The following is a 41,411-nucleotide window of genomic DNA, read 5'->3' as shown; positions in this document are numbered from 1 at the left end:
AATAAGATACAATAAAAAAATTGCCATTCAATTTATTTTATTCTAGTTTACCTAGCAGGGTATATAAATAGATCGTCAGTTGATTGGAAATATCGCCAAACAACTAGCTCATGTAAGGTACTTTTAATTCGGTTTGTTCCATATTCAGTAGTGTCGGTAGAGATATTGCTAGAAATTTAGAGGAATAGAAAATGAAGGTAGGGCAGTGATTGCAAACCGAATTCCAGAGGAAAATGAATTATAAACTAGAAGTAAATATTGCATTTGTGGAGCATCATGCAAAAGTTAGGGGACAAATTACTGTGAGCTTTCATAAATTAATATAGAGAAAAAAGGTCAGAACATATTTTAATGAGTGTTCTGACTTTCCTTTTGTTGTCTTTCGTATTTCTTTTTCCAGTTTTCACGATATTCTTTTTTCGATAACTCGAAATATGGTTCATATGGTGCAACATCGATGTTTTTCTCTTTTAATTTTTTTCGTAAAAATTTATGGTCTCTTTTTGGTGTAGCGATAATATAGCCTTGGATAATGATATCTTCGGTAATTTTTGTCGCATTTTTATCTAAAGCAACTTCCCCAATTTTACCAGCAATCGTTTGTTTTGCGACGTCACGGAATAATTCTGGAACTGGTGATACGAGTTCATTCAATAACCCAAGTTCCTCTTCTCCCCACATATGTTTTGTTTTTTCAATATAGTGATGTTGCCAGTACATATCTGATTTACCGTCTTCTTTTGGTAGTTGTTTTAAAAACTTTCGGAACATAAAATATCCCCCAATTGCTAAAAAACCAATTAGGAAAAATCCCCATAAAACGATAATATATTCCATTCCATCTCACCTTTCATGCAAAAAATGGTATCTTTTTTCTTCATGATATAGTAATATCATAATAAAGTTATCCGTTCTTTATCTGCCTAATATTATAAACATTAAAAGACATACATACAAGTAAGTGGCATATATTGACATAGAGACCACGTTTTGTAGGGGGAATGTTTACAATGTTTCATAAATTACCATTAAATGAAGGTAATCGCGAAATTTTGCGGTGTTTTTCGGAATGGTACGTGCAAGTGACGGAAGAAGTAGTGATGTTCTTATTAGACTCCGAATTGAAGATTGTTCAAGTGTCATCGACAGTTCAAAAGTATTTTCCACAATATAAACATTCGTACATAAACATGAATTTCTTTCAACTAATACCTCATGAAATTTTCATGGAAGATGAATTTCAAAACGAACACCAAATTTTCATACCTAAATTTTTACACCAACAACGAGATCAAACATATTACTTTTCCTTGTTGATGGAAGAACAAGAAATAGAAGGCGAAACCTATTATTTCACTATGTTAAAAGATATTACGGAAAAGATACACCAAGAACAAATGAATATTAAACAACAAGCATTAATTGAGACGGCAACATTAGCAGCTGGCGTTGTTCATGAATTAAGAAACCCATTAACATCTATAAAAGGATTTCTTCAATTACTACAGGCAGGGGTAAAACAAGAGGGAGTATATTATGAAGTAATGATCAAAGAGGTCGAAAAATTAGAAGAACTTACGACCTATTTATTACAAACTGGAAAACCTTTAGAAGAGAAGAAACAATTGGAAACAATTAAAAAATTAATTGAAGACAGCTTGTTTGTATTACAAACGCAAAGTGAATTACGACATGTTACATTTGAAGTGAATATAGAAGCAGATTACCAGTTATTTGTAGATGCTCGGCAAATTAAACAAGTGTTTTTAAATGTATGTAAAAATAGTGCCGAAGCGATGGAATATGAAGGTAATATATTCATTCATGTGTTTTTAAACGAATATTTGAATGAAGTTGTCATTGAAATTAAAGATGAAGGTAAAGGGATGTCCGAAGAAATGATTCATGAATGGAAACAACCGTTTTGTACTTCCAAACAAAATGGGACAGGATTAGGATTAGCGATTAGTCATTCCATCATATCGAATCATCAAGGAAAAATGTTTTTTGAAAATAGAAAAACGAAAGGAACAATTGCGACGATTACACTACCTCATTTTTCAAACAATAATAATAAATTAACTGAAAGTCGCTAAAGTATAATTATTCCTTATAAGAGGAAATAACAAAAACATATTGATGAAATGTTTGTAAACATTTGTTTTATCTTTCACTTTCATATAGACTAATATTGAAAAGGGTATTTTTAACCTAGAAATATATGAAATGATGAAAGGGGCTAAACAATTAATGGGAAACGATAACTTTCGTACAAAAAAATCGTTTGAATTAAATGGTAAAACGTATAATTATTATGACCTAAAAGGTATTGAAGATGCTAAATTAGGTTCTATTGAACGTTTACCATTCTCAATTCGTGTGTTATTAGAATCAGTTATTCGCCAACACGATGGTCGTGTCATTAAAGATGAACATGTTGAAGGATTAGCAAAATGGGGAACACCTGAGGGGAAAGGTGTAGATGTACCGTTTAAACCTTCACGTGTAATTTTGCAAGACTTTACAGGGGTACCAGCTGTAGTTGATTTAGCTTCATTAAGAAAAGCTATGGTAGATATGGGCGGAGACCCAGATCGTATTAACCCTGAAGTACCGGTTGATTTAGTTATTGACCACTCTGTACAGGTTGATCACTACGGTAATCCAACTGCATTAGAAGCAAACATGGAATTAGAATTTGAACGAAATGCAGAGCGTTATCAGTTCTTAAACTGGGCGACAAAAGCATTTGATAATTATCGTGCTGTACCACCCGCAACAGGTATCGTACACCAAGTTAACCTTGAATATTTAGCGGATGTAGTACATGCAAATGCAAATGAAGATGGATCGTTTGATTCTTTCCCAGACACTGTATTTGGTACGGACTCACATACACCAATGGTTAACGGTCTAGGAGTACTAGGATGGGGTGTTGGAGGAATTGAAGCGGAAGCAGGAATGCTTGGACAACCATCTTATTTCCCACAACCAGAAGTAATCGGGGTGAAATTCACAGGGGAATTCCCAGAAGGAACTACTGCGACAGACTTAGCATTAACTGTAACAGAAGTGTTACGTGAGAAAAACGTAGTAGGTAAATTCGTTGAGTACTATGGACCGGGATTAGCGGATATGCCATTAGCTGACCGTGCGACAATCTCAAACATGGCTCCAGAGTATGGTGCAACTTGTGGTTTCTTCCCAATTGACGAAGAAGCATTAAACTACTTACGTTTAACAGGTCGTCCTGAAGAACAAATTGCATTAGTTGAAAAATATTGTAAAGAAAACAACTTCTGGTATTCACCGGATATGAAAGACCCTGAGTACACAGAAACAGTTGAAATTAATCTATCTGAATTAGAATCAAGCCTTGCTGGTCCAAAACGTCCACAAGACCGTATTGCATTAGATGATATGCAAGAAAAATTCGTAACTGCGGTTACAGCTCCTGCTGGAAACCAAGGATTAGGATTAGATAAATCTGAGTTTGATAAAGAAGTAGAAATTACAAACCCAACAACAGGCGAGAAGTCTGTAATGAAAACAGGTGCAGTTGCCATTGCAGCGATAACTTCTTGTACGAACACATCTAACCCATACGTTATGTTAGGTGCTGGTCTACTTGCGAAAAATGCTGTAGAAAAAGGTTTAACAGTACCTGATTTCGTAAAAACATCATTAGCACCAGGTTCAACAGTAGTTACTCGTTATTTAAATGATTCTGGTTTAACAGAATATTTAGATGCATTAGGATTCAACACAGTTGGATATGGATGTACAACTTGTATCGGTAACTCTGGACCATTACGTCAAGATATTGAAAAAGCAATTATGGATTCTGACTTAACAGTTGCATCTGTATTGTCAGGTAACCGTAACTTCGAAGGTCGTATTCACCCATTAGTGAAAGCTAACTACTTAGCATCACCGCCATTAGTTGTTGCTTATGCATTAGCAGGATCGGTTGATTTCGATCTACGAAATGATTCTTTAGGTAAAGATAAAGACGGAAACGATGTATTCTTAAAAGATATCTGGCCTACTATGGACGATATTAGAAATACAGTGAACGAAGTTGTAAACCCTGAAATTTTCCGTTCTGAATATGACAACTTATTTGAATCAAACGAAAAATGGAACCAAATTGAAACAACAGATGAGCCATTATACGAATGGGATGAAAACTCGACATATATTCAAAACCCACCGTTCTTTGAAGGGTTATCGAAAGATGTCGATACAATTAAACCATTAAGTGACTTAAAAGTGTTAGGTTTATTAGGAGATACAGTTACAACGGACCATATTTCTCCAGCTGGAGCAATTGCATTAGATTCACCAGCAGGAAAATATTTACAAGATAATGACGTATCACCTCGTGACTTTAACTCTTACGGATCACGTCGTGGTAACCACGAAGTTATGATGCGAGGAACGTTTGCGAACATTCGTATTCGTAACAAAATTGCTCCAGGTACAGAAGGTGGATACACTACTTACTGGCCAACAGGAGAAGTGATGCCGATTTACGATGCAGCAATGAAATATAAAGAAGATGGAACTGGTTTAGTAGTTATTGGTGGTAAAGATTACGGTATGGGGTCTTCTCGTGACTGGGCTGCTAAAGGTTCTAATTTATTAGGAATTAAAGCTGTTATCGCGGAAAGCTTTGAAAGAATTCACCGTTCTAACTTAGTAATGATGGGTGTATTACCACTTGTTTTTGCTGACGGAGAGAACGCTGAAACACTTGGCTTAGACGGAACAGAAGAGTATGCAATTAATATTGACGAATCTATCACTCCTGGTGGAACGGCTGAAGTTGTTGCGACTCATAAAGACGGTAAAGAAACGAAGTTCAATGTGAAAGTACGTTTCGACAGTGAAGTTGAAATGGACTACTACCGTAACGGTGGTATTTTACAAATGGTTCTTCGTAACCGTATTGCGGAAAACAACTAATAATCTATTATTTTTAAAAACGCTAGCTATGTCGTATGTAGCTAGCGTTTTTGCTCTCTCTAATGAGAAAAAACAGTTATTGCATCTATATCTTAAAAGACATCTATCAAATTAAAAGCAGGTTATAAACTATGTTATAATCGTTTACGAATATATTTAAAAACGGTTCTTTTAAATATTGAACAAATGTCGCATTGGAAGGTGTGTTCGTACATGCAAAAAGAAAGAGAAATAATTGATTTTGCAGTTGGTTTACCTAAGGAAATGAAATACGCTGAAAATAAACATATGCGAACAGGTATATGTAAACAGTCTATAGAGGAAGCTTACTTAACAAAAGAAGGGTTTAGTGGGGATGGAGTAGCTGATTTACGTCATCATGGTGGACCAGATCGAGCTGTTTGTGTATACCCTCATGAACATTATCAATTTTGGAAAATGGAATTTGGACAATCATTACCTAAGTCAAATTTTGGTGAAAATATAACCGTTTCGAATATGCTAGAAAAAGATACCTATTTTGGCGATGTTTATCGTCTAGGAGAGGCATTCATACAAATAACCCAAAGTAGAATCCCGTGCAGTACGATCACAAAAAGAACGAAAAATCCATTGCTTTTAAAACGAATGATCGAAACGGGTTATACAGGATATTTATGTCGTGTTTTAGAGGAAGGTATCGTACGCAGTGATTCCAAAATTACACTGGAAGAACGACACCCACATCAGGTGTCTGTCCTTTTTGGTAATGAAGTGTACTTCCGAGGACATCATGATGTAGAAGGAATGAAAAAAATATTGTCTGTGGAAGCATTAGCAGATGAATGGAAAGAATTATTAAAGGAACGGTTACATAAATGGAAAATATAATTTTATTCGAATGAAGATAATTTGTTGAACATTCTATTATGCTCTTTATTTTTCCAACTATAATGGGAGGGCATAATAAATTACAACCAGTTGCTTAACCTTATCGATTCAACGTATTTTATGTTATGATATAATGCGACAATTATTATTTATGAAGATATATGCAATGTTAAGAAAGGTTTGATATAAATGAGCAATAAAACGGTTGCGTTTCATACGCTTGGATGTAAAGTAAATCATTATGAAACAGAAGGTATATGGAATATGTTCAAAGCAGAAGGGTTTGAACGAGTTGATTTTGATAAAATGGCCGATATTTATGTCGTGAATACTTGTACAGTGACAAATACGGGAGATAAAAAAAGTCGCCAAGTCATTCGTCGGGCGGTTAGAAAAAACCCTGAAGCGGTAGTATGTGTTACTGGATGTTATGCACAAACATCACCAGGAGAAGTAATGGAAATACCCGGAGTCGATGTTGTAGTTGGAACACAAAATCGCAAAAATATGATTAAATTAATCGAGGAACACGAGTTAACTAGACAACCGGTTAATGGGGTACAAAATATTATGAAAAATCGTACGTTTGAAGAAATGGATGTACCAGTTTTTTCAGATAGAACGCGAGCATCTTTAAAAATTCAAGAAGGATGTAATAATTTTTGTACATTTTGTATCATCCCTTGGTCAAGAGGGTTACTTCGCTCTAGAGACCCCGAAAATGTGCTAGAACAAGCACAAAAATTAGTAGATGCAGGGTATAAAGAAATTGTCTTAACAGGTATTCACACAGCTGGATATGGAGAAGATATGCAAGATTACAATTTTGCAAAATTATTAAGGGAATTAGAAACAAAAGTAGATGGTTTAAAACGGATTCGTATTTCATCCATTGAAGCGAGTCAAATTACAGATGAAGTAATTCAAGTATTAGACGAATCTGAAAAGATTGTACGTCATTTACACATTCCTTTACAATCTGGATCAAATACGGTACTTGCAAGAATGAGAAGAAAGTATTCTGCTGATTATTATAAAGAGAAAATTGATAAAATTAAACAAGCATTACCAGGGCTTGCAATTACTTCAGATATCATCGTTGGTTTTCCTGGTGAAACAGAGGATGAATTTTTAGAAACGTATAAATTCATACAAGATATCGGATATGCAGAATTACATGTATTCCCTTATTCAAGACGGACTGGAACACCAGCGGCACGGATGGATGACCAAGTACCAAATGAAGTAAAAGATGCACGAGTAGAAAGAATGATTGCTCTATCAAATGAATTAGCTACAATATATGCAAACAAACATTTGGATCAAGTTGTTGAAGTAATCCCGGAAGAAAAAAGCTCTGAAAAAGCAGGTGCATTAGTGGGATATTCTGACAACTATTTAAAAGTTCAATTTGATGGTCCAGAAGAGTTAATTGGTTCCATTGTGCGTGTAAAGTTAACTAAAACAGGTTATCCGTTAAACGAAGGTACATTCGTAAAAGTAGCTGATCAACTTGTTATAAAGTAAAAATAGTAGATATTCGTGAATAAATAGTAATAGTTGTTGACCGTAATCGGTCCTTATAATATAATGAAAACGAACATGTTTGAAAAGATATGTTAAATATCAATGTTTTTATCTCCGGAGGGAGGGAAATATGTATGCCAAATACAACTCGAATTCGTAAAAACGAATCTTTAGAAGATGCTTTACGTCGTTTTAAACGTAATGTTTCAAAGAGTGGAACATTATCTGAATACAGAAAACGTGAATATTATGAAAAACCTAGCGTGCGTCGTAAGAAAAAATCTGAAGCTGCTAGAGCACGTAAACGTAAATTTTAAAAGTAGGTGTGATCATGTCACTGTTAGAACAGTTAAATGAAAACATGAAACAAGCAATGCGTGCAAAAGATAAAGAGCAACTTAGTGTGATTCGTATGGTAAAGGCATCTTTACAAAACGAAGCTATTAAACTAGGTGTGGAAACATTATCTGAGGAAGATGAAATAACCGTTTTATCTAGAGAGTTAAAACAACGAAGAGATTCGATGAAAGAGTTTGAGGCAGCTAATCGAACAGATTTAGCAGAAAAACTTGCATCTGAAATAGAAATGTTACAACCATATTTACCTGCTCAATTATCAGAGACAGAGGTAGAGCAACTTGTGCAGGAAACCATTGAACAAGTAGGAGCTACTTCTAAAAAAGATTTTGGTAAAGTCATGCAACAAATAATGCCAAAAGTAAAAGGAAAGGCAGATGGTTCTGTCGTACAACAGCTAGTACAGAAACATCTTGCTTAAATATGTCAAATATGATTAAAAAAGAGTATGAAAGTTATTTTTCATACTCTTTTTTATTTATTTATTAAATGAATAAAAATTTTCAAATAAATAATGATAATATATATCCGATATGATATTCTAAAATAGAATCAATTTATACATATATGGACAAAGAAGGTGGTGAATGTATTTGTCCAAAAAGATTTTTACGTTTTCTATTCTTCTTTTAACCCTTTTACTTACTGTTTTTCTTCCACCTGAAAAGAATGCAGAAGATGGTTCGAATAAGTTAGTATATATGATTCCTATAGAAAACGAAGTAGAGAGAGGTTTGGAAGCTTTCTTAGTAAGGTCAACAAACGAAGCGATCGAAGCAGGTGCAAATCACATTATATTTGAAATCGATACTCCTGGAGGAAGGGTTGACTCTGCAGGCCAAATTGGAAAATTACTACAAGGTCTAGAGATTCCAACGACAGCTTACATTGTAAACGAAGCATTATCAGCTGGTTCGTATATCGCGCTTAATTCCGATACGATTTATATGAAACCGAATGCAACCATGGGAGCTAGTGGTGTCATTACCTCTGACGGAAATGCGGCAGATAAAAAAGCACAATCTGCGTGGATTGCAGCAATGGAAAGTGCCGCTGAATCGAAGGGGCGTGACCCACAATATGCCGTAGCGATGGCAGATGCTGATGTTGATTTACCTGAATATGGTGCCCCAAAAGGTGAGTTTTTAACGTTAACACCGAAGCACGCATTAGAAGTTGGATATGCGGAAGCTATTGTACAAAATGAAGTAGAGTTATTACATGAATTAGATTTAGAACAAGCGAAAATTGTAAGAACAGAAACTTCATTAGCAGAGGAAATTGCTCGTTTTGTCACAAGTCCAATTGTCATACCAATTTTACTTTCTATTGCAAGTATCGGATTAATTGTTGAATTGTATACACCTGGTTTTGGAATTGCAGGTTCCATGGGAATTATCGCATTAATTTTATTCTTTTATGGACATATTATTGCGGGAATTGCAGGGATGGAAGCAGTTATACTTCTCATCGTTGGAATCATATTAATTATTTTAGAATTCTTTGTTGCAGGAGGAATACTCGGTTTTTTCGGTGTTGCCTCGATTATTATCGCGTTATTGATGTCAGGATATACGTTATCCCATATGATGATGAGTGTTGCCATTGCTTTGGTCGCAGCGATTGTTGTTGCGGTTATTTTATACAAATGGATTGGGACAGAACGCGGTATTTTTAAAAAGCTCATATTACGAGATCGAACGATGACAGAACAAGGGTATGTTTCTCAAGTGACGAGAACAGAGCTATTAGGAAAAGAAGGGATTACACTCACACCTTTACGCCCCTCAGGTACAGTACTTTTCGAAGATGAACGGCTAGATGTTGTCTCAGAAGGGAATTTTATTGAAAAGGATAAAAGAGTAGAGATTATCCATGTAGAAGGTGTAAAAATAGTAGTTCGCGAGAAGAATGATTTATAGGGGATAGAGAGCTATGCTTGCTTCTTCGTTTAACATAACACTTGTTTGCACGAAGGCATGTTATAAATTCTTCATGACTAGTACAATAGGTTGCAAATGTACATATTTCGTTTTCCACTTTAATAGTGTTTCATGATGTAACTGCTAGATGGTAAATATATTGGTAACAGTATTATTTGTGGATGTTAGAGGGAAGGAAAAACCAAAGGAAGAAGCGGTAAAGAGGTTGATTTAAGGGAGTACGATGTTTTAAATTAGGTAACAAATAAAATGGAAAAATATGGGAGGTAATACAATGTTTGGAGAAATTTTTCCGATTATTATTATCGCAATTATTTTAATTGCATTAGTTGTATTATTTACATTTGTTCCTGTTGCATTATGGATTAGTGCATTAGCGGCAGGTGTAAAAGTTGGGTTATTTACTTTAGTAGGAATGCGTTTACGTCGAGTTGTGCCATCACGTGTTATTAATCCGTTAATTAAAGCTTATAAAGCTGGGTTAAATGTAACGACAAACCAATTAGAGGGTCATTACTTAGCTGGTGGTAATGTAGATAGAGTGGTAAATGCGTTAATTGCAGCGCAAAGAGCGAATATTAGTTTAACATTTGAAAGAGCGGCAGCGATTGACTTAGCTGGCCGTGATGTTTTAGAAGCAGTTCAAATGAGTGTTAACCCGAAAGTAATTGAAACGCCATTTATTGCTGGGATTGCGATGGACGGTATCGAAGTAAAAGCATTGGCAAGAATTACCGTACGTGCCAATATTGACCGTTTAGTCGGGGGTGCTGGAGAAGAAACAGTAATTGCCCGTGTCGGTGAAGGGGTTGTAAGTACAATCGGTAGTTCCGAAACACATAAGAAAGTACTTGAAAATCCTGATATGATATCCCATACGGTATTATCAAAAGGGTTAGACTCTGGTACAGCATTTGAAATTTTATCGATTGACATTGCAGATGTAGATATCGGTAAAAATATCGGGGCAATTTTACAGACGGACCAAGCACAAGCGGATAAAAACATTGCGCAAGCAAAAGCGGAAGAGCGTCGTGCAATGGCTGTTGCGTTAGAACAAGAAATGACTGCAAAAGTGGAAGAAATGCGTGCACGAGTTGTGGAAGCGGAAGCAGATGTACCACGTGCATTAGCGGAAGCATTACGTTCTGGTAAAATGGGTGTGATGGATTACTTAAATTACCAAAACATTAATGCTGATACAGATATGAGAGATTCAATTGGAAATGTAACGAAAAAGGATCAAGGACAAAAAGATAACGATAAAAAATAAGGAGGCACCGAAAAATGGATAGCTTCTTTGAATTTATTTTTGGGAATTTGTTTTTTGTCATTATTATTGTTGCGGCGATTATCAATTTCTTTAATTCTGCCAAAAAAGAAGAGGAGAAAAAACGTCGTCAACAACAGCAAAGACAACAGAGAAGAACAAATCAATCTGAGCAATCAAGGCAAAAGGAACAAAAAGAACGAAAAATGCCTACTTTTTCCGAGTTGCAAGATCAATTAAAAGAACAATTTGATCAATTTATAGAACCAGAAGAAAAGAAAGCACCGCAAGAAAAGGAAAGACAATCTACCGTACGTGCGGATTATGCTACGGAAACATTGGATTCAATTGAAGACCAACGTCAAAAAAAATATGAACGATTACGTGCACAATATCAATCACAATCAAGTAAAGAGGATATCAAAGAAGATTTATCTACCTTATTAGGTTCAAAAAAGGCGGCAACACAAGATGTATCGATTGCAATTGAAAAGAAATTGACACGTGAAGGAATTGTAGAAGGAATAATTATGGCTGAAGTACTAGGGCCTCCAAGGGCTTTGAAGCCATATGATACGAATCCAATGAATAGAAGAAGACGATGATGAAAGGAGCTGAGGACTTGCTTATGTCCTTAGCTCTTTTTGTTCTTTCTTTGTGATTTACTTCATATACTAACACCATACATTGTTATTGTAGGTGGGAGAATATGAAATTTCATAAAGTGATATTCGGAGCATATCATTTACACATACATAATAAACATATCGAACGTTTTTTAAAGAAGTGTTATGAAATGAATGTTCCATTTTATCAATTGTGTATATTAGAGAAAGAAAATTGGTCTATCAAAATTTTACGGAAAGATTGGCATAAAATAGCTCATTTGATGGAAGAGGCATCGATTCCAGTTACAATCGTCGGACAAACTGGAATCACATATTATGTAAAGCGATTTTTATATAAAAAGGAATGGGTCGTTACACTCGTTCTGTCGTCTGTGTTTTTATTGTTATTACAATTTGTCGTATTAGATGTTCGTTATAATTCAATGCCTAAATATATCGAAAAAGAAATTGAGAAGGAAATAAAAAACATAGGTTTACAAAAATGGGCATGGATCCCGTCTTTAGATCATCCTAAGCAAATGGAACAACATATTATTGATCAGTTACATTCTATACAACATATTCAAATTGAAAGAAGTGGCAATACATATTGGATAGATGTAGAAGAGAAAAAGGTGGAACCGGAAGAACAACACAAGCCTCCACAACATTTAGTCGCTAAAAAATCAGGTGTGATTGAAAAAGCATTTATTGTGCAAGGTGATATGCTCGTCAATCGCTATGAAGTGGTGGAAAAAGGCGATATACTCGTATCTGGTGAAATAATGAGTGATGAAGATGAGGATATAAAACATTATGTACATGCTGAAGGTGCTGTATATGCAACAACATGGTATGAAATGAATATTTCTATGCCAGTCGAACAATATAAAGAACAAATTGTAGGAATAAATGCACATCAATATCGATTACGGGTAAATAATTGGGAGATTCCTATTTGGGGGAATGTGTTTCACTCTTATGCATCAAAAAAAGAGGAAATGATGCTGAAAAATAAGTGGAAATTCCTTCCGAATTGGCCAGTAGAAATAAATGAACTATATTTTTATAAGAAAGAACCTATTGAAAATAGTGTATCAAAGGATCAATTGAAAAAACGAATGACCCATTATATCACAAAATATTTGAAGAAAAACTTAGGTAAACATGTTAAAATAAAGAAATACTATGTTTTGCATGAAGAACAGGTCAATGGTAAGGTAAAATGGAACTTGTATGTTAGTGTGACAGAGAATATTGCGTCACCGAAAAAGATTCATCATAAACGTTAAATGGATAAAGGAGTAAAAGCATGTCAGAACATTTAGAACAAATAAATTTACATTTGAACGATGTGAATGAAGCAAGAGAATTATTTGGAACGAATGATAAATTTTTACGATTAATTGAAGCGCAATTAAAAGTGGAAATTGTGACACGTGGAGAACAAGTAAGTGTTTCTGGTGAAGATCCCGCACTTGTTCAAGTTATTTTACATAGTTTATTACAAATTATTCGAAAAGGATTAACCATTACAGAACGAGATGTCGTATATGCGATTAAATTAGCGAAAGAAGGAAATATTGAACAATTTGAAACATTATTTGAAGACGAAATAACAAAAAATGCTAAAGGGAAATCTATTCGTGTAAAAACGCTCGGACAAAAAACTTATATTGATGCCATGCACCATCATGATCTTGTTTTTGGTATTGGTCCTGCCGGGACAGGTAAAACATATTTGGCTGTTGTAAAAGCGGTAGATGCTTTGAAAAAAGGAGAAGTAAAAAGAATCGTTTTAACACGACCAGCTGTCGAGGCGGGTGAAAGTTTAGGTTTTTTACCTGGAGATTTAAAAGAAAAAGTAGATCCTTATTTACGACCACTATATGATGGATTAAATGATGTGTTAGGAAAGGAACAGGCAGCTAGGTTAATTGAAAAGGAAATAATTGAAATTGCACCGTTAGCATATATGCGTGGGCGTACATTGGATAATGCTTTCGTAATTTTAGATGAAGCACAAAACACAACTCCAGAACAAATGAAAATGTTTTTAACTCGTCTTGGTTTTGGAGCTAAAATGGTCATTACTGGAGATGTTACCCAAATTGATTTACCTAAAGGGGTACAGTCAGGACTGATAAAAGCAAATAATATTTTAAAAGATGTATCAGATATTGCTTTTATTTATTTAAATGAATCAGATGTTGTGAGACACCCATTAGTCCAAAAGATTATTGCAGCATATGATAAAAAAGATACATAATTGCCCTTACTTGAGGTGAATACCAATGAAAAAGTTTATCGACAAATTATTCTCTATTTTTAATAGTGAATCCAAAGCGATTGCGATTTATTTACCTATGTTTATTTTACTTGCCTTTATTTTTGTCATTACGATTAATAATGTATATACAAAAACATATGACATTGAGCGATTTGACAGGGCGAAGGAAACGATACGTTCACCAATTACAGTTGAAAATGAAGTAGAAACAGATAGAAAAATGCGAGAAACGGTTTCAAATGTGGTGGACAGGTATACGGTATCGGAAGAAATTACAGAAGAACAAGTAGGATTAATAGAGGAACTGTTTGACGCGATTGAAACGATAGAAAAAGAAGACACTAAAAAAACGCCAATTTCGCTAGAAGATAAGACAACACAATTAGAAGAAATATTATCAGAGGAATTAATTAATGAAATAGATGAAGTTGTTTTTATGCAATTGTTTCGTTTAGATGTGAAAGACCGGACGAAAGCGAAGAAAATATTTATTCAATCTGTAGAAAAAACATTAAATAATGGTGTTCGAATTGAAAACATTCAAAGTGCCAAAGAAGAAGTAAAATCTATTTTAAAATATTCCTCTTTAGAAGACGAAACAAAGGATGCATTTAAGGAGCTAATTGATTTTTCTGTCGTAGAAAATTCCTTTTTTGATATTGAAAAAACGATGGAAGCAAGAAATGAAGCTGCTAGTGGAGTAGAGCCTGTTATGATTCGTAGCGGGGATATTATCGTTCGTGAAGGACAAATTGTAACAAATGAAATTTATGAAGAATTACAGTTAGTCGGGTTGTTAAATCGTGGTAATCAAATATTACCTGCGATAGGGCTATTGATTTTTGCCGCCTTATTATTAAGTATTATTACGTATGAATTAAATCGCTTGTATCGTCGTCAACATTTAACCCCAGCAAAAACAATTGCAGTTCTTTTTATAAGTATTATTACGATTACGCTCATGAAAATAATGAGTTTATATACAGATCAATTACAGTCTGTCTTTTTATTAGTTCCTGTCGCAACAGGTGTTTTACTTATTCGTCTTTTAATATATGAACGTTTAGCGATTATATTGGCGATTGTTTACGCGATTTTAGGAAGCATTATTTTTAATGGAGAAATACCGGGCTCATTAAATATTGAAGCATTTTTATATTTTATATTTTTCCAGTTGGCAGGTATTTATTTGTTAAGAGATGTTAGAGATCGTATGTCGATTATAAAAACTGCATTTGGAATGGCTATAGTAAATGTTATGACGGTTATGCTCTTTTTATTCCTTTCATTTCAACCATATTATTTTGTAGATTTTATCATCCATGCGAGTTTTGGCGTAGCGGCGGCAATTTTATCTGTCGTTCTTACGATTGGTTTAATGCCTTTCTTTGAAACTGGGTTAGGTATTTTAACAGACAGTAAGTTATTACATTTGGCAAATCCAAATCAACCATTATTACGAAAAATTTTACAAGATGCTCCAGGTACGTACCATCACTCTGTTATGGTTGCCAATTTAAGTGAAACAGCATGTGAAGAAATTGGCGCAAATGGATTATTAGCAAGAGTAGGTTCGTATTATCATGATATCGGAAAAACAGTGAACCCATACTATTTTATTGAAAACCAAGTTGGTATTAAAAATCCACATGATTTTATTTCTGCAAAAGAAAGTGCGGAAATAATTATTGGTCATGTAACAAACGGTGCGGAAATGTTAAAAAAGGAACAATTACCAAAAGAAATCATCGATATTTGTTTACAACATCATGGGACATCTTTAGTCGAATATTTTTATCGTATGGCAGAGAAAGAAGGAGAATCAGTAAACGAGGCAGATTTTCGCTATCCTGGTCCTAGACCACAAACAAAAGAAGCCGGTGTTATTTCCATTTGTGATGCGACGGAAGCGGCAGTACGTTCGCTTGCTGAACCTTCCAACGAAAAGATTGCAAATATTGTTCAAAGTATCGTTAATAATAAATTATTAGATGGTCAATTTGATGAAACACCTTTAACAATGAAAGAAATTCATACCATTCGCAAGACGGTTTGTACAACATTACAAGGAATATTTCATTCGAGAATCCAATATCCCGATAAGGAGGAATAAACATGCATATAGATTTAACAGATGAAACAGGGCAGTTGAGAGAAAAAGATCGTCAATTGCTCCAAAAAATTGTAACGTATGCTGCAGAAAAAGAAGCATTACAACAAAATGCTGAAGTCTCTATCGTTATTGTTGATAATGATGCCATTCAGCAACTGAATAAATCTTATCGTCAAAAAGATTATGCGACAGATGTGTTATCTTTTCCGATGGTAGAGGATTTTAATCAAGTGAGCGAACACTTACCATTAATGATTGGTGATATCATCATTTCCATTGATAAAGTGAAAGAACAAGCAGAAAGATATAACCATCCATTTGAACGAGAGTTAGCTTTTTTAGCTATTCATGGATTTCTTCATTTGATTGGATACACACATGATGATGAGGAAGAGGAGAAAATAATGTTCGGAAAACAAGAACAAATTTTACAGGAGTTTCAACTTGAAAGAGGATAAGAAGAAAGGAATTGGTCTATCTTTTGCTTGGAACGGGATCATACAAGTAATAAAACGAGAAAAAAATATGCGTATCCATTGTATAATGGCATTATTTGCGATATGTTTTGGATTTGTTTTTCAAATTTCACGTTTGGAATGGGTCACCATTACAATTGTTATCGTACTCGTTTTTGCGTTAGAAATGATGAATAGTGTTTGTGAACGAATCATTGATTATGTGAAGCCAGAAATTTCTGTAGAGGCAAAAATCATTAAAGATATGGCTGCTGGAGCGGTGTTAGTGGCAGCAATTGGTAGTATAATCATTGGTAGTCTTATTTTTATCCCGAAGATGTTCGCATTCTTCGGGATTTAATTTGTAAAAACGTTATATACCTCATCATTTTATAAGAAGTTTTGTCGAAATGGTAGCACTATTTTAAATTTGTAGTAAAATGTAAACAAAGCTAGGACAACTTAGGAGGAAGTTATGGAAGAGAAACATGTATCAGGGTTCGTAACGATGATCGGACGACCAAATGTAGGAAAATCAACATTACTAAATCAAATTATCGGGGAAAAAATTTCTATTATAAGCGATAAAATTCAAACGACGAGACATGCGATTCAAGGGATTTATTCAGACGATATTGGACAAATTGTGTTTATTGATACACCAGGAGTCCATAAACCGAAACATCGTTTAGGGGATTATATGGTCGATGTGTCTTTACAAACCATTTCAGACGTTGATCTCATTCTTTTCGTCGTGAACGCAAATGAAGGAATAGGTCGAGGCGATCAATTTATTATGGAAAAATTAAAAAAAGCAGATGTACCTGTGTTTTTACTCCTTAATAAAGTAGACCTCATACATCCGGATGCATTATTCCCATTGATTGCAACGTATAAAGAACAATTTGATTTCGCTGAAATTATTCCAATTTCCGCACTGAATGGAAATAATGTACAGAAATTAATTTCTCTTATACAACAAAGGTTACCAGAAGGTCCGAAATATTTTGATGAAGATGCATTAACAGATAAAACAGAACGATTTTTAGTTAGTGAATTGATTCGAGAAAAAGTATTACATCATACCGAAGAAGAAGTACCACATTCCATTAATGTTGTCGTGGAAAACTTTTCTATATCTGAGCATGGAAAAGTTCATATTCAAGCATTAATCATTACCGAAAGATCTTCTCAAAAAGGAATTTTAATCGGGAAGAAAGGCTCCATGTTAAAGAAGATTGGAAAAGAAGCTAGACTTGATATTGAGAAAATGTTAAATGAAAAGGTCTTTTTAGAACTATGGGTGAAGGTAGAAAAAGATTGGCGTAATAAACCATCAAGTTTAACGAAATTTGGCTTTGATACAGAATAAACTGATTGGTAAATTTTATAACTTATGTTTTACGTACTGTAGGAAAAAATTATAAGGAAAGCAATATTTATGTAATACAATAAAATATAGAAAGGACGATTTTCTGTGCACCAAAAAATGTGGAAAGTATTTTTACAAACAGGAAACGTTGAAGCATATTTATTGTTAAAAAAAATGGAAGCTAGTGATGATAACAGACCGTATGAACCAAACATAAGTAAGCACATCGTTTCTCTGAAGCCCGAAGTAAATAAACAAGCATAAAGGGGCATGCACATGTTAAGACAATTAGAAGGAATTGTTTTAAGAAGTCGTGATTACGGAGAAACACATAAAATAATTACAATCTATACAAAACAAGTTGGTAAAATAACAGCACTTTGTCGAGGGGCAAACAAGCCGAAAAGCCGTCTTAGTGCTGTTTCACAACCTTTTATTTATGGTGATTTTCAAGCGTATATGCCAAAAGGGTTGAGTACTGTACAACAAGCAAGTGTATTGCAATCATTTCGGAAGATAAGGGAAGATATTGAAAAAACTGCCTATGCATCTTATATTGTTGAATTGCTTGAGAAATTTACAGAAGAAAAAGAACGAGATGTCTTTTTATTTAAAGAACTTTTACTAACATTAACTTGGATCAATGATCATGACGCTTATTTTATACCAATCATGATGTTTGAATTGAAGATGTTTGAAAAAGGTGGATTTAAACCAGTATTGGATCATTGTATGCAATGTGGGGAAAAAGAAGGCCCATTTGCCTTTTCTATTCAGGAAGGTGGTGTACTTTGTGTACGATGTCAAAGTGTTGATCCGTATGCAATTACATTAAATAAAGCTTTACAGAAGTTATTACCAGTCTTACAGTCTGTTTCATTAGAGAGAGTTGGGAATATTTCAGTAAAGGAAGAAAACATTTTAATGATGCGACGACTACTCGATGCATATTATGATCGATTTGGTAGTTATACATTAAGGTCTAAGCGATTTTTAGAACAACTCGATAAATTAAAATAAACGAAAAAATTTGCATTTATCATTCTTTTTTTGTATGATAAAGATAATTGTATGCGAAGAAAGGGAAAAGTACATATTGTGACCTATTTTTAGCGAGTCCAGGATAGTGTGAGCTGGGTGATAGTACAATATAGAAAGGCACCCTGGAGCACGTAATAACATCTAAAGTGGCTTTACAATTGTAAGGCAAATAGGGTGGAACCGCGGGCAAGAATCCGTCCCTATGTCTTTTTATTCTAAAATAAGAAGACATAGGGACGGATTTTTTAATATGAGAAAGCGAGGAGTTAATATGAATATTCAAGAAATGATTTTAACATTACAAAATTATTGGTCAAAGCAAAACTGTATTTTAATGCAAGCATATGATACGGAAAAAGGAGCAGGAACGATGTCACCTATGACATTACTAAGAAGCTTAGGACCTGAGCCGTGGAATGTAGCATATGTTGAACCATCGAGACGTCCTGATGATGGTCGTTATGGAGAAAATCCAAATCGACTATATCAACACCATCAATACCAAGTAATCATGAAGCCGTCTCCAGATAATATTCAAGATTTATATTTAAATTCTTTAGTTGCATTAGGAATTAATCCGTTAGAACATGATATTCGATTTGTTGAAGATAACTGGGAAAACCCAACATTAGGGGCAGCAGGACTTGGTTGGGAAGTTTGGTTAGATGGAATGGAAATAACACAGTTTACATATTTCCAACAAGTTGGTGGATTAGAAGCAAATCCAGTTGCAGTAGAATTGACATACGGTATTGAACGATTAGCGTCCTATATTCAAGATAAGGAAAATGTTTTTGATCTAGAGTGGGTCAACGGTGTCACATACCGTGATATCTTTTTACAACCGGAGTTTGAACATTCAACATATGCGTTTGAAACATCTAATACGGAAACATTATTTGAATTATTTACACTTTATGAAGAAGAAGCACGTGTAACGATGGAAAAAGGATTAATCTTCCCTGCATATGATTACGTATTGAAGTGTTCCCATACATTTAACTTACTGGATGCCAGAGGAGTAATTAGTGTGACAGAAAGAACGGGGTACATTGCGAGAGTACGAAATTTAGCACGTAGTATTTCACAAGCATATGTGGCAGAACGAGAAAAATTAGGTTTCCCGATGTTAAAGGAGGAGCTTTGCAATGAGTAGTAATGTTTTATTTGAAATTGGAATCGAAGAATTACCGGCAAGATTTATTGATGAAGCGGAGAAGCAATTATTAGATCGTACTACAAAATGGTTACGTGAAAAAAATATTCAATTTGAAGCAATGAAAACATTTGCGACACCTAGACGTTTAGCGGTAATGATTGAAAATATTGCAGAAAAACAAGAAGTTGTGAAAGAAGAAGTACGTGGACCACAGATGAAAATTGCACAAGATGAAGAAGGAAATTGGTCCAAAGCAGCAATAGGTTTTGTAAAAGGACAAGGAAAAAACACAGAAGATATTTATACGAAGGAAATGAAGGGACAAACATATATCTTTGTTGAAAAAGTGTCTGAGCAGAAAGCAACGAAAGAAATTCTGCCTGAATTTAAACAAATTATTTCTTCTATTCCTTTTCCCCAAACGATGCGTTGGGGTAGTGGCTCATTTCGCTTTGCAAGACCAATTCGTTGGATTGTTGCGTTATATAATGATGAAGTCATCCCGTTTGACGTTGCAAATGTTACATCCAGTAATACAACGAGAGGTCATCGATTTTTAGGTAGTGAAGTAACATTAACTTCGCCATCAGAATATGAGCAAGCACTAGAAGAAAACTTCGTCATTGTCAACCCAATGAAGCGTGAAAAACTAATTGTAGAACAATTAAAAGCGTTAGAAGAAAAGGCGAAGTTCACTATAGAAATGGATAAGGAATTATTAAATGAAGTACGTAACTTAGTGGAATATCCTCAAGCGTTTTATGGGTCGTTTGATGAAGCTTACTTAGCTATTCCAGAAGAAGTACTAATTACATCGATGAAAGAACATCAACGTTATTTTCCTGTTAAGAACAAAGAGACGAACGAATTGCTACCATACTTTGTAAGTGTACGTAATGGAAATAACCATGCAATTGATAATGTCATAAAAGGAAATGAAAAAGTATTACGTGCTCGTCTTGCAGATGGTGCCTTTTTCTTTGAAGAAGATCGGAAACATTCGATTGAATTTTATAATGAAAAATTAAAAACAGTTGTGTTCCAGGAAAAAATTGGAACGGTGTATGAAAAAACGAAAAAAGTGAAAAATATAGCGACATACTTAGCCGAAAAAGTTGGGTTAACAGCAGAAGAACAAAAGGAAGTTGTTCGTGCAGCAGAAATATGTAAGTTTGATTTAGTGACAGATATGGTAAATGAATTCCCAGAATTACAAGGAATAATGGGAGAAAAATATGCGAAGCACTTTGGGGAATCAGATGTTGTAGCAACCGCAATTCGTGAACATTATTTACCTACTTCAGCTGGTGGTGCCTTACCAGAAACTAAAGTTGGATCGATCATCAGTATCGCCGATAAATTAGATACAATTATTGGTTGTATTTCTGTCGGATTAATTCCATCTAGTTCACAGGATCCACTAGGACTAAGAAGACAGGCGATAGGAATTTTACGTATTTTATTAGAACAGAAATGGAATGTACCAATCGAGGAATTGGTGCATAAAGTTTGTGAACAATACGGAGTAACGGTAGAAGATATTCGTGAAGAAATTATTCAATTCTTCAAAAATAGAGCTGCGTACATTTTAGCTGATCGTGGAATTGAATCAGACGTCGTACAAGCTGTATTAGCAGATGGTATTGGTAACTTATTAGTAAAAATCCATAAAGCAAGATTATTATCTTTAAAACGCCAAGATCATTCATTTAAACAAATTGAGGAATCCTTTACACGAGTAATGAATTTAGGTAAAAAGCATGAACAAACGAACATAGATGAAACATTGTTTGAAACAGATTCTGAAAGAAAATTATACGAAACATATATAGATGTTCGTGAAACCTTTCATACACAAATGAATAACGAAGAAGTGGCAGAAGCATTAGACACGCTTTCTGCATTATCTACTCCAATTAATGATTTCTTTGATCATAATATGGTTATGGCGGAAGATGAAAAAGTAAAAGAGAACCGTTTAGCTTTAATTCATGCCATTTCCAATTTGATTAAACAGTTTGCAGATGTTACGTTAATTGAGTGGAAACAACATCAATGATAATAAATATGAATGACTCGTTTTCTTTTACAGCGAATCATTATATACTATCTATATGTAATACATTTTCGTAGAAAGATTTTTGGGGTTGGATAATGTTTGATCCAACCTCATTACTATCTTATAGGTGGTGGAAAAGTGGAATTATCAGAGAGACAAGAAACGATTGTACAAATCGTAAAAGAAAATGAACCGATCACTGGGGAACAAATTGCCGATAAATTAAATTTATCCCGTGCCACTTTACGTCCAGATCTAGCAATTTTAACAATGGCAGGTTATCTAGAAGCGAGACCAAGAGTAGGGTATTTTTTTACTGGAAAAAGTGGATCAGAACTTCTGACAGAAAAAATAAAACAGTTTAAAGTGAGTGATTTTCAGTCTGTTCCAGTCGTAGTAAAAGAAGATGTTTCCGTATATGAAGCAATTTCTGCGATGTTTTTAGGTGATGTCGGTACATTGTTTGTCGTAAATGAAGACCATTGTTTATCAGGTGTTTTATCGAGAAAAGATTTATTACGCGCTAGTATTGGAAACCAAGATTTAAATAGTTTACCAGTTCATATTATAATGACAAGGATGCCGAACATTACAGTTTGTTATAGTGATGATTTATTAATTGAAACTGCTAAAAAATTAATTGATAAACAGATTGATGGTTTACCAGTTGTAAAACAAAATACAAAAGGTTTACAAGTGGTTGGACGTATTACGAAAACGAATGTAACGAAGGCATTTGTAGAGTTAATCTTAGATGAATAATGAAACGAGGGATAATTCATGAATAATCCAACAGTATATGTTCTTTCTGATTCGGTTGGAGAAACAGCCGAACTTGTGATTAAAGCAGGTTTAAGTCAATTTACAAATGGAAATTATAAAATTCAGCGTGTCCCGTATGTAGAAGATACGATTACGATTGATGAAACATTAGAACTTGTAAAAGAAGAATCAGGTATTATTGGATATACTTTAGTAGATCCAAATTTACGAAGATATATGTCAAAACAGGCAGCAAAAATGGGCGTAGAAGCAATTGATATTATGGGACCGATGATGGATGCAATGGAACGGACGTTTAATCATGAACCACGACATGAACCAGGATTGGTGTATAAATTAGATCAAGATTATTTTAAACGTATCGAGGCAATTGAATTTGCTGTTCGTTATGACGATGGACGCGACCCACGTGGTATTGCTAGAGCGGATGTCGTCTTAATTGGTGTATCACGTACATCGAAAACGCCATTATCACAATATTTAGCACATAAACGCCTGAAAGTAGCAAATGTACCAATTGTCCCGGAAGTCGTACCACCGGAAGAATTATTTCGAATTGATAAATCGAAGTGTATCGGTTTAAGAATTAGCCCACATAAATTAAATGAAATACGAAAAGAACGTTTAAAGGCACTTGGTCTCGGAGACCATGCTGCATATGCAACATTCCAACGTATTGAAGAAGAATTACAATATTTTGATGAACTAATCGAAAAAATAGGTTGTAAAGTTATCGATGTGTCACATAAAGCAGTAGAAGAAACAGCAAATATTATTTTACAAATGATAGAAACTAAAAATAATTAAAAAAACTAGATTATATATGGTATATATACTATAATACTATGTTGTACATCGTATATATGTTTGTCTTTTATAAAAAAAGGGAAGATAAAGAATACGATATATGTGCATACTCCTTCTTTAATATAGCGGAAAAATAAAGAAGGTTATTTTTTTTCGATAGTTTATAAAAACAATGTCGAAAAATGAAGGACTTTTAGCATGCATATAGAATATATATATTAGATACGTTTTTAGGTGATATACATGGCAAATGGTTTACCTGATGAACTGATTGATCAAATTCGAAATGAAAATGATATTGTCGAAGTCATTGGTGAATACGTTCAGTTAAAGAAACAAGGGAAAAACTATTTCGGGCTTTGTCCATTTCATGATGAGAAATCACCTTCGTTTTCTGTTGTGAAAGAAAAACAGTTTTTTCATTGTTTTGGATGTGGGAAGAGTGGAAATGTATTTAATTTTTTAATGGAAAAAGAAACATTTACCTTTATAGAAGCAGTGCAATTTTTAGCAGAACGGGTACATATTTCTTTGCCAGAAGCGCCCATGACACGTTCTTCTATGTCGGAAGAACAAACTGCTAACTTAGAAGCACATGAATGGCTGACAAAGTTTTATCACCATCTATTAAAGTATGCGGAAGATGGAAAGGAAGCACTGTCCTATTTAAAGGATCGAAGTATTTCAGATGAAACTATACAACAATTCCAGCTTGGATTTGCTCCAGCAGATAGTAAATTTACAACGGAATTTTTAGAAGAGAAAGGATTCCATTTACAGTTTTTAGTAAAAGCGGGTTTATTATCGACGTCAGACAACGTTCATTTCAATGATATTTTTCGTAATCGTGTCATTTTTCCGATTAAAAATCATTTAGGAAAAACAGTTGCATTTGGTGGACGAGCAATCCATGGTGAACAACCAAAATATTTAAACAGCAAGGAACATGAATTATTTCATAAGGGTCAACTATTTTACAATTTTGATTTAGCAAAAAATCATATACGAAAGCAAAATAGTGTGATTATTTTCGAAGGGTACATGGATGTTATTCAAGCATATCAAGCTGGTATTAAAAATGGGGTTGCAACATTAGGGACAGCATTATCAGAATCACAGGTGAAATTGATCAAACGATATGTTAACCAAGTAACATTATGTTATGACTCAGATGACGCGGGGCTCAAAGCGGCATATGAGTCAGCGGTTATGTTTCAAAGAAATGGGACGAATGTAAGAATTGCAACAATGCGTGATGGGTTAGATCCAGATGATTATATACGTCAATATGGGGGAGAAGCGTTTCAAAGGGATGTATTAGATGTAAGTGATACATTTATGAAGTTCTATATGACGTATAAACGAAAAGATTTTAATTTAGCTGTAGATAGTGAAAGAATAACTTATGTAGAACATATAACAAAAGCACTTGCAACGGTTGAAAGTCCCATCGAACGGGAATATTACGTAAAAGAGCTTGCAGATGAGTTCAATCTATCGACAGATATTATTCATCATGATATAAATACCCATAAAAATCGAATGAAACGAAATAATATGGATAACGTGAATAATTATAGTGATACTACAGTTACAGCACCGGTAAGACAAAGGACTTTGCGAGCACATATTCGTGCCGAAAGACAACTCATTGCACTTATGTTTCATCATCCATACATCGTTTCAAAAGTACAACAAGAACTAGGTGTCCAATTTACTCAAGAAGCACATCGAGTCATTTTAACACATGTATATGGATTATTTGAGGAATATGGGGAAGTATCTGTTAGTGAGCTCTTTGATAAAATATCAGATGAACATATAAAACAATTGCTAACAGAAATAGCGATGATCGAAGTAAATGACACCATATCTGATGCAGAATTAAATGATTATATCATGACGATTCAAAAGGAAGTGTCAAATGGGGACTATTTACGTTCTTTAAAACGTAAACAGAAGGAAGAAAAAGACCCAATTTTAGCAGCGAAAATTGGCTTGGAAATACTCAATATTCAAAAACAGTTAAAAATGTAAGGTAGAGCATATTTAGGAGGGATTGGCTAATGTCTGATAATAAAACTCCACAAACAGCGGACAATGATCAAACATTGGAACAAGTGAAAGAGGAATTATTAGAAACAGGTAAGAAATCAGGTGCGTTAGCATACGAAGATGTTGCAGACCGACTTTCTACGTTTGAAATCGAGCCTGAACAAATCGATGAATTTTATGAGCAGTTGGAAGAACAAGGAATCGAAGTCATCGGTGATGTCGATGAAGAAGAATTAGAAAAAGAGCTTTCAACTGAAGCTGATTTACGTGATTTAAGTGTACCTTTAGGTGTAAAAATAAATGACCCTGTACGTATGTATTTAAAAGAGATTGGTCGCGTCGATTTGTTAACTGCTGAAGAAGAAGTTGCTTTAGCAAAACGTATTAAGGAAGGCGATGAAGAAGCAAGTAGACAACTGGCAGAAGCAAACTTACGACTAGTTGTAAGTATTGCGAAACGCTATGTTGGACGTGGAATGCTCTTTTTAGACTTAATTCAAGAAGGAAATATGGGATTAATTAAAGCTGTTGAAAAGTTTGACCATGAAAAAGGGTTTAAATTTAGTACGTATGCAACTTGGTGGATTCGTCAGGCAATTACACGTGCGATTGCAGACCAAGCTAGAACGATTCGTATCCCAGTGCATATGGTTGAAACAATCAATAAGTTAATTAGAGTTCAGCGTCAACTATTACAAGACTTAGGGCGTGAACCAACTCCAGAAGAAATTGGAAAAGAAATGGAACTATCCCCTGCTAAAGTAAGAGATATCCAAAAAATAGCTCAAGAACCTGTTTCGTTAGAAACGCCAATCGGAGAAGAAGATGACTCACACTTAGGTGACTTTATTGAAGACCAAGAAGCTGTATCACCATCAGATCATGCGGCATACGAATTATTAAAAGAACAATTAGAAGATGTGCTTGATACATTAACAGATCGTGAAGAAAACGTGTTACGTTTACGTTTCGGTTTAGATGATGGTCGTACAAGAACTTTAGAGGAAGTTGGTAAAGTATTCGGAGTAACGAGAGAACGGATTCGTCAAATCGAAGCAAAAGCATTAAGAAAGCTACGTCACCCTAGTCGTAGCAAACGTTTAAAGGACTTCTTAGAATAATTTCATAATGACTTTTCATTATGAAATTATTCCTTTATTTTGTGAGTTTTTTTATAAAAAATAGCTCTCATATGTATTATTACTTTAATATAAGACGAATATCGAGTAAAATAGATATTGTCTTTACATAATTATATTTATCATCATATTATTTAAGGAGGAAACATCGAATGAAGAAAAACATTCTCCCATTTGGAATTATTGCTGTCGTTGGTATTTTTGCAGCGATTATCGTTTTCTATATTGGCGTTGAGCAACGTGAAGATATTCGTTTAGCAGAAGAAAATGGCGGTGAAGAAGTTACTGAGAACAATGATGGTGAAGTAGCTGACGATCCTGAAGCTGTCTATGCGAACTCATGTGCGAGCTGTCACGGAGATGACTTATCAGGAGCAATGGGACCAGACTTAACAAAAGTTGGTAGTGACCACTCAGCAGATGATATTGCAAATATCATTAACAATGGTCAAGGTTCAATGCCACCAGGACTAGTAGGGCCAGAAGAGGCAGATTTACTAGCTGAATGGCTAAGCGAAATGAAATAATATGTAAATTATATTAGAGAGGTTAGACAACATTATCACAGAATAACGATTATGTTTAAAGAACATGAATCGATTATGGTATAATAGTGATAGGTGTCCTAGCCTCTTTTTACGTTTAATTACTAATAAAAGGTGAACTATGATGAAGAATTTTAAACAAATATCAGAAAGATTAAAACAAATTGCAACATATATTGATTCAGATATGTGTTTTGCTGATATTGGATCCGACCATGCCTATTTACCGTCGTATATTTGCTTACAAAAGCCAACGGTCCAAGCAATTGCCGGTGAAGTGAGTAAAGGTCCTTATGAGCGTGCAAAACAGACAGTAGAAGAAAACGAATTAACAGATCGAATACAAGTACGGTTAGGAAATGGACTAGAAGTGATTGAACAAGATGAAGTAGATGCAATCGTTATCGCCGGAATGGGTGGAGGACTAATTGCTTCTATTTTAAAAGATGGTGCACATAAATTAGAACATATTACACGTATTATTGCCCAACCTAATACGAATGGATATATAGTACGTAAAACATTACATGAATTAGGTTTTATACCTATAAAAGAACAAATTATGGAAGAAAATAATCATATATACGAAATGATTGTTGCAGAGCGAGAAGAAAATCATCCATTAGATGAAAAACAATATATGTTTGGTCCATTACTATTACAAGAAAAATCACCAACGTTCATAAAGAAGTGGACGAAAGAACGGGATAAAGTTTTATATATTTTAAATCAGATGAATAAAAGTACAGAAAAAGATGTGGAAAAAATAAATCAGTATGAAAAAACTTTACGATGGATAGAGGAGGTCATACGATGAGTACTATTACACATAAGCATGTTTTTAGAACTTTAGAAAAATGGGCACCAAAAAGTTTAGCGTATGATTGGGATAATGTCGGGTTACAAGTTGGAAATGTACAAGATGAAACAAAAAAGGTATTAATTACGTTAGACGTAACGAACGATGTTGTGGATGAAGCGATACGTCATGATGTGAATTTAATTATTGCACACCATCCATTATTGTTTCAATCTATAAAACAAATTGATTTTTCAACGCCGAAGGGAAAAGTGATTCAGAAGTTAATCCAACATAATATAACAGTTTATGCAGCACATACTAATTTAGATATCGCTGAAGGTGGTGTCAACGATTTATTACTGGATGCATTAGACATATCCAATCGAAAGAATTTTATCCCTTTTAACGAAGAAGCACTGTATAAATTAGTAATATTTGTTCCAAATACACATGAAACTGAATTAAGAGATGCACTAAGTGACGCTGGTGCAGGACATATTGGAAATTATAGTCACTGCACATTCCGTCAAGAGGGACAAGGAACCTTTAAACCATTAGAAGGGACAAATCCATATATTGGTACAAAAAACGAACTTACATTTGTAGATGAAATAAAAATGGAAACAATTGTGACGGAAAATAACATGCAACAAGTGTTACAAGCAATGTTTCAAGCACATCCATACGAAGAAGTTGCATATGATGTCTATCCATTACAGCAAAAGGGACATGCATTTGGCTTAGGTAGAATCGGTACATTAGATGCTCCGCAATCGTTAATGAGTTTTGTGGAAAAAGTGAAAACTGCATATGGATTAGAAAAAGTGAGAGTAGTTGGAGATGTACATGCTACGATTCAAAAAGTTGCTGTGTTAGGTGGTAGTGGAGAGAAGTATATTGCAGCTGCCCAAAAAATGGGGGCAGATGTATATATAACAGGAGACTTAACATTTCATCATGCACAAGATGGAATGGAAATGGGAATTCATTTAATTGATGCAGGACATTATATTGAACAAATTATGAAACAAGCAACAAAAACATATATAGAGTCGAAATATCCAACATTATCCGTGATGGAATCAACAATTAATACGAATCCATTTCAATTTTTATAAATAGAAGGGAGTAATTGGAATGGAAAAAAAGTTTCAAGCTTTAGGGTTAAGTGAAGAAATACAACAGATAGTAGATAAGTTGTACTTTAAACAGCCGACAAAGATTCAAGAAGAGGCAATTCCAGCCATTTTACATGGAAAAAGCATTATTGGACAATCACAAACAGGTTCAGGGAAAACACATGCATTTTTATTACCTTTATTAAACAAGTTAGAAGATGATGCAGAGGGAGTTCAAATAGTTATCACTGCTCCGACTAGGGAGTTAGCAATGCAGTTACATGAAGAAATAAAAACAATGACAACCTTAGCGAACAAAGAGGATGTCTGGACATCTCGTTTATTAATAGGTGGACTAGATCGTCAACGTATGATGAAACAATTAGAAAGAACGCCAAAAATTATTGTAGGAACACCTGGGCGAATTTTAGATATGGTGAACGAGGGAGTACTATCTATTTATAGTGCGACTTCATTTGTAGTGGATGAAGCAGATTTAATGCTTGATTTACGTTTTATCGAAACCATTGATGAATTACTCGTTACTTGTAAAAGGGACATACAAATGCTTATTTTCTCGGCGACCATCCCGACACAATTACAACACTTTATCCGAAAGTATTTGGATAAACCAACACATATTAAAATTGAAAATGGTATTGCACCACAATCAATGACACATCGATTAATTGATCGTAAACATGGAGATATCGTCAAGAAAATAATTGAAATTTCACATGTGATTCAACCATATGTTGCTATTTTATTTACTAATAGCAAGGAGTCGGCCGATGAATTAGCAGGTAATTTACATCGTGCTGGATTAAATGTAGGTGTATTACATGGGGGATTAACGAGCCGTGAACGTACAAAAACAGTAAAAGCTATTTTAGATTTAAAATATGAGTATATTGTTGCAACTGACTTAGCTTCACGTGGAATTGACATCAAAGGGGCAAGCCATGTAATCAATGTAGAATTACCAAAAGAAACAGAATTTTATATTCATCGAGTCGGACGAACGGCACGAGCAGGATTAGAAGGAACTGCAATAAGTTTTTATACAGAGGATGACATTGCATTAATTGAACAATTGGAGAAACAAGGACTTTCATTTGTTTATTCTGATGTTAAAAACGGGGAATTTGTGGAAGCGAAACGATACAATGTTAGAGCTTTACGAAAAAACGTTTCAACGGATGTAGATAAAGCAGCATGGAAACAAGTACGTAAACCTAAAAAAGTGAAACCAGGATATAAAAAGAAAATGAAGCAAGAACAAGAAAAAATAAAGAAAAGAATGCAACGACAAAAACGTCGCAGAAAATAATGAGGTGGGAATATGGTAAAATTAGGATCACATGTATCAATGAGTGGAAAGAAAATGTTATTAGGTTCAAGTGAAGAAGCAACAAAATATGGTGCAACAACATTTATGATCTATACTGGTGCACCACAAAACACAAGAAGAAAACCGATTGAAGAATTGAATATTGAAGCAGGATTACAACATATGAAAGACAATGGTATTTCTGACATTGTAGTCCATGCACCATATATTATTAATATTGCCAATACGATAAAACCGGAAACATTTGAATTAGGTGTCGATTTCTTACGTATGGAAATTGAAAGAACAACAGCCATTGGTGCAAAACAAATCGTTTTACATCCTGGAGCACATGTTGGCGCAGGAGTAGACGCCGGAATCGACCGTATTATTGAGGGGCTTAATGAAGTATTAACGAATGATCAAGAAGTGCAAATTGCTTTAGAAACAATGGCCGGAAAAGGTACGGAAATCGGTCGTAGTTTTGATGAATTAGCACGTATTATAGATGGGGTGACACATAACGAAAAATTATCTGTTTGTTTAGATACTTGCCACATTCATGATGCCGGATATGAAATCACCGAAGGCCGTTTTGATGATGTTTTAAATGAATTTGATAAAATTGTTGGTTTAGACCGTATTAAAGTTGTCCACGTAAATGATAGTAAGAACGTATGTGGAGCTCAAAAAGACCGACATGAAAATATTGGACTTGGTCATATTGGTTTTGATACCTTGCATGAAGTTATTTATCATGAAGCATTTAAAGATTTACCCAAAATTTTAGAAACACCATTTGTCGGAGAAGATAAGAAGAATAAAAAGCCTCCATACAAATTTGAAATTGAAATGATTAAAAATGGTACATTTGATAAAAACATTCTACAAAAAATTATGGAACAATAGAAAAAAATACAAATTATGATTTACTTCATTATCCATAAACTAAGCATACTTCTATGTAAAGGAGGAAAAGTATATGGATAATGAGTTTAAAGAGGACCAAATGGAAGTGGGGGATGAAGTCTTACAGGACGATGAATTTCATTTGTCCTTGCATGAAGAAAAGGATGAACCGGAATTAAAGAGTGTATTTGGTTGGATTGCGCTGTTTGTTTCTTTCTTTTCATTCATATTCGCCCCATACGCATTTGCAATTGCCGGGATTATATTAGGGTTTATTGCACGAACGAGAAATGCAGTGTTGCTCGGTAACACTGCAATTGTTGTCGGTATATTGTCAATTATCGTTCGATTAGTTATAATGCCGTTTATTTGAGGTAAAAGGTTAAGACAAGATTCGATTATTGTCTTAACCTTTTTTTAAAAAATATATCATGAACTGAAAAACTTTCGTATAATATACATAAAGGGGTGAGTGTAATGGAACTTATAGATATAACATGGATTGGTTTATTATTAGTAGGATTAGGAACGTTTTTCCTAATTGGTGAATTGCTCGTTAACTTACGAGGCCTTGGAGCAGTGTTAGGAATTAGTTTTATCATTTATTATTTTTATATCTTTACACCAAATACGTCTTCCTTAATTATGATGTTGTTTATTTATTTTGTCGGAATTATGTTTATATTTATTGATGGAAAATTAATTAATGATGGAACATTGGCAACAATTGGTATCACGGGAATGATATTCTCTGTTGCCTTATCTGCACCTTCCTTTACATCTGGTTTATATGCAGTTATAGGTGTTCTTGTTGGAAGCGCTGTTTCATTATTGTTATTAAAAGTGTTTGAAAAAAGAGATATGTGGAATAAGATAACTTTAAAAGACCGTTTAACAACTGATAAAGGGTATACGACTGTGAATGAAGAATATGAGCAATTAATTGGAAAAACCGGAGAAACAATTACAGATATGCGCCCCGTCGGTACGATTAAAATAGATGGAAAGGAATATAGTGGGATATCGAATGCACAATGGATCCCTAAAGCATCAAAAATAGAAGTGTTGGATGTTGATGGAACAAGGATTTTAGTGAAATTAATTTCAAACGATAAAGATATGTAAATCGATTGTAAATTTAATGTTAATTTTTTAAAACTCACTTTACAAACTATGCTAATTTCTGAATAATAGGATTGTATGTAAAAAATATGTTAATTTAAGGTGGATTGAAGAATGGAATCAGTAGATTTGCAAACAATTATATTTGAATTCATCGGAGGATTAGGGATCTTCCTTCTAGGAATTAAATTCATGGGGGATGGTCTCCAAAAATCTGCGGGAGATAGATTAAGAGATATTTTAGATCGGTTTACATCTAATCCATTTTTAGGAGTATTAGCAGGAATTATCGTAACGGTTTTAATTCAGAGTAGTTCTGGAACAACTGTTTTAACTGTTGCCCTCGTAAATGCTGGATTTATGACATTGCGACAAGCTATTGGTGTTATAATGGGTGCGAATATCGGTACGACAGTAACTGCATTTATTATTGGTTTAAATATTAGTGAATATTCACTACCTATTATGGCGATTGGTTGTTTCTTATTATTCTTCTTTAATAATCAAAAAGTAAATATTATTGGACAAACCATTTTTGGTTTTGGTTCACTATTTTTTGGTTTAAGTCTAATGAGTAATGGAATGAAACCGTTGCGAGATTTACAAGTTTTTCATGAATTAACATTAAGTATGAGTGACAATCCGATTTTAGGGCTTGCAATTGGTACAGTCTTCACATTAATCGTTCAAAGTTCAAGTGCAACGATCGGTATTTTACAAGGATTATTTTCAGAAGGTGCAGTAGATTTACAAGCGGCACTACCTGTATTATTTGGGGATAATATTGGAACGACTATAACGGCTATTTTAGCTTCATTAGGTGCTTCAGTGGCAGCAAGACGTGCGGCATTTACTCACGTTATTTTCAATCTTATTGGTGCGACAATTTTCTTATTATTATTAACACCATTTACAGCATATGTAGCTTATTTACAATCATCATTAAATTTAAATCCAGAAATGACGATTGCATTTGCACATGGAAGTTTTAATATTGCCAATACAATTATACAATTTCCATTCATTGGTGCATTAGCTTGGATAGTTACAAAAATTGTTCCAGGAGAAGATGTAACCATTGAATATAAACCGAAACATTTAGACCCGTTATTTATTAAACAGTCTTCAACAGTTGCTTTGTCTCAAGCAAAACAAGAGATAATTCGTATGGGAGAATATAGTGTCCAAGGTTTAGTTGAAACGGGTGCATATGTGGTTACCCATGATACGAAGCACTCTGAAATGGCTTTACAAATTGAAGGGGCTTTAAATAACTTAGATAGAGAAATTACCAATTACTTAGTAAGTATTTCAAGTACAACATTATCAGAGTCAGAAAGTGCTAAGCATACGGCTTTAATGGATTCTGTACGTGATATTGAACGAATCGGAGATCATTTTGAGAACATTATTGAGTTAACAGATTATAAAATTTCAAATAAAATAAATATTACAGATCAAGCACAAGAAGATTTAAATGAAATGTTTGATTTAACGATTTTAACCGTAAAACAAGCTATAGAAGCATTAGATAGCATGGACCGTGAAGAAGCATTGATCGTTATCCAAAAAGAAGATCAGATAGACAAATTAGAACGTAAATTCCGTAAGAAACATATTATTCGTATGAATGAAGGATTATGTACGGGATCAGCAGGAATTGTTTTTGTTGATATCATCAGTAATTTAGAACGTATTGGAGATCATGCAGTAAACATTGCGGAAGAAGTTTTAGGTGAAAATTAAATAATAGAGGAAGATGTTTTATATAAATTGTTGACATGATTTTAAAAACGTGATAAATTATATCTTGTCGCTTCGGAAAGAAGATAACAATTGTTTCTATATAAAAACATCTTCCTCTATGCTTTTAGTGGACAAAGTAAAAATAATATCCTATAATAACAAAGGATGTTGCAAATTATTACATATTATACGGTTACTCATAAATAGAGTTTAACATAAAAGAATGGAAATAAATTACTGTACAGATTCTACAGTAACAAACGGGTATAAGTAGATTAAAAAGATTCCACAGTAGCTCAGTGGTAGAGCAATCGGCTGTTAACCGATCGGTCGTAGGTTCGAACCCTACCTGTGGAGCCATATATGGCGGCGTAGCTCAGCTGGCGAGAGCGTTCGGTTCATACCCGAAAGGTCGTGGGTTCAATTCCCTCCGCCGCTATTTATTTTATTAGGACCCATAGCTCAGTTGGTTAGAGCTATCGGCTCATAACCGATCGGTCGCAGGTTCGAGTCCTGCTGGGTCCACCATTTATTTTATACATACATAAACATTGGAGGAATACCCAAGTCCGGCTGAAGGGATCGGTCTTGAAAACCGACAGGGGTGTCAAAGCCCGCGGGGGTTCGAATCCCTCTTCCTCCTCCAGTTGGCTCAGTAGCTCAGTCGGTAGAGCAAAGGACTGAAAATCCTTGTGTCGGCGGTTCGATTCCGTCCTGAGCCATAAAAACCAAGCAAATCATTGCTTGGTTTTTATTTTTCTCTAGAAATTATTAGGCGTAATATTTGCACGGGATGAAAACGTTTGATAATCTTAATATGTAAGCAATTCAATTTAAAAAGGAGAGGAATTAATTATGTCAACATTTACATTACCTGAATTACCATATGCATATGATGCATTGGAGCCATCAATCGACAAAGAAACGATGAACATTCACCATACGAAGCACCATAACACATACGTTACAAACTTAAACGCTGCACTAGAAGGTCATGCGGACTTACAAAATAAATCATTAGATGAATTAATTAGTGATTTAAACGCATTACCTGAAGAGATTCGTACAGCAGTTCGTAACAATGGTGGTGGACATGCAAACCATAGCTTATTCTGGACAATCCTATCACCAAATGGTGGTGGAGAGCCAACAGGAGAACTAGCTGACAAAATTAATGAGAAATTTGGAAGCTTTGACGCTTTTAAAGAAACTTTTGAAAAAGCTGCAGCTACAAGATTCGGATCTGGCTGGGCTTGGTTAGTACTAAACAATGGCGAATTAGAAGTAACGAGCACACCAAATCAAGACTCTCCAATTATGGAAGGACAAACTCCTATTTTAGGTTTAGACGTATGGGAGCACGCATACTACTTAAACTATCAAAATAGACGTCCTGAATATGCAAAAGCATTCTGGAATGTTGTAAACTGGGATGAAGTTGCTAAAAATTACGATGCAGCTAAATAATTAAATCATAAAAACACGAAACAAATTTGTTTCGTGTTTTTTTTATGCTGTTTCATATATCGTTTTTTGAAAAATAATGATATAATAAGAAGTTGTGAAATGATTATATTATATAGGGAGATATGAGCAATGAATCAACAAAAAGATAAAAAATCTCGAATTCCCTTGCGATTAAATATTACGTTTTTCGTTATATTTTTATTGTTTGCCGTTTTAGTCATTCAACTTGGAGTTGTACAAATATTAGACGGTTCAAGTTATCAAGAGGAAATTGATCGTACTGTACAAGATATATCTAAACGACCAGTACCACGTGGTAAAATTTTAGACAGAAATGGAAATATAGTTGTAGATAATGAGCCACTTTATTCGATAACATATACACCACCAAAACGAGTACAAGCAGAAGATAAATTAAAATTAGCAGAAAAACTAACTGAGTATATGACGATGGATAAGAAAGAAATCGATAAAATAAGAGAACGTGAAAGAAAAGAATATTTTTATTTAAAAAATACAGAGGATGTTTTTGCTAGATTATCTGATGAAGAAGTAGAAGAATTAGATGATAAAGAACAATATGATTTAATGTTAGAAAGAATTAAAGATGATGAAATCGATGATTTTACAGATGAGGAATTACAAGTTATTGCAATAAAACGTCAATTAGATAAAGCGTATGCATTAACTCCAGAAGTAATTAAAAATGAAAATATTTCTATGGATGAATATGCTAAAATTGCTGAAAATTTATCTGAATTACCTGGAATTAATACTTCAACAGACTGGGAGAGACAGTATAAATATAAAGATACTTTACGATCTATTATTGGTTCTATTACATCACAAGACGAAGGTATTCCTGCTGAAAAAGAAGATTATTATTTAACACGGGGATATAATCGAAATGATCGTGTTGGAAAGAGTGGTTTAGAAGAACAATATGAGGACCTGTTAAGAGGAAGAAAAGAAAAAGTAAAGTATACGACAACGAAAACAGGTCAAATCATTGGAACAGAAGTGATGGTTCCTGGTGAAAGAGGAAAAGATTTAGTACTCTCCATTGATATGGATTTTCAGAAGAAAGTAGATAAAATTGTTTTACAAGAATTAAAAGCAGCGAAAAGTCGCGGAAATACTTATTTAGAAGATGCATTAGCTGTTGTAATGAATCCAAAAACAGGAGAAATACTTGCATTAAGTGGACAGCATTATAATAAAGAAACGGGAAAATATGAAAACACACCACATAAAGTCCTTTATGATGCACATCGTCCAGGATCGACTGTAAAGGGTGCAACTGTATTAGCGGGATTAGATTCAGGAGTATTTACTCCAGGTCAAACGATTTATGATAGTCCAATCGTTATTAAAGGGACGAAACCAAAAGGATCATATAGTGTGCTTGGGTCTGTAAATGATATTTCAGCATTGAAACGATCATCCAACGTCTATATGTTCTATGTAGCTTTAAGACTTGGTGGAGATTATCGTTTACCTTTCCCGAATGGGGGAAGCCCTACGTTTAATCCTGAAGGGATGCAAACAATGCGAAATTATTTCCAAGAGTTTGGTTTAGGCGTTAAAACTGGTATTGACTTTCCGTTTGAATCAACAGGTTATGTTGGTCCAGAATTATTACCAGGTAAACTAATGGACTTAAGTATTGGTCAGTACGATACGTATACAACTTTACAATTAGGACAATATATTAGTACGATTGCAAATGGCGGTAAAAGAATCCAACCTTCATTTGTAAAAGAAATTCGCTCTCCGGCCGAATCATCTGACGGATTAGGGCCAGTTTATAAAGTAAACCATACGAAAATATTAAATGAATTAAGTATGTCTCAAGATAATATTAAACGTGTGCAAGATGGTTTTTATAAAGTATTTAATGAAGCAGGTGGTACCGGTCACTCTAGTTGGGCTAGTACAAAATATCGTGCTGCTGGAAAAACAGGTACTGCAGAGAACGAAGTGTTTTTACAGAAAGATAATGGCGACTTTTATAAAGCGGCAGATACAGAAAACTTATCTTTAGCAGGGTATGCACCTTATGATGATCCTGAGGTTGCTTTTGCAGTGATTATCCCTAACTTAAGTAAAAGTTCTGGAAATAATATTAACCATAATATTGGAAGACGAATTTTAGATACTTACTTTGAAGGAAAAGAAACAGAGGATAAAGAAGATGAGGAATAAATGAACTAGAGCCAAATATAATAAAATGGTCCTGTCTATCATAAAAAGATAGATAGGACCGTTTTGATTTACATAATCTAATAGAAAAGACTTCGATAAAATCAATTATCGAAGTCTTTTCTATGTTTTTAACTAAGCTCAAACACGGATGTTCTTTTAATTACTGCCTGGATATGTTGTGAAAATTTCAGCTAATTCCTTGAAACTCATATCTTTTTTCACTTTAAATGTACCTATTTGAATGTAAGGGCTATAATCATTGTCTTCCATATAATCTTGGAATTTTTGTTTATCATCAATTACTTTTTCATTATATAACATATCTGCTATATCTTCTGTAACGACACCTTCGTTGGTAGTAATAGTAATCGTTTTAGATTTTTTCTTTTTACTTTTTTCCTTTTTATCATCAGAAGATTTCTTTTCCTCTTTTTCATCTTTCTTTTTATCAGAAGATGAATCTTTAGAGTCTTTCTTTTCTTCTTTAGAAGAATCGGATTCTTTTTTAGAATCTTTCTTTTTATCTTCTTTTTCCACTTGTTTATCTTTTACGTCTGCTTCGTCTAAATCTAGTAAAGAAAAAGTGATAAATTCTTCTTCCGTAATGACTCTATACCCTTCATCTTCTACTTGAGCAATTAAATCTTCTACTGGTGCGTTCTCTACAGCAGTGCTTTGATCAAACAATGAATAATACCCAAACATTAATATAGCTGCAGTAAATAATCCAATAGCAAAAAAGCGCATAGGTTGTTTCATATTTATCCCCTTACTATAATTTGTTTTTTAAAATTGTTTGGATATCATGGGTAGTTAAATCAGTTTGTTGTGCAATGTCTTCTACTGAATAGCCTTGTTGTTGTAAGTGATATACTTTTTGTAACAGTAAAGGCTTATTTTTCAGTGAAGATGGAATTTCTGTTGCTACTTCTACCTCTTCTTTGTGACTTGGTGTAACAACTTGTCCTGTTAATAACTCTTCTTCAAGTACTTCGAGTTTTTTTCTTAGTTGATACGTATCTTGCATTGATTGTATCGATAATTGCTCTAATTCACTTTCAATTTCATTATACTTATCATTCATGAAAAAGGATATAATGAATAAAATGATTGCAATTACGATAATTGTTCCAAAAATGTACCCCATCTTTCTACCTCCAGTCTCTATTTTATTATACAAGAAAAATAATTTTTTTGTAGGCAAAACAACAATTGTAACCTAATTTTAAAACTTAAATAAGTATTGCACGATTTTTGTTAATCTGTTATTATTAGTAAGGTAACTATTTATGGAGTTGGAGGGTTGAAAATGCGTGTTAACATCACATTAGCTTGTACTGAAACAGGCGATCGTAATTATATTACTACTAAAAACAATCGAAATAACACTGAGCGTATTGAATTAATGAAATATAGCCCACGTTTAAGAAAGCATACGCTTCACCGTGAAACAAAATAAGTTGTACGATAAAACTCTTCCCGATATTTGGAAAGAGTTTTTTTGTTGTCTACTTTTATTTTCTTCACTCACGTAGTAAGTTATAATGGAGTGAGGTGACATGAAATGAAACAAACAATACGAACGAATATGATAGAGAAATTATCTTTATTATCAAAAGAAGAAAAAAAGGCCATTGAAACATCATTATTAGAGCAATTTAAAAAATCTAATCTATGGATTAAACCTACTACAATTGGCATTACAATTTCTCATCGTTTTGAATGGGAAACGAGAAATATCATTCAATTTTTATGGGAAAAGGGAAAAAGAGTCGTTGTTCCAAAGGTCCATACGGATGATAAGTCGATGCAATTTTATGAATTGAAAAATTTTGCACATGTAACAAAAGGTCATGCCAACATTCTCGAACCTAATACATCATTGACTACACCTGTTGCACAAGAAGATATTGAGCTTCTTATCGTACCAGGTATTGTATTTAATGTTGCTGGTTATCGAATAGGATTTGGTGGTGGCTATTATGATCGTTTTCTCATGAAGTATGATAAAACAACGGTCTCCTTTGCAAGCGAACAACAACTGAGAAAAGACCTTCCGGTAGAAGCGCATGACATACCCGTGCAATATATCGTTACAGAAGATAAAGTTTGGAAAACGCTTAGTGTTTAAGCAAGGGAAGTAGGTGACATATGTCGATTACAAATCAATATTTTATGTATCATACATTATTCGAACTTGTAAAAAATGAGCAATATGAGATGGTCCATATAAATATTAAGCGGAATGAGGCGTGGGTGCAGAAGAAAGAACGTGGAAAGACGACCGTGATCCGTTTTCTATTAAAACAATTCGATTGGCAAAATCATGTGAAAAAAGATATTGCGACCGTTTTTAAAAGAATTACATCGATGAGGCGTATTTTTCGGACGAAAAAAATCGATATTTACAATGTATATATTGCTGATAAAAAACCAATTGATGCCACCGATCCATTACCAACACCAATAGTTACGACACAAAATCAAAAAATAAAAATGAATGTATATTATATTACGGATACGAACGAGTTTGATGAAAAGAGACGATTTTTGCACGATGTGAATACAGAACCTTTTCAGTTTGATGTAAATGATTTTTCCCTATTACAATATAAAGTTCGTATTTATAAAATGTACTTACAAAGACAAATATATGAGAAAAACAAAGAAATTCGTGACGTTTTTACATATGGGAAACCTTTTTTAACATACATTTTTCTCCTATTGAATTTATGTGTTTTTTTATTTATAGAAAATAATGGTGGAAGTATGAATCAAGACGTATTAATTAAGTACGGTGCAAAATATAATGAAGCTATTCTAGAAGGAGAATGGTGGCGTTTATTCACGGCGGCTTTTATTCATATTGGATTTATCCACTTTTTTATTAATATGCTAGCATTATATTATATCGGCCAATTTGTCGAACGAATTTATGGTTCCAAAAGCTTTTTCATTATTTACTTTTTAGCTTTATTCTTAGGAAATATGGCTAGCTTTGTTTTTACAGATGCAATATCGGCCGGTGCCTCAGGTGGCATATTTGGCTTGTTCGGGGCATTATTATATTTTGGAACAAAATATCGAGAGCTATTCATTCGAACAATTGGAAACCAGTTTATGTTCCTTTTGATTGTAAATATTATATTAGGTATAATTGTTCCACAAATCGATATTGGAGCACATATCGGCGGACTAATCGGTGGATTTTTGGCCGCGATGATGGCAACATTACCGTATAAAAAATCTGTTCGATTACAAATAGTAAGTTTTTCATTGTATGTTTTGATAGCATTATGTATGTATTTAATTGGGATGCAAATTTTGCCGTAATATTTTTTCTTTTCCATT

40 protein-coding genes, 5 tRNA genes and 1 other annotated feature (1 of these 46 only partly in view) are annotated in these 41,411 nt (G+C 34.0%); of the genes, 41 read left to right on the top strand and 4 right to left on the bottom strand.

The features are described from left to right. Positions 1–348 precede the first annotated feature (348 nt). The gene (locus WKT09_RS01370) at positions 349–837 is read right to left on the bottom strand and encodes a DUF2621 family protein (RefSeq protein ID WP_340414302.1); all 489 of its coding nucleotides are present in this window, start codon (positions 835–837) and stop codon (positions 349–351) included. Positions 838–1,010: 173 nt separating this feature from the next. On the opposite strand from WKT09_RS01370, the gene WKT09_RS01365 reads away from it, so the two are divergent. The 38 genes from WKT09_RS01365 to WKT09_RS01180 all read left to right on the top strand — a co-directional run bounded on the left by WKT09_RS01365 (position 1,011) and on the right by WKT09_RS01180 (position 38,060). After that, positions 1,011–2,096, top strand: coding sequence for a two-component system sensor histidine kinase NtrB (locus tag WKT09_RS01365; protein WP_340414301.1), 1,086 nt, complete (start codon positions 1,011–1,013; stop codon positions 2,094–2,096). 154 nt (positions 2,097–2,250) lie between these two features. Further along, positions 2,251–4,968 (top strand): aconitate hydratase AcnA, encoded by a 2,718-nt coding sequence (acnA, locus tag WKT09_RS01360; RefSeq protein WP_340414315.1) that lies wholly within the window; start codon positions 2,251–2,253, stop codon positions 4,966–4,968. Positions 4,969–5,181: 213 nt separating this feature from the next. Continuing rightward, positions 5,182–5,838 (top strand): MOSC domain-containing protein, encoded by a 657-nt coding sequence (locus tag WKT09_RS01355; protein WP_340414300.1) that lies wholly within the window; start codon positions 5,182–5,184, stop codon positions 5,836–5,838. A 189-nt stretch (positions 5,839–6,027) separates the two neighbouring features. Next, complete coding sequence (gene mtaB, locus WKT09_RS01350; protein WP_340414299.1) at positions 6,028–7,365, top strand: tRNA (N(6)-L-threonylcarbamoyladenosine(37)-C(2))-methylthiotransferase MtaB; 1,338 nt, start codon at positions 6,028–6,030, stop codon at positions 7,363–7,365. Between the two features lie 134 nt (positions 7,366–7,499). Then, positions 7,500–7,682 (top strand): 30S ribosomal protein S21, encoded by a 183-nt coding sequence (gene rpsU, locus WKT09_RS01345; RefSeq protein ID WP_336265555.1) that lies wholly within the window; start codon positions 7,500–7,502, stop codon positions 7,680–7,682. A gap of 14 nt (positions 7,683–7,696) precedes the next feature. After that, positions 7,697–8,143: a GatB/YqeY domain-containing protein gene (locus tag WKT09_RS01340; RefSeq protein WP_340414298.1), complete on the top strand. Its 447-nt coding sequence runs from the start codon at positions 7,697–7,699 to the stop codon at positions 8,141–8,143. Between the two features lie 166 nt (positions 8,144–8,309). Next, positions 8,310–9,644, top strand: a complete 1,335-nt coding sequence (locus tag WKT09_RS01335) for an NfeD family protein (protein ID WP_340414297.1) — start codon at positions 8,310–8,312, stop codon at positions 9,642–9,644. 295 nt (positions 9,645–9,939) lie between these two features. Beyond that, a complete protein-coding gene (gene floA / locus WKT09_RS01330) occupies positions 9,940–10,938 on the top strand; it encodes a flotillin-like protein FloA (protein ID WP_340414296.1) in 999 nt (332 codons plus the stop codon). A 14-nt stretch (positions 10,939–10,952) separates the two neighbouring features. Continuing rightward, the gene (locus WKT09_RS01325) at positions 10,953–11,540 is read left to right on the top strand and encodes a hypothetical protein (RefSeq protein ID WP_340414295.1); all 588 of its coding nucleotides are present in this window, start codon (positions 10,953–10,955) and stop codon (positions 11,538–11,540) included. Between the two features lie 104 nt (positions 11,541–11,644). Continuing rightward, positions 11,645–12,835, top strand: a complete 1,191-nt coding sequence (locus tag WKT09_RS01320; protein WP_340414294.1) for a sporulation protein YqfD — start codon at positions 11,645–11,647, stop codon at positions 12,833–12,835. Positions 12,836–12,855: 20 nt separating this feature from the next. After that, positions 12,856–13,812 (top strand): PhoH family protein, encoded by a 957-nt coding sequence (locus WKT09_RS01315; RefSeq protein WP_340414293.1) that lies wholly within the window; start codon positions 12,856–12,858, stop codon positions 13,810–13,812. Positions 13,813–13,837: 25 nt separating this feature from the next. Beyond that, the gene (locus WKT09_RS01310) at positions 13,838–15,946 is read left to right on the top strand and encodes an HD family phosphohydrolase (RefSeq protein WP_340414292.1); all 2,109 of its coding nucleotides are present in this window, start codon (positions 13,838–13,840) and stop codon (positions 15,944–15,946) included. A gap of 2 nt (positions 15,947–15,948) precedes the next feature. Beyond that, positions 15,949–16,404 (top strand): rRNA maturation RNase YbeY, encoded by a 456-nt coding sequence (gene ybeY / locus WKT09_RS01305; RefSeq protein ID WP_340414291.1) that lies wholly within the window; start codon positions 15,949–15,951, stop codon positions 16,402–16,404. Continuing rightward, positions 16,391–16,762, top strand: coding sequence for a diacylglycerol kinase family protein (locus WKT09_RS01300; RefSeq protein ID WP_340414290.1), 372 nt, complete (start codon positions 16,391–16,393; stop codon positions 16,760–16,762). The genes ybeY and WKT09_RS01300 overlap by 14 nt, the downstream gene beginning before the upstream one ends. A gap of 114 nt (positions 16,763–16,876) precedes the next feature. Continuing rightward, positions 16,877–17,773 (top strand): GTPase Era, encoded by an 897-nt coding sequence (era, locus tag WKT09_RS01295; protein ID WP_340414289.1) that lies wholly within the window; start codon positions 16,877–16,879, stop codon positions 17,771–17,773. A gap of 105 nt (positions 17,774–17,878) precedes the next feature. After that, the gene (locus WKT09_RS01290) at positions 17,879–18,037 is read left to right on the top strand and encodes a YqzL family protein (protein ID WP_445323956.1); all 159 of its coding nucleotides are present in this window, start codon (positions 17,879–17,881) and stop codon (positions 18,035–18,037) included. 12 nt (positions 18,038–18,049) lie between these two features. Continuing rightward, positions 18,050–18,793, top strand: coding sequence for a DNA repair protein RecO (gene recO / locus WKT09_RS01285; protein ID WP_340414288.1), 744 nt, complete (start codon positions 18,050–18,052; stop codon positions 18,791–18,793). Positions 18,794–18,840: 47 nt separating this feature from the next. After that, positions 18,841–19,019: a binding site (T-box leader), on the top strand. Between the two features lie 66 nt (positions 19,020–19,085). Further along, on the top strand, positions 19,086–19,970 hold the full coding sequence (glyQ, locus tag WKT09_RS01280) for a glycine--tRNA ligase subunit alpha (protein ID WP_340414287.1): 885 nt from the start codon (positions 19,086–19,088) through the stop codon (positions 19,968–19,970). Then, a complete protein-coding gene (gene glyS, locus WKT09_RS01275; RefSeq protein ID WP_340414286.1) occupies positions 19,963–22,032 on the top strand; it encodes a glycine--tRNA ligase subunit beta in 2,070 nt (689 codons plus the stop codon). The genes glyQ and glyS overlap by 8 nt, the downstream gene beginning before the upstream one ends. Before the next feature lie 138 nt (positions 22,033–22,170). Then, positions 22,171–22,794 (top strand): helix-turn-helix transcriptional regulator, encoded by a 624-nt coding sequence (locus WKT09_RS01270; protein WP_336266046.1) that lies wholly within the window; start codon positions 22,171–22,173, stop codon positions 22,792–22,794. An 18-nt stretch (positions 22,795–22,812) separates the two neighbouring features. Continuing rightward, complete coding sequence (locus tag WKT09_RS01265) at positions 22,813–23,622, top strand: pyruvate, water dikinase regulatory protein (protein WP_340414285.1); 810 nt, start codon at positions 22,813–22,815, stop codon at positions 23,620–23,622. 243 nt (positions 23,623–23,865) lie between these two features. Continuing rightward, on the top strand, positions 23,866–25,659 hold the full coding sequence (gene dnaG / locus WKT09_RS01260) for a DNA primase (protein ID WP_340414284.1): 1,794 nt from the start codon (positions 23,866–23,868) through the stop codon (positions 25,657–25,659). Between the two features lie 29 nt (positions 25,660–25,688). Continuing rightward, on the top strand, positions 25,689–26,798 hold the full coding sequence (gene rpoD / locus WKT09_RS01255) for an RNA polymerase sigma factor RpoD (protein WP_340414283.1): 1,110 nt from the start codon (positions 25,689–25,691) through the stop codon (positions 26,796–26,798). 170 nt (positions 26,799–26,968) lie between these two features. Continuing rightward, positions 26,969–27,343, top strand: a complete 375-nt coding sequence (cccA, locus tag WKT09_RS01250; RefSeq protein ID WP_340414282.1) for a cytochrome c550 — start codon at positions 26,969–26,971, stop codon at positions 27,341–27,343. 142 nt (positions 27,344–27,485) lie between these two features. After that, positions 27,486–28,178 carry a tRNA (adenine(22)-N(1))-methyltransferase gene (locus WKT09_RS01245; protein WP_340414281.1) on the top strand — a complete coding sequence of 231 codons (693 nt, stop codon included), beginning with the start codon at positions 27,486–27,488 and terminating at the stop codon, positions 28,176–28,178. Continuing rightward, complete coding sequence (locus WKT09_RS01240; RefSeq protein ID WP_340414280.1) at positions 28,175–29,281, top strand: Nif3-like dinuclear metal center hexameric protein; 1,107 nt, start codon at positions 28,175–28,177, stop codon at positions 29,279–29,281. Before WKT09_RS01245 ends, WKT09_RS01240 begins: the two co-directional genes overlap by 4 nt. A 19-nt stretch (positions 29,282–29,300) precedes the next feature. Further along, a complete protein-coding gene (locus WKT09_RS01235) occupies positions 29,301–30,611 on the top strand; it encodes a DEAD/DEAH box helicase (protein WP_340414279.1) in 1,311 nt (436 codons plus the stop codon). Positions 30,612–30,623: 12 nt separating this feature from the next. Beyond that, positions 30,624–31,520: a deoxyribonuclease IV gene (locus WKT09_RS01230; protein ID WP_340414278.1), complete on the top strand. Its 897-nt coding sequence runs from the start codon at positions 30,624–30,626 to the stop codon at positions 31,518–31,520. Between the two features lie 73 nt (positions 31,521–31,593). Continuing rightward, complete coding sequence (locus WKT09_RS01225; RefSeq protein ID WP_340414277.1) at positions 31,594–31,893, top strand: hypothetical protein; 300 nt, start codon at positions 31,594–31,596, stop codon at positions 31,891–31,893. A gap of 104 nt (positions 31,894–31,997) precedes the next feature. After that, complete coding sequence (locus tag WKT09_RS01220; protein ID WP_340414276.1) at positions 31,998–32,645, top strand: NfeD family protein; 648 nt, start codon at positions 31,998–32,000, stop codon at positions 32,643–32,645. 111 nt (positions 32,646–32,756) lie between these two features. Continuing rightward, a complete protein-coding gene (locus tag WKT09_RS01215) occupies positions 32,757–34,388 on the top strand; it encodes a Na/Pi cotransporter family protein (protein WP_340414275.1) in 1,632 nt (543 codons plus the stop codon). Between the two features lie 285 nt (positions 34,389–34,673). Continuing rightward, positions 34,674–34,748 (top strand) — tRNA-Asn (locus WKT09_RS01210). Between the two features lie 5 nt (positions 34,749–34,753). Then, a tRNA-Met gene (locus tag WKT09_RS01205) sits at positions 34,754–34,827 on the top strand. 12 nt (positions 34,828–34,839) lie between these two features. After that, positions 34,840–34,916 (top strand) — tRNA-Ile (locus WKT09_RS01200). A gap of 25 nt (positions 34,917–34,941) precedes the next feature. After that, a tRNA-Ser gene (locus WKT09_RS01195) sits at positions 34,942–35,034 on the top strand. 3 nt (positions 35,035–35,037) lie between these two features. Next, positions 35,038–35,110, top strand: a tRNA-Phe gene (locus WKT09_RS01190). A gap of 133 nt (positions 35,111–35,243) precedes the next feature. Then, positions 35,244–35,855 carry a superoxide dismutase gene (locus tag WKT09_RS01185; protein ID WP_340414274.1) on the top strand — a complete coding sequence of 204 codons (612 nt, stop codon included), beginning with the start codon at positions 35,244–35,246 and terminating at the stop codon, positions 35,853–35,855. Between the two features lie 129 nt (positions 35,856–35,984). Further along, complete coding sequence (locus WKT09_RS01180) at positions 35,985–38,060, top strand: peptidoglycan D,D-transpeptidase FtsI family protein (RefSeq protein ID WP_340414273.1); 2,076 nt, start codon at positions 35,985–35,987, stop codon at positions 38,058–38,060. A 156-nt stretch (positions 38,061–38,216) separates the two neighbouring features. Here the strand turns inward: WKT09_RS01180 and WKT09_RS01175 are convergent, their stop codons facing one another. After that, on the bottom strand, positions 38,217–38,819 hold the full coding sequence (locus tag WKT09_RS01175) for a hypothetical protein (RefSeq protein WP_340414272.1): 603 nt from the start codon (positions 38,817–38,819) through the stop codon (positions 38,217–38,219). A gap of 13 nt (positions 38,820–38,832) precedes the next feature. After that, positions 38,833–39,207 (bottom strand): hypothetical protein, encoded by a 375-nt coding sequence (locus tag WKT09_RS01170; RefSeq protein ID WP_340414271.1) that lies wholly within the window; start codon positions 39,205–39,207, stop codon positions 38,833–38,835. A gap of 162 nt (positions 39,208–39,369) precedes the next feature. On the opposite strand from WKT09_RS01170, the gene rpmG reads away from it, so the two are divergent. The 3 genes from rpmG to WKT09_RS01155 all read left to right on the top strand — a co-directional run bounded on the left by rpmG (position 39,370) and on the right by WKT09_RS01155 (position 41,393). Continuing rightward, positions 39,370–39,519, top strand: a complete 150-nt coding sequence (gene rpmG, locus WKT09_RS01165) for a 50S ribosomal protein L33 (protein WP_336267040.1) — start codon at positions 39,370–39,372, stop codon at positions 39,517–39,519. A gap of 105 nt (positions 39,520–39,624) precedes the next feature. Further along, the gene (locus WKT09_RS01160) at positions 39,625–40,191 is read left to right on the top strand and encodes a 5-formyltetrahydrofolate cyclo-ligase (protein ID WP_340414270.1); all 567 of its coding nucleotides are present in this window, start codon (positions 39,625–39,627) and stop codon (positions 40,189–40,191) included. 20 nt (positions 40,192–40,211) lie between these two features. Further along, a complete protein-coding gene (locus WKT09_RS01155) occupies positions 40,212–41,393 on the top strand; it encodes a rhomboid family intramembrane serine protease (protein ID WP_340414269.1) in 1,182 nt (393 codons plus the stop codon). On the opposite strand, the gene WKT09_RS01150 is transcribed toward WKT09_RS01155, so the two are convergent. Next, on the bottom strand, positions 41,367–41,411 hold the end of the coding sequence (locus tag WKT09_RS01150) for a hypothetical protein (RefSeq protein ID WP_340414268.1). Its footprint extends 744 nt past the window's final position; only the last 45 of its 789 coding nucleotides appear in the window; the start codon falls outside the window, past its right edge; the stop codon is at positions 41,367–41,369. The two genes, WKT09_RS01155 and WKT09_RS01150, sit on opposite strands and share 27 nt — an antisense overlap.

It is taken from the genome of Pseudogracilibacillus sp. ICA-222130 (assembly GCF_037892545.1).
Classification (GTDB): Bacteria; Bacillota; Bacilli; order Bacillales; family Amphibacillaceae; genus Pseudogracilibacillus.
The sequence above is the reverse complement of the archived record's forward strand: the minus strand, read 5'-3'. Positions and strand labels throughout refer to the sequence as shown.

Coding starts and splice junctions, on each gene's coding strand:
- WKT09_RS01370 (WP_340414302.1), bottom strand. CDS start 837: ATGGAATATATTATCGTTTTATGGGGATTTTTCCTAATTGGTTTTTTA.
- WKT09_RS01365 (WP_340414301.1), top strand. CDS start 1,011: ATGTTTCATAAATTACCATTAAATGAAGGTAATCGCGAAATTTTGCGG.
- acnA (WP_340414315.1), top strand. CDS start 2,251: ATGGGAAACGATAACTTTCGTACAAAAAAATCGTTTGAATTAAATGGT.
- WKT09_RS01355 (WP_340414300.1), top strand. CDS start 5,182: ATGCAAAAAGAAAGAGAAATAATTGATTTTGCAGTTGGTTTACCTAAG.
- mtaB (WP_340414299.1), top strand. CDS start 6,028: ATGAGCAATAAAACGGTTGCGTTTCATACGCTTGGATGTAAAGTAAAT.
- rpsU (WP_336265555.1), top strand. CDS start 7,500: ATGCCAAATACAACTCGAATTCGTAAAAACGAATCTTTAGAAGATGCT.
- WKT09_RS01340 (WP_340414298.1), top strand. CDS start 7,697: ATGTCACTGTTAGAACAGTTAAATGAAAACATGAAACAAGCAATGCGT.
- WKT09_RS01335 (WP_340414297.1), top strand. CDS start 8,310: ATGTATTTGTCCAAAAAGATTTTTACGTTTTCTATTCTTCTTTTAACC.
- floA (WP_340414296.1), top strand. CDS start 9,940: ATGTTTGGAGAAATTTTTCCGATTATTATTATCGCAATTATTTTAATT.
- WKT09_RS01325 (WP_340414295.1), top strand. CDS start 10,953: ATGGATAGCTTCTTTGAATTTATTTTTGGGAATTTGTTTTTTGTCATT.
- WKT09_RS01320 (WP_340414294.1), top strand. CDS start 11,645: ATGAAATTTCATAAAGTGATATTCGGAGCATATCATTTACACATACAT.
- WKT09_RS01315 (WP_340414293.1), top strand. CDS start 12,856: ATGTCAGAACATTTAGAACAAATAAATTTACATTTGAACGATGTGAAT.
- WKT09_RS01310 (WP_340414292.1), top strand. CDS start 13,838: ATGAAAAAGTTTATCGACAAATTATTCTCTATTTTTAATAGTGAATCC.
- ybeY (WP_340414291.1), top strand. CDS start 15,949: ATGCATATAGATTTAACAGATGAAACAGGGCAGTTGAGAGAAAAAGAT.
- era (WP_340414289.1), top strand. CDS start 16,877: ATGGAAGAGAAACATGTATCAGGGTTCGTAACGATGATCGGACGACCA.
- recO (WP_340414288.1), top strand. CDS start 18,050: ATGTTAAGACAATTAGAAGGAATTGTTTTAAGAAGTCGTGATTACGGA.
- glyQ (WP_340414287.1), top strand. CDS start 19,086: ATGAATATTCAAGAAATGATTTTAACATTACAAAATTATTGGTCAAAG.
- glyS (WP_340414286.1), top strand. CDS start 19,963: ATGAGTAGTAATGTTTTATTTGAAATTGGAATCGAAGAATTACCGGCA.
- WKT09_RS01265 (WP_340414285.1), top strand. CDS start 22,813: ATGAATAATCCAACAGTATATGTTCTTTCTGATTCGGTTGGAGAAACA.
- dnaG (WP_340414284.1), top strand. CDS start 23,866: ATGGCAAATGGTTTACCTGATGAACTGATTGATCAAATTCGAAATGAA.
- rpoD (WP_340414283.1), top strand. CDS start 25,689: ATGTCTGATAATAAAACTCCACAAACAGCGGACAATGATCAAACATTG.
- cccA (WP_340414282.1), top strand. CDS start 26,969: ATGAAGAAAAACATTCTCCCATTTGGAATTATTGCTGTCGTTGGTATT.
- WKT09_RS01245 (WP_340414281.1), top strand. CDS start 27,486: ATGAAGAATTTTAAACAAATATCAGAAAGATTAAAACAAATTGCAACA.
- WKT09_RS01240 (WP_340414280.1), top strand. CDS start 28,175: ATGAGTACTATTACACATAAGCATGTTTTTAGAACTTTAGAAAAATGG.
- WKT09_RS01235 (WP_340414279.1), top strand. CDS start 29,301: ATGGAAAAAAAGTTTCAAGCTTTAGGGTTAAGTGAAGAAATACAACAG.
- WKT09_RS01230 (WP_340414278.1), top strand. CDS start 30,624: ATGGTAAAATTAGGATCACATGTATCAATGAGTGGAAAGAAAATGTTA.
- WKT09_RS01225 (WP_340414277.1), top strand. CDS start 31,594: ATGGATAATGAGTTTAAAGAGGACCAAATGGAAGTGGGGGATGAAGTC.
- WKT09_RS01220 (WP_340414276.1), top strand. CDS start 31,998: ATGGAACTTATAGATATAACATGGATTGGTTTATTATTAGTAGGATTA.
- WKT09_RS01215 (WP_340414275.1), top strand. CDS start 32,757: ATGGAATCAGTAGATTTGCAAACAATTATATTTGAATTCATCGGAGGA.
- WKT09_RS01185 (WP_340414274.1), top strand. CDS start 35,244: ATGTCAACATTTACATTACCTGAATTACCATATGCATATGATGCATTG.
- WKT09_RS01180 (WP_340414273.1), top strand. CDS start 35,985: ATGAATCAACAAAAAGATAAAAAATCTCGAATTCCCTTGCGATTAAAT.
- WKT09_RS01175 (WP_340414272.1), bottom strand. CDS start 38,819: ATGAAACAACCTATGCGCTTTTTTGCTATTGGATTATTTACTGCAGCT.
- WKT09_RS01170 (WP_340414271.1), bottom strand. CDS start 39,207: ATGGGGTACATTTTTGGAACAATTATCGTAATTGCAATCATTTTATTC.
- rpmG (WP_336267040.1), top strand. CDS start 39,370: ATGCGTGTTAACATCACATTAGCTTGTACTGAAACAGGCGATCGTAAT.
- WKT09_RS01160 (WP_340414270.1), top strand. CDS start 39,625: ATGAAACAAACAATACGAACGAATATGATAGAGAAATTATCTTTATTA.
- WKT09_RS01155 (WP_340414269.1), top strand. CDS start 40,212: ATGTCGATTACAAATCAATATTTTATGTATCATACATTATTCGAACTT.